Origin of the sequence: Yersinia proxima (genome assembly GCF_902170785.1) — a bacterium.
GTDB lineage: Bacteria > Pseudomonadota > Gammaproteobacteria > Enterobacterales > Enterobacteriaceae > Yersinia > Yersinia proxima.
In genome coordinates this window covers 115,344-173,014 of sequence record NZ_CABHYG010000011.1, presented here as the reverse complement: position 1 = coordinate 173,014, position 57,671 = coordinate 115,344, and the positions used below count along the sequence as shown (strand labels likewise).

Sequence of the window (57,671 nt, the reverse complement as noted above, 5' to 3'; positions counted from 1 at the left end):
TGTTTATCCAGCAATTGCACGGTCAAAACCGGCCGTTCACGAGCTGTATCGGCTACAGCAACACCACGGTATTTCACCCGTGTTAACTCTGACAGCGGCTCTGGCTCCAGATGGATTGGATGGTCAGGGCTGGCCACATAGACGCTGGTGACTTTGTACAGTTTGCGGCTGTTAATTTCCGAAGATGCGCGAAAATGCATATCTGGCGCAATCACAATATCCGCTCGCCCCTGCTCCAACCGCTCCCAGGCACCCGCCAATACTTCAGTAAAAATAGAGACTTGTGTATTCGCTTTCAGCGCCAGTCGGTCAACCAGCGGGAACAGTTTCCATGCCGGAGACAAGGCTTCACTGACGATAGTGATATGGGTTTCCCAACCACGCGCCAATGCCTCAGCATCCGTGGTCAGCTTATCGGCAGCTTCCAGCAGCACCCGCCCACGATCCAACAGCATACGACCCACATTGGTAAACTTGGTGCGATGCCCGGAACGGTCAAACAGCACCACATCCAACTCTTCTTCGAGTTTTTGCATGGTGTAGCTCAACGCCGAAGGTACACGCCCCAATTCATCGGCAGCCGCAGCAAAACTGCCACGGCGGTCAATGGCATCCATCACTCTCAACGCTTCTAACGTTAGCGCCCGATCTTTGCCCATCGTTTTCTCAATCAGGAAATTTGAATATAGTGACCAGATTAACTGGCTAACAATCTGACGTCCAGACGCTTACCATTTGTTTATCGATTAATATCAGGAAAGAGCGATCATTGTCATGATTACATGCAGAACAGCAAAACAGTGCGGGCAAGCTGACTTTGGTTGGCTCCAGGCGCGCTATACCTTTTCATTCGGCCACTATTTTGATCCAAAATTATTAGGCTATGCTTCACTGCGCGTGCTGAATCAGGAAGTTCTCGCGCCAGGCGCGTCATTCCAACCGCGAACTTACCCACGGGTTGATATTCTGAATATCATCCTACAAGGTGAGGCAGAATATCGGGATAGCTTAGGTAACCATGTACGCGGTAAAACTGGCGATGTCCTGCTATTTTCTACCCAGCTGGGTGTGAGCTATAGCGAGCATAACCTTAGTTCAGACAAACCATTAACGCGAATTCAGTTATGGCTCAATGCTTGCCCCGAGCAAGAAAGTCAATCGGCTCAGCAGCTTTCACTGTGTACCCAACCATTAAGGTTATTGGCTTCCCCTGACGGTGAAAAAGGCAGCCTGAAGCTGCGCCAGCAAGTATGGATTCATCATCTGGATTTGGCTGCGGATGAGCAATATACGATTGATTTGCACGGCCCGAGGGCTTATCTGCAATCTATTCACGGAACCGTGGAAGTGACAGGCCCGCAAGTGAGCGAAGCTCAGCGTTTGACCTGTGGTGATGGCGCTTTTGTGCAAGAGGAACAGCATTTAGTGATTAAAGCGCAAACCCCCCTGCGGGCATTGCTGATTGATTTACCAGAATGACCGGGTATTCGCCCGGTCAATTCTAAATACCGCAGTGGAATTTATGCCTATCAGTAATGGGCTACTTACGCTTTCAATGACGCCATATCAATCACAAAGCGGTATTTCACATCACTTTTTAGCATACGTTCGTAGGCATGATTAATGTCCTGAATATTAATCATTTCGATATCTGAAGCAATGCCGTGCTGCGCGCAGAAATCCAACATTTCCTGTGTCTCCGCAATACCGCCGATGCATGAACCCGCCACCGAGCGCCGCCCCAAAATCATCGGTAAAGTGCTCACCATTGGGCTGATATCCCCCAGGAAACCGACGAATACCAATGTGCCATTAATATTCAGCGTCGGCATATAAGGGTTGATATCATGCACATAAGGCACAGTATCAATAATCAAATCAAACTGCCCTTTGGCTGCCGCCATTTGTGCATCATCGGTAGATAAAACAATATGATGAGCGCCCAAACGACGAGCATCCGCCTCTTTGTTAGGTGAGCGGGTAAAGAGAGTCACTTCAGCACCGAGCGCATTAGCCAGTTTCAAGGCCATATGACCCAACCCCCCCAGCCCCACTACGGCCACTTTACTGCCTTTACCCACCTTCCAGTGGCGTAATGGTGACCACGTGGTGATACCAGCACACAACAGTGGCGCTGCCGCTTTCAGATCCAGGCCAGCCGGCATTTTCAACACGAAATCTTGTGATGCCACAATAGCTTGTGAATAGCCACCATAGGTTGGGGTATGGTCATGGCGGTCAATACCATTGTAGGTCTGCACATTCCCTTCTTCGCAATACTGCTCTAATCCCTGTTGACAGGGTTGGCAGTGTCGACAGGAATCCACCATACAGCCAATGCCAGCAAAATCGCCGACTTTGAACTTCGTGACATCCTTACCCACTGCCGTGATACGCCCAACGACTTCATGACCGGGAACAATAGGATAGGTACTAAATCCCCAGTCATTACGCGCCTGATGTAGGTCAGAATGGCAAACGCCGCAGTAGAGCACCTCCATCACCACATCATCTGGTCGAGGCGCGCGACGGGTAAACTCAAAGGGTGCCAGAGGCACTTTTGCTGACGTGGCAGCATAACCGAGTACTTTCATTGTCATGGTGTATCTCCGGTATCATAAACACTGTGATTTGCAGCTCGATAAACCTTGGTAAACTGTATAACTGTAGACGCTACGAGCCATTTCACCGTGATTCCTGAGGGAGTTCAGGTGACAGATCAAAGTCCGGTCAGTTTTTCCAGTGCCTCAGGGTAGCGCTCCCCGGTTAATGTCACTTTTGCAGCAGCACTGTCGATTTGCTGAAGGTCTGCGGCAGTCAACTCAAGGTTGGCGGCAGCGATATTTTCTTCCAGCCGATTGAGCTTACGTGTCCCTGGAATCGGCACGATCCACGGTTTTTTCGCCAGTAGCCAGGCCAACGCGATTTGCGCCGGTGTCGCACCTTTTTGCTGTGCCACATCCTGAAGCAGAGTTATCAGCCCCTGATTCGCTTTTAAGGCCTCCGGCGTGAAGCGCGGCAGTGTGCGACGGAAATCATCACTGGCAAACTCGGTGGTTTCCGTCATTTTACCGGTCAAATAGCCTTTACCCAGTGGGCTGTAAGGCACCAGACCAATACCTAATTCTTCCAGCGTGGGGATAATTTCCAGCTCTGGTTTTCGCCACCACAATGAATATTCACTCTGTAGTGCGGTAACCGGCTGAACCGCATGAGCACGACGAATCGTTGCCGCCCCCGCCTCGGACAAACCAAAGTGTTTAACTTTGCCTTCTTTAATTAAGTCTTGTACCGCTCCGGCGACATCTTCGATAGGCACATTCGGATCAACACGATGTTGATAAAACAAATCAATCACATCAGTTTTCAAGCGCTTAAGAGAGGCTTCTGCGACTTTCTTGATATGTTCAGGTCGGCTATTTAAACCCACCCATTTTGGTCCACCATTTGGATCGGCCTGAAAGCCAAATTTGGTCGCAATTACCACTTTATCGCGCAAAGGAGCCAACGCCTCACCCAATAATTCTTCATTGGTATAAGGCCCGTAGACCTCGGCGGTATCAAAGAATGTCACCCCAAGATCTACCGCTTTGCGTAGCAAAGAAATCATTTCCTGCTTATCTGTTGCCGGGCCATAACCAAAGCTCATTCCCATGCAACCTAACCCCATTGCTGACACTTCCAGATTACTGCGACCCAATCTGCGCTTTTGCATTGTTTTACCCCTGTCAGTTGTTATTTACCATCACAAGGCATTCGCCAAATGAATATCGGTTGCAGAAAAGGTAGCAAATGCCTGAATGGAGTATTAGAGGGGTAAATGCGCATGAGTATATGAATATAATTCATAAATTGAGCTACACTCGAAAGTCTAAGGGCTAATAGGCAGGAACCATGATGTTAAAAGAGAATTTCAACGATTTAATTTCATTTCTTATGGTTGCCAGAGAGCGTAGCTTTACTAAGGCTGCAGCAAAACTGGGAGTTTCCCAATCCGCCTTAAGCCACTCGATTCGCGGGCTGGAAGAACGCCTTGAACTTCGCTTGCTGACCCGTACTACTCGCAGTGTTGCCCCGACTGAAGCTGGCGAAAAACTGGCAAATAGCCTCGAACCCCGTTTTGCAGAAATTGAGATCGAGCTGAATGCACTAAGTGAGATGCGGGCACGCCCTGCGGGAAATATTCGTATCACTGCCGGTGAACATGCTGTCGATTCAGTGCTCTGGCCAGTGCTGAAATCCTTTCTCGCCGAATACCCTGATATTAATGTAGAAATCACAGTCGACAATACCTTAACCGACATTGTAACAGGCCGTTTTGACGCGGGTATTCGCTTGGGAGAACAGGTAGCAAAGGATATGGTCGCCGTACGGATTGGGCCAGATATGAGTATGGCGGTGGTCGGATCCCCTTCTTATTTGGCTAAATATGGCATCCCCACCACGCCAGCAGATTTACAACATCATCGTTGTATCAATATGCGCCTACCAACTATGGGTGGCCTGTATGCTTGGGAGTTTGAAAAAGAAGGGCGTGAGTTAAAAGTACGCGTTGATGGGCAGTTAACTTTCAATAGCATACGACAACGTATTGATGCTGCCGTCATCGGCTTTGGTCTGACAATGGCACCAGAAGATGCCGTGAAAGCGGAGATTGCCAGTGGAAACTTAATTCGCGTGCTGGAAGATTGGTGTGAGCCTTTTCCCGGTTACTATCTTTATTACCCCAGCCGCAGGCAACATACCACTGCATTTTCGTTGCTCGTCGACGCCTTGCGTTATCAGCGCTAAATCCAAACCAAAAAACGGTTGCCCATATCGTACAAAACAAAAAAACAGCCGAAACGGGGTTTTGTGGAATGAGTGGAGTTGACCGGTAAGCCGCTTTCTTTTGATGAAAAGCGTCGTGGACAGTCATTCCTCTCAACCATATATACATAAACAAAAACCCCGCCGAAGCGGGGTTTTGCGGAATGAGTGGAGTTGACCGGTAAGCCGGGTTCTGTCGTGGACAGTCATTCCTCTAGGCCAGCAATCGCTCACTGGCTCAAGCAGCCTACCCGGGTTCAGTACGGGCCGTACCATGTGAACCCCTATTTGGCCTTGCTCCGGGTGGAGTTTACCGTGCCACGGACTGTTGCCAGCCGCGCGGTGCGCTCTTACCGCACCCTTTCACCCTTACCTGATCCCACTTGCGTGGGCCATCGGCGGTTTGCTCTCTGTTGCACTTGTCGTAGGCTTGCGCCTCCCAGGCGTTACCTGGCACCCTGCCCTATGGAGCCCGGACTTTCCTCCCCTTCACCTGTCTCCCCCGAAAGGGACGGCAGCGAAGCGGCGACTGTCTGGTCAACTCCGCGGCGGATTATAGTCACATTAGCGCTGGATGTCATCTTCCTGTTGCACTTGATCGCCATCTAGCTGTTCAAGTGCATACTTATAAAGCGCATTCTTTTTCACGCCGTGGATTTCAGCAGCCAGCGCGGCGGCTTTCTTCAGTGGCAGCTCTTTTTGCAACAGTGCCAAAGTGCGTAAGGCAGCGGCAGGCAGTGCATCATCAACCTGCACTTTATGGCCTTCGACTATCAGCACCATTTCGCCACGACGGCGGGTTTCTTCTTCCTGAACCCAAGCCAGTAACTCGCCAACCGGCGCGCCGTGGATAGACTCCCAGGTTTTGGTCAGTTCTCTGGCAAGTACCACATAGCGTTGTGGGCCAAGTACGGTTACCATGTCCTGTAAACTTTCCAACAAGCGATGGGTTGATTCGTAGAAGATCAGTGTTCGAGGTTCCTCAATCAGCGCTTGCAGAGTATCCTTACGTCCTTTGGTTTTCGCTGGTAGGAAGCCTTCGTAGCAAAAACGATCTGAGGCAAGACCCGCGGCGGAGAGTGCAGTAATCGCCGCGCAAGCGCCCGGTAATGGCACAACGCGAATGCCAGCTTCACGGCAACGGCGCACCAAATGGTAGCCCGGATCGTTAATAAGTGGTGTACCTGCATCTGAAACCAGCGCAATACTCTGGCCTTCTTGCAGTTTCGCCAGTAAATGATCGGCTTTTTGTTGTTCGTTATGGTCATGAAGTGCAAACAGGCGGGCGTTGATCGCGAAATGCTGTAACAGCAACCCTGTATGACGTGTATCTTCTGCCGCAATCAAATCAACGCCTTTCAGTACCTCTAACGCCCGGTGGGTAATATCCCCTAAATTACCGATGGGGGTAGGTACCACATAAAGCGTAGATGCAGAAATCACTGCTCGATCGTGTTGATTCATTGTTTCATCCGAATTACCGATTTAATATTGAGCATCTTGAAAAAAACATCACTGGATACAGTATGCTTTCCTCAACATTCGTTCGTTCCAAAGCAGGGCTTGTCCCTGTTGTTCTGGCTGCGTTGATACTGGCAGCTTGTTCAGGCAGAGCGCCACAGACGCCGCCGCCCACAAATATACAGGACGAAGCAAGCGCTAACTCTGACTATTATCTGCAACAGTTGCAACAGAGCAGTGATGATAACAAGGCTGACTGGCAATTACTCGCCATTCGTGCCCTGCTACGTGAAGGGAAACTCCCTCAAGCAGCAGAACAGCTCGGCACTCTGCCCGCCAATCTGAGTGACACGCAACGTCAGGAGCAGCAATTACTGACAGCCGAGCTACTGGTAGCCCAGAAAAATAATCCTGCGGCTGCCGATATTCTGGGCAAGTTGGATGCAACACAGCTCTCAGCTAACCAACAGGTTCGCTTCTATCAGGCACAAATTGCCGCCAATCAGGGCAAAGCAACATTGCCGCTGATACGTGCCTTTATTGCTCAAGAACCCCTGCTAAAAGACAAAGCACATCAAGATAATATTGATGGCACCTGGCAAGCGCTGGCGCAGCTAACACCACAAGAATTGAATAATATTGTCATTAATGCAGACGAAAACGTGCTGCAAGGCTGGCTGGATTTGCTGCATGTATATCAGGATAACAAGCAAGACCCTGATCTGCTGAAAGCCGGTATTAAAGATTGGCAAAACCGTTATCCACAAAATCCGGCGGCGAAAAACTTGCCAACGGCATTAACGCAGATCAGTAACTTCAGCCAGGCATCTACGGCGAAAATTGCCTTATTGCTGCCATTAAGTGGCCCGGCACAAGTCTTTGCTGATGCCATCCAACAAGGTTTTACTGCGGCGCAAAATGGCTTGCCGGTGAATGCCCCGGCTCCGGTGACACCAGATGCAACGGCCACGACACCAACTGATGCTACTGCAACACCGGTGACTGATATTGCCACGCCAGCGCCAGTGGCAACCCCTGTTGCCACCAGTAATGCACAGGTAAAAGTCTACGATACCACCACTCAACCAGTGGCTGCTTTGTTGGCACAAGCCCAGCAAGATGGTGCCACATTGGTTGTCGGCCCACTGCTGAAACCTGAAGTGGAACAACTGAGTGCAACACCCAGTACCCTGAATATTCTGGCGCTGAATCAGCCGGAAGTTAGCACTAACAGCCCGAATATCTGTTACTTCGCCCTGTCTCCTGAAGATGAAGCTCGCGATGCCGCGCATCATTTGTGGAGCCAGGAAAAGAGAATGCCATTGTTGCTAACCCCGCGTGGTGCCTTTGGCGATCGCGTTGCTAAAGCCTTCGCAGAAGAGTGGCAGAAACAAGGTGGGCAGACGGTATTGCAACAAAACTTCGGCTCTACTGCTGAGTTGAAACAAGCCATCAACAGTGGTGCAGGCATCCGTCTGACTGGCCAACCGGTAAGTGTTTCAAGCGCACCTGCTGCCGCACCTGCATCAGTCACCATCGCTGGCCTGACTATTCCTGCACCGCCGGTCGATGCACCAGTGGTCTCAACATCTGCCGGCGGTAATATTGATGCGGTGTATATCATTGCCACCCCTGCCGAGTTGACACTGATTAAGCCGATGATTGATATGGCGACCAGCACACGTAGCAAACCAGCACTGTTTGCCAGCTCCCGTAGCTATCAGGCAGGTGCTGGCCCGGATTACCGGCTGGAAATGGAAGGTATTCAGTTTAGTGATATCCCATTGATGGCAGGGGCTAATCCTGCGCTGATGCAGCAAGCGGCGGCCAAATTTGCCAACGACTATTCACTGGTGCGTTTGTATGCCATGGGTATTGATGCGTGGACATTATCGAATCATTTTGCTGAAATGCGCCAAATTCCTGGTTTCCAGGTGAGCGGAACTACCGGTGATTTAACCGCATCAGCCGATTGTGTTATCACCCGTAAATTGCCTTGGTTGCAATACCGTCAAGGCATGGTAGTACCGGCGGCGTAAAGTGATTCGGGTGAGTGAACGTAGCTAACAACCCTGCAACTTCAAGGACGAAGGGAATATGAGCCAAAGGGATACTGGCACACACTACGAAAACCAAGCCCGCCACTATCTTGAGCGGGCAGGTTTAGTGTTTAAGGCGGCAAATGTCACCTATCAAAGTGGTGAGATTGACCTTATCATGCGCGATGGCGCTACCTGGGTATTTGTTGAAGTACGCTTTCGCCGCAATGCCCTATTCGGTGGCGCTGCCGCCAGTGTCACTTACAGCAAACAACAACGGCTACTTCGGGCCGCCACCATTTGGTTGGCGCAGCGAAACGCCTGTTTTGCCACTACACCGTGCCGTTTTGATGTTTTTGCTATCACTGGTAGTGAGTTAGAATGGCTACCAAACGCTTTCAATGCGGATTATTGATGATTTTTCTTCGGTTTCCTACCGAAATTTTAAATATTAAGCGAGTTAAATCAACGTGTTGGATAGAATCAAAGGTTGCTTTACAGAAAGTATTCAAACCCAGATTGCCGCGGCTGAGGCGCTGCCCGATGCCATATCCCGCGCAGCAATGACGTTGGTTCAGTCACTGCTCAACGGCAATAAAATTCTCTGCTGCGGTAATGGGACTTCTGCGGCTAACGCGCAACACTTTGCGGCCAGCATGATAAACCGTTTTGAAACAGAACGACCAAGCCTGCCTGCAATAGCACTGAATGCTGATAATGTTGTTTTGACAGCCATCGCCAATGATCGTTTGCATGATGAAGTCTATGCCAAACAGGTGCGTGCGCTGGGTCATGCCGGTGATGTTTTGCTTGCAATTTCCACTCGTGGCAATAGCCGTGATATTGTGAAAGCGGTCGAAGCCGCAGTCACCCGTGATATGACCATTGTTGCACTGACAGGTTATGATGGTGGTGAACTGGCTGGCCTGCTAGGTCAGCAGGATGTTGAAATCCGCATACCTTCGCATCGTAGCGCTCGGGTTCAAGAATTACACATGCTGACAGTGAATTGCTTGTGTGACTTAATTGATAACACTCTATTTCCACATCAGGACGATTAAAGGAGCACGAATGAAGGTTGGTTATATTTTTGCCATGCTATTCAGCGCCCTGCTATTACAAGGTTGTGTCGGTGCTGTCGTGGTTGGCAGCGCGGCCGTTGCAACTAAATCTGCCACAGACCCTCGTTCTGTCGGCACTCAGGTTGACGATGGCACACTTGAAGCCAGAGTCGTCAATGCGCTGAGCAAAGATCAGCAGATAAAGAGCCAAACACGCTTTGTTGTGACCGCTTATCAAGGGAAAGTTTTGCTGACCGGGCAATCGCCAACTGCTGAGCTGTCTAACCGCGCCAAGCAAATTGCGGCTGGTGTTGATGGTGCCACAGAAGTGTATAACGAGATGCGCCTGGGTAAACCGGTCGATCTGACCACTGCATCAATGGATACCTGGATTACCACCAAAGTCCGGTCACAATTACTGACCGCAGACTCGGTTAAATCCTCCAATGTAAAAGTGACCACTGAGAATGGCGAAGTGTTCCTGTTGGGCCTGGTGACTCAACAAGAAGGGCAATCAGCCGCTCAGATAGCCAGTCAGGTCAGTGGTGTTAAGCATGTGACTACTGCATTTACCATTGTAAAATAATTAGTTAGTTAGAAAGAGCAATCCTATTATGGGCCGGGAGAAATCCAGGCCCATTTTACGTTCTAATCTAAATCATTTACTTGTATAAACTCTTTCCCACCCAATTGCCGCATTTGGCGCAAAATCCACTGTTGGCGGGAAATAACATAACCTGATGGTGCATTCACCTTAAAACGCAATGGATTGGGCAGCACTGCGGCTAATAGAGCGGCTTCTGATGCGCTCAATTTACTGGCCGGTTTATTGAAGAAATGGCGAGCAGCCGCTTCTACGCCAAAAATACCGTCACCAAACTCCGCGATATTCAAATAAACCGTTAAAATACGCCGCTTGGTCCACACCAACTCAATACCGGCAGTCAATCCGACTTCCAGCCCTTTGCGCACCCAGCTACGCCCATCCCACAGGAACAGATTTTTGGCGGTTTGTTGCGATAAAGTCGAAGCACCGCGGATACGGTTTTGGTTGCGCTGATTATGAACTAACGCTGACTCTATAGCGCTGACATCAAAGCCCCAATGCTCGGGGAATTTTTGATCTTCAGCAGCCATCACCGCCAGCGCCATATAAGGTGAAATCTCATCCATCGGCACCCAATCAGAGTGTGCGACATAAGAAAAATCGCCGGTCAGCCAGGCGCTGAGTTGCCTTTCAATCATGACCATGGAAAACGGAACCGGTAGGAAAGCAAAAATCAAAATACCGGCCAACCATAGGGCAATAATGCCAATGACAGCCCGTTTTCCCCAATACCAAAGCCAATTTAATCCGCGGCGGGCTGATATCATTCGGTTAAATCCAGCACCTTCGCCACCAGCTTATCAATCCCTTTTGCTGCTTCAGAAATTGATTTTGCTGACATATAGGCGGGTGTTGTGACCACTTTATTCTCTGCATCGACCACTACGTCATCAGCAGGACAAATAACATGCTCTCCCCCCATAATTTCAATCGCCTCAATGGTATCGGGATCGTTACCAATTGTTAGACGAACAGGCCGACCTAATAACTTTGGTAGCATAACGGGAGAAATACACATAAACCCAATTGGTTTGTTTGCCTTATGCATTGATTGCGTTAGCTTATATAAATCTGGATCAATAGAACATTCAGAACCCTTAGCAGCAAAATCGCTGAGGTTCTTTGCCGCGCCAAAGCCACCAGGGACAATAAGGGCATCCAAGTCCTCTGAATTGGCGGAGGAAAGTGGCTTAATCAGGCCACGGGCAATACGTGCGGATTCTGCTAAAACATTCCGTTGTTCGGCGACTTCTTCACCAGTAAGGTGATTAATAACATGGAGTTGTGGTTTATCTGGTGCGAAGAATAGAACACGTGCCCCTGCACGATCCAATGCCAATATAGTTAAGACAGATTCATGTATCTCAGCGCCATCGAAAACACCACATCCGCTAAGCACTACACCGACTGTTTTCATCACGCCTCTCCTTTTCTCACTCTGTCAATTGCTTAACCCGTTCTAGTGACAAAGACGAATCTCTATCACATATTTTAATGAATCTTGTAACAAGAGCGCTTACATTTGCTATGTTGTTGCTTGTATGATGTATGGAAGAATCCTAACAACCTGCAAATCCACTCGAAATCGAAATTATTATATCCTAAATAATTCGAGTTACAGGAAGGCGGCAACTGAGCGAATCCCCAAGAGCTTACATCAGTAAGTGACTGGGGTGAACGAAAGCAGCCAACGCACATGCAACTTGAAGTATGACGGGTATTGCAGGTTGACGATTTCCCTGGTGTTGGCGCAGTATTCGCGCACCCCGGCCTCGGTCGGGGTTATTTTTTTTCAGCTTCTGCCGCCCACTCACGTAACACCTGAACATCATTACGCCATTCTGATTTCAATTCATCGACCCAATCTTGCACGTTATCCCACCATGCTGGCAGTGTCGGGGTTTGAATTTGCTGTGCAAGTTGCTGGATATGACGCAAACCAACGGAGCCAGCTGCTCCTTTAATTTTATGCGCTTCCTCCGTAATACCCTTTTGATCTCGCGCCGTCATATTTGAATCCAATACCGCCAAATAGCTCGGCATCATTTGTTCAAACATTTCCAGACTTTGATGAATTAATTGTGGACCAACCAAATCGATGTATTGTTCCAGCATGGCAGTATCAAGTAACGATTCATGGGTTTGCATCACAATGTGTTCCTGTTTTTTAGCGGCAGAAGAAGGCTTATGATCCCAGAATTGCTTAATCATGGCCGTGAGCGCAGGAACTGATAACGGCTTACTCAGCACATCATCCATTCCGGCATCTAAATACTCTTTTTTGTCTTTAAGCACGTTAGCGGTCAAGGCTACCAATGGCGGTAAAGATTGCTGCCCATAATCAGCCCTGATTTGGCGGGCGATATCCAACCCACTCATATCGGGCAATTGAATATCCAGCAGCACTAAATCAAAATCATCTGGTTTGAACATCGCCAAGGCGTCATGGCCATTCATCGCCACCTCGACACTGTTGCCCAGTTTTTCCAACACTGAGCGCGCAACAATGACATTCAGCTCGATATCCTCCACCAGCAATATGTGAAGAGCAGGGAGCGGGGTATCGTCGCCTGACGGGGCGCTAGACGCGGCCTGCACGGCGGGGGCTTTAATGGTCAGAGTAAAACATGAACCGGCGCCTTGAGTGCTTTTTACCGTGATATCACCACCCATGCTTTGCGCCAGACGTTTAGACACCGCCAGCCCAATGCCCGTACCGGTTGCCGGACGGCCACCATTACTGTCTTTTACCTGATAATACATGGCGAAAATCTTGTCCTGCTCGTCTTCAGGGATCCCCATACCGGAATCTTCCACTTCGAAAATCAAGCAATCGTTATTCTCACGCCGAACCCGCACCACTATCTCCCCTTGCTGGGTGAACTTCACTGCGTTGCCGATTAAGTTCCACAAAATCTGGCGCAAGCGGGTGCCATCGGTAATCACTTTCTCCGGCAATGGCAACTGTGGTTCCATAATGAACTTCAGCCCTTTCGGTTGTACCAATAGGCCAGAAAGGTTCTCTAAATCCGCCATAAATCCAGTGAAATCAATCGGTTGATTATCTAACTGAACTTTACGTCGCTCCAACTTATCCATCTCTATAATATCGTTGAAGATATTACCGAGAGTGATCGCACTGACATGAATAGTTTTCAGGTATTTTAGTTGTTCGCTGTCTAATTCGGTGTCTAACAGGATGCGACTTAGGCCTACAATGCCATTAAGCGGCGTCCGCAGCTCATGGCTGATGGTTGAGATGAAAGTCGTCTTATCCCTACTGGCATTCTCCAACGCGTCCTGGTAACGCTTACGCTCGGTTATATCGCGCCCAAACCCCATCAGCCCATGTCGTTTACCGACTCGGTCATAAAACGGTACTTTCCGCAATTCAAAACAGGCTTTACGGCCATCGGGATACACCAACCACTGCTCATAGGTCAGAGAAACATTGTGACGGAAAACTTTCTCATCGGTTTCCATGACTTTTTCAGCGATGTCCGGTGCATAGACATCTTTGGGAGTCAAGCCGACCAACTGTTTCTCACTTTTGCCAGTCAGTAGTTCCATCGCCCGGTTGCAACCGGAGAACTCATTATCTTCGTTGCGGTAATAAACCAAATCCGGTGAAGCATCCAAAAAAGAGCGCAATAAAGCCGACTGTTGCCCTAACTCAACCTGCGCCTGCTCTCGGTGCCCCATCTCTTCTTTCAGTTTATCGACCACTTGCAGGTGAGCTTTCTCCGCTTTTTCACGTTCGACAATTTCCTGATTGAGTTGAGCAATGTTTTCCGTCAGTTGCTTATTCAGCTCCAAATCGCGATAACGCATCACTTCAAGTTTATCAACCAACCGAGATAGGCGCTGACGCGACTCTTCCAGTTGCTCAACTACCACCGACAGGAAATACACTGCCCATGGGGTTATCAGCAGCCCAAAGAAAATGGAGCGTACCAGATCGAGGGTTTCCACCGAGCCACTCAATACGAATGTCACCGCCATCTGAACCACCATGGCCAGTAACACCAGCACAGAGGCCAGCAGCAGTGAGAAGCGAACCAGTCCTAACTTAACCATTAAATCAACGTAGTACTGGGCTAATACCCTGATTTGCTTCATAGCAACCCCTGTCTGTGTTTATCTGATAAATCATACCGCAAAACTGGGCTGAGATAAGATGGCTTGCTTAGAAGTGTGGAAAAGATTGCAAATCACAATGAGAGATTGAGAAACAACGCGCAGTAGCCGATCACAGCGCAGAGGCCTGCCCGCCATGGGCCAGCATATAATTATTCAGCTCATTCATACCGGTCCAGCGATTCGCGCACCACAATGGCGCAAGTAGAGTTGGTCTACGGGCGCTGGCAGAAATCCGGTGATAGACAATGTCAGCGGGCGTGTGGCGGATCATTTCACCGGCGGTGAGCACATATTCATCCAGCGCCAACTCTGATAACCGCCCTGCTCGCCATGCTTTGGCCATAATACTGCCCTCGACGATATGCAGTGGATGCAGTTTTATCCCATCAACACCAGTGACCACCACTTTCTCCAATGTTTCCATGCACTGCGCCTGCTCCTCACCGGGTAGGCCGACAATCAAATGGCAGCACACTTTTAATCCTCGGGCACGAGCGCGACGGGCTGTTTGTTGGTAGCAGGCAAAATCATGACCACGGTTAATGCGTTTGAGGGTTTTATCATTGGCAGTCTGTAGCCCCAGCTCTAGCCAGACTTCATAACCTTGCTGGTGATAGCCGCTTAATAAATCCAATACCGCGTCCGGCACACAATCTGGCCGGGTTCCCACACACAAGCCGACAATGTCAACTTCTGCCAATGCTTGCTCATACATCACCGCCAGCGCATTGACCTCTGCATAAGTACTGGTATAGGCCTGGAAGTAAGCCAGGTAGCGTTTTGCCCGATTGGCTTTTTTAGCTTGCTCCGCCAATTGCTGCGCAATGCCCTGTTGCTGCATTTGTTCATCTGCAAATGAAGCCACATTACAAAAAGTGCAGCCACCACGCCCCAAAGTTCCGTCACGATTAGGGCAGCTAAACCCGCCGTGTAGCGTGAGTTTATGAATTTTTTCACCATAGCGGCGCTGTAAATCCGCACCAAACATATTGACTAATTGCTGCAACTGCATAATCTTGGCACTGCCTGTCAAAAAAGAGCTTTAGGCTACCCGCTAGCGATATAATTCGCGATGACAGAGATCAACTCCCAAGCCCTTGGGTGCAACTTCGCATAACCATTCATTATAAATGCAAATAAAATCACTTGACCGATGATTAAATTTTCTTATTTCCTCCCAGCTGTTAGCGCTTCTATTACAATTCAGTGAAAAATAGTGTTAAACACCAAAAAATATAATTCAAGCAGCATATGACTCTACAATCCCCGCCAGCACTAGCATGGTGCAGAGATTTGTCGATTGCACTATAGTGAGACAGCTCACACTTTGCCGCCTATCCAATGAAGCATTGAAGCGAGCAAAAATGCCAATAAATATATACTTTTCATTGTGATAAACCTCTTTATTACCTTAAAGATAGTTCTTAAGCCTATATTTGACCTGAGTATTCTTTCTCGCTAAGTTGGAAGTCCGCTGGAAGCTTTCTAGACGGGCAAACGTCTAGTCATAATTATGCAGTAATTTAAGACTCCCTCTTAAAACAAGTCTTATACCACTTGTGAGAACCGTCACAAGAGGCCATTGCCGGAGGGCGGAAAAGCAGATTTGCCGCGAAATACGCGCCTGTCAGCCCAACCCGCCTGATGTCGAGATGGCCTTCTGGAGTCGGTTTGTGAGAGTCTCGCAGAGCCTGGGGAGGTTCACTGATATGTTGTACGATAAATCCCTTGAGAGGGACAACTGTGGTTTCGGCCTAATCGCCCACATAGAAGGCGAACCTAGCCATAAGGTCGTGCGTACCGCAATACACGCACTGGCCCGCATGCAACACCGTGGCGCGATACTTGCTGATGGCAAGACCGGCGACGGCTGTGGCCTGCTATTACAAAAACCGGATCGTTTTTTCCGGATGGTCGCAGAAGAACGCGGATGGCGTTTGGCCAAAAACTATGCCGTTGGCATGATGTTTCTCAGTCAGGACGAAGAACTCGCCAAGGCAAGCCGCCGCATTGTAGAAGAAGAATTGCAAAACGAAACGCTGTCGATTATCGGCTGGCGCGAAGTGCCGACCAACCCGGATGTTCTTGGTGAAATCGCCCTCTCCTCCCTGCCTCGGATTGAACAAATTTTTGTGAACGCCCCTGCGGGCTGGCGTCCACGTGATATGGAACGCCGCCTGTTTGTGGCGCGTCGCCGTATTGAGAAACGCATTGCAAACGACAAGGATTTCTACGTTTGTAGTTTCTCAAACCTGGTCACGATCTATAAAGGCTTATGTATGCCTGCGGATCTGCCTCGTTTTTATCTTGATTTGGCTGATCTGCGCATGGAATCGGCTATTTGCCTGTTCCATCAACGCTTTTCAACCAACACCGTGCCGCGCTGGCCACTGGCTCAGCCGTTCCGTTATCTGGCGCACAATGGCGAAATCAATACCATCGCCGGTAATCGCCAATGGGCACGGGCACGTGCTTACAAATTCAAAACGCCATTAATCCCCGATTTGCAGGATGCAGCTCCTTTCGTCAATGAGACCGGCTCGGACTCCAGTTCACTGGATAACATGCTGGAGCTGTTCCTCAGTGGCGGGATGGACTTGATTCGTGCTATGCGTCTGTTAGTACCACCGGCCTGGCAGAACAACCCGGATATGGATACCGACCTGCGCGCCTTCTTTGACTTCAACTCCATGCATATGGAGCCATGGGATGGCCCGGCCGGGATTGTGATGTCAGATGGCCGCTATGCTGCCTGTAACCTTGACCGTAATGGCCTGCGCCCGGCGCGCTATGTCATCACCAAAGATAAACTCATTACCTGCGCTTCTGAAGTCGGTATCTGGGATTACCAGCCCGATGAAGTGGTGGAGAAAGGCCGTGTTGGCCCCGGCGAACTGATGGTTATCGACACCCGCAGCGGCAAGATCCTACATTCCGCCGAAACAGATAACGATCTGAAAAGCCGCCATCCGTATAAAGAGTGGATGGAGAAGAACGTTAAGCGCCTGGTGCCGTTTGAAGATCTGCCAGAAGATCAGGTAGGTAGCCGCCAGTTAGATGACTCACAGCTCGAAACCTATCAAAAGCAATTCGGTTACAGCAGTGAAGAGCTGGATCAAGTCATCCGCGTGCTGGGTGAAATTGGTCAGGAAGCGACAGGTTCAATGGGTGATGACACCCCATTTGCCGTGCTTTCCAGCGGCCCGCGTATTATTTACGATTACTTCCGCCAGCAATTTGCGCAGGTCACCAACCCGCCAATTGATCCGCTGCGTGAAGCACACGTGATGTCGCTGGCGACCAGTATTGGCCGTGAAATGAACGTGTTCTGCGAAGCTGAAGGTCAGGCGCACCGTCTGAGCTTTAAATCGCCGATCTTGCTGTTCTCTGACTTCCAGCAGTTAACCACACTGGAAGGGGAACACTACCGCGCTGATCGGCTGGATCTCACCTTTGACCCCGCAGAAACTGATCTGGAACAAGCGGTTTTGGCCTTGTGCGAAGAGGCTGAACGCAAAGTACGTGATGGTGCCGTGATGCTGGTGCTATCAGACCGTGCTATTGCACCTAACCGCTTGCCGGTTCCGGCTCCTATGGCCGTTGGCGCGGTGCAGACTCGCCTGGTAGAAAAAAACCTGCGTTGCGATGCCAACATTATTGTTGAAACCGCCAGCGCCCGCGACCCACATCACTTCGCGGTATTGCTCGGTTTTGGTGCTACTGCGATTTACCCTTATTTAGCTTATGAATCACTGGCTAAATTGGTTGATACCCAAGCTATTGATAAGAAGTATCGCGATGTGATGCTGAACTACCGTAACGGTATCAATAAAGGGCTGTACAAAATCATGTCCAAAATGGGCATTTCAACAGTAGCATCATACCGTTGTGCCAAACTGTTTGAAGCCGTTGGCCTGCATCGTGACCTGACCAACCTGTGTTTCCAGGGCGTGGTTAGCCGCATCGGCGGAGCCAGTTTCAGTGATTTCCAACAGGATTTACAGAATCTGTCCAAACGTGCCTGGCTGAAACGCAAGCCACTGGATCAGGGCGGATTACTGAAGTTTGTCCACAACGGCGAATACCATGCGTATAACCCGGATGTGGTCAGCACCTTACAAACTGCGGTTCACAGCGGCGAATACAGTGATTATCAGGTTTACGCCAAACTGGTGAATGAGCGCCCGATCGCCACGTTGCGCGATCTGCTGGCCATCAAACCGCAAGGCACCCCGATCCCAGTGGATCAGGTTGAACCGGCTGAATCTTTGTTTAAGCGCTTTGATACTGCCGCCATGTCTATCGGCGCACTCAGCCCGGAAGCCCATGAATCATTAGCCATCGCTATGAACAGCCTCGGCGGATTCTCCAACTCCGGTGAGGGCGGCGAAGACCCAGCACGTTACGGCACCAATAAGGTGTCCCGTATCAAGCAGGTTGCATCAGGCCGTTTCGGTGTCACACCAGCGTATTTGGTGAATGCTGATGTTATCCAAATAAAAGTAGCGCAAGGTGCAAAACCGGGTGAAGGCGGCCAATTACCGGGTGATAAAGTCACGCCGTATATCGCCAAACTGCGTTATTCCGTACCAGGTGTGACCTTGATTTCCCCACCACCACATCATGACATTTACTCAATCGAAGATTTGGCTCAGTTGATTTTCGACTTGAAACAGGTCAACCCGAAAGCAATGATTTCGGTGAAACTGGTTTCTGAACCCGGTGTTGGCACCATTGCAACCGGTGTGGCAAAAGCCTATGCCGACCTGATTACTATTGCAGGATACGATGGTGGCACCGGTGCCAGCCCACTGTCCTCAGTGAAATATGCCGGTTGCCCGTGGGAACTGGGGCTGGTGGAAACACAACAAGCACTGGTTGCCAACGGCTTGCGCCATAAAATCCGCCTGCAAGTGGATGGTGGCCTGAAAACCGGTGTTGATATTGTTAAAGCCGCGATTCTGGGTGCGGAGAGCTTCGGTTTCGGTACTGGCCCTATGGTGGCCCTGGGTTGTAAATACTTACGTATTTGCCACCTGAATAACTGCGCAACCGGTGTAGCAACCCAAGATGAAAAGCTGCGTCGTGACCATTACCACGGCTTGCCTGAGCGTGTAGTGAACTACTTCCAGTTTATCGCCCGTGAAACCCGTGAAATCATGGCCGAGTTGGGTGTGAGCCAACTGGTTGATTTGATTGGCCGTACTGACATGCTGATAGAACTTGATGGCATATCAGCCAAACAAAACAAACTGGATCTGTCGCCAATGCTGAAAACAGCAACGCCACATCCAGGCAAAGCGCTGTATTGCACCGAAAATAATCCACCGTTCGATAAAGGCTTATTGAACAAAGAGTTATTGGCGCAAGCCGAGCCGTATATTGAAGCTAAACAGAGCAAGACGTTTTACTTTGATATCCGCAACACCGACCGTTCCGTGGGTGCAGCGTTATCCGGCGCGATTGCCACCAAGCATGGCGACCAAGGGCTGGCAACCGATCCTATCAAAGCCTACTTCTCCGGAACTGCCGGTCAGAGCTTTGGGGTGTGGAATGCCGGCGGCGTTGAGCTGACCCTAACAGGCGATGCCAACGACTATGTCGGTAAAGGTATGGCCGGTGGCCGCATTGCGGTGCGCCCTCCAGTGGGTTCCAACTTCCGCAGTCACGAAGCCAGCATTGTCGGCAACACTTGTCTATATGGTGCCACTGGCGGCAAGTTGTTCGCTGCTGGTCGGGCTGGTGAGCGTTTCGCGGTACGTAACTCCGGGGCGATTACCGTCGTTGAAGGTATCGGCGATAACGGTTGTGAATATATGACTGGTGGGATTGTTTGCGTACTGGGCCGTACCGGAATTAACTTCGGTGCCGGTATGACCGGTGGTTTCGCTTATGTCCTTGATGAAGATGGTGAATTCCGTAAACGTGTTAACCCTGAGCTGGTTGAAGTTCTGGATGTTGATCAATTGGCAATCCATGAAGAGCATCTGCGCGGCCTGATCACTGAGCATGTACAGTTGACGGGTTCTAGCCGTGGTGAAGAAATTCTGGCTAACTGGCCGGAATGGGTGACCAAGTTTGCTTTGGTTAAACCGAAATCCAGCGATGTGAAAGCACTGTTGGGCCACCGTAGCCGTTCCGCAGCTGAGCTGCGGGTTCAAGCGCAGTAAGGGGTTGAAATGAGTCAGAATGTTTATCAGTTTATCGACCTACAGCGCGTAGATCCGCCGAAAAAGCCGCTGAAGATCCGTAAAATTGAATTTGTTGAGATTTACGAGCCATTCTCGGAAACACAGGCTAAAGCACAGGCAGACCGCTGTTTGTCGTGCGGTAACCCCTATTGCGAGTGGAAATGCCCGGTGCATAACTACATCCCTAACTGGCTGAAACTGGCCAACGAAGGGCGAATTATGGAAGCGGCAGATCTTGCTCATCAAACTAATAGCTTGCCAGAAGTCTGTGGCCGCGTATGCCCACAAGACCGCTTGTGTGAAGGGTCTTGTACTCTGAATGATGAGTTCGGCGCGGTGACCATCGGTAACATCGAGCGATATATCAGTGACAAAGCCATTGAGATGGGCTGGAAACCTGATATGTCTCATGTTCACCCGACCGGTAAACGTGTGGCGGTGATTGGGGCTGGCCCTGCCGGGCTGGCCTGTGCCGATGTCCTGGCGCGTAACGGTGTACAAGCAGTAGTGTTTGACCGTCATCCAGAAATTGGTGGCTTGCTGACCTTCGGTATTCCGGCCTTTAAGCTGGAAAAAGAAGTGATGATTAAGCGCCGTAAAATCTTCTCCGAGATGGGTATTGAATTCCAATTGAATACCGAAGTCGGCAAAGACATCACAATGGATGCGCTGTTGCAAGAGTATGACGCAGTGTTCCTCGGTGTAGGTACTTACCAATCCATGCGCGGTGGCCTGGAAAACGAAGACGCATCTGGAGTATATGATGCGCTGCCATTCCTTATCGCCAATACCAAACAGCTGATGGGTTACGATGCTGCACCTCACGAGCCTTATATCAATATGCAAGGTAAGCGCGTTGTGGTGCTGGGTGGTGGTGATACCGCGATGGACTGTGTGCGTTCTTCCATTCGCCAAGGGGCAACTGACGTCGTTTGCGCCTACCGCCGTGACGAAGCCAACATGCCGGGTTCCAAGCGGGAAGTGAAAAATGCGCGTGAGGAAGGCGTTGAATTTAAATTCAACCTACAACCTTTGAGCATCGAAGTGAACAGTAATGGCAAAGTCTGTGGTGTGAAGATGGTTCGAACCCAACTGGGTGCGCCAGATGCACAGGGGCGTCGCATGGCTGAGCAGATCCCAGGCTCAGAACATGTTCTGCCAGCAGATGCTGTGGTTATGGCATTTGGCTTCCGCCCGCACAGCATGGAATGGCTGGCCGCTCATGACGTAGCATTGGATAAACAAGGCCGTGTTGTGGCACCAGAGCGCACTGATAATGCCTTCCAGACCAGCAACCCAAAAATCTTTGCCGGTGGTGATATTGTTCGTGGCTCTGATTTAGTCGTGACCGCCATTGCTGAAGGCCGCAAAGCAGCAGAAGGCATCATGAATTATTTGGAAGTCTGATACCAAAGACTCTGTCATAGACATCCAAAAACAGTGAGGGCTGGTTATCCAGCCCTTTTTATTGTGTTTTTTTCACGCGAACGCCATTCACTCAAGATTTTGTAACAATCTCAGTCCGCCTTATTTACAGCATTTTGACCATGAAGCGCTATAGTAAGGGCCGAGTTTATATTTATTTATACTTTATGGGCCAACACTTCCCGGCCCCACACAGCTATTTTCCTGTACATATTGTTACGCCTGGTTTTAAAGAAAGGATCATCTGTTATGAAATCTCACTTACTTTTCATTGCTGGCGGTTTGCTGGCTATCAGCGGCAGTGCATTAGCAATGTCACTGAATTATCAAGAAGTTGGTTATAACATTGAGGCTCGTGGTGCTCGAGCTGTGGTCGCTGAGTTAGCAAAAGCGGGGCAATTGCCTGCGGTCGAGAATAATATCAAGCTGGGTGATGATAACTGGATTGCCATGGCCCCTAAACTGGCCGATGGTGGTAATGCGAGTTTCACTGCGGGAGTAAAATCAGCCCTCTCTTCGGCGCTGATTTATAATCCAGCTGCGGTACTAAAAGCAGTGAGTGACAGTAAAACACTCACATTATCAGATATTTGCACTGCGCCAGCCGATGCTAAAGACAGTGCCGCTAAAGCCAGTTTCCAACAGCGCGCCACTCATACTCTGTCCACTATCAGAAATAGTGACATGATGAGCCAGCGTGATAGCTGCCTGGCCGAATTGAAAAAATTATCTTAATGGTAATGGTGCAATATAAATAATTAGGGCGGCCAAAGCCGCCCCGATAAAACATCTTGCCCGAAAAATGAAGGTGACTACTTAACGACGCGTAATGCTGGACGGCCACCACTGCGTGGCGGTTGCGGCGGCTCATCATCTGGTGAGCTACCATCACCTTGCGGTGCCTGAGTATCGTCCGTGACCAACATCAAATTCTCTGTCGGCACAGTCTCGTCATCTTCCTCTTCCATGCCGACAAAGTTACCATCAGCATCAGAATCGTAGGCTTCTTCAGGTTCAAACATAGTGCCAGAACCATTTTCACGCGCGTAGATTGCCATCACCGCCCCCATAGGGACAGTAACCTGGCAGGGAATACCACCAAAACGGGCATTGAAACTCACACCTTCATTACCCAATTCCAGATTAGCCACGGCACGCGGTGCTACATTCAATACAATTTGCCCATCACGGGCGAACTCCATTGGCACCGAAACACCCGGCCGGGTGACATCCACGACCAAATGAGGCGTCAGTTGATTATCAATCAACCACTCATAGAATGCGCGCAGCAAGTAAGGACGGCGCGGAGACATATCAGACGTCGCCATAAAGATTAACCCCGAGTTTGCAGGCGCATTTCACGTTCAGCTTCAGTCAGAGAAGCCAGGAATGCGTCACGCTCAAACACTCGCGTCATATAGCCTTTAAGTTCTTTAGAACCCTCGCCTGTAAATTCAACGCCTAATTGTGGCAAACGCCACAGCAGCGGGGCCAGGTAACAATCGACCAGACTGAACTCTTCGCTCATAAAGAAAGGCATTTCTTTAAATACCGGCGCAATAGACAGTAGCTCTTCGCGCAACTGCTTACGGGCTGCATCAGCTTCCTGTGCATTCCCCTTCTGAATTTTTGCCAGCAGAGAATACCAATCCTGTTCGATGCGGGTCATCATCAAACGGCTGCTACCACGAGCAACAGGGTATACAGGCATCAAAGGTGGATGAGGAAAACGCTCATCCAAATACTCCATGATGATGCGGGATTCATACAGAGTCAGCTCGCGATCAACCAAAGTAGGGACAGTACGGTAGGGATTGAGGTCAATCAGGTCCTGCGGCAGATTATCAGCTTCAACCTGCTCAATCTCAACACTGACACCTTTCTCCGCCAGTACGATACGTACTTGATGGCTAAAAATGTCGGTCGGGCCGGAAAACAGCGTCATTACCGAACGTTTGTTGGCAGCGACAGCCATGAAAACCTCCAAGATTATCTAGAAAACAATGCGAATAGCCCACGGTGACGTTGCTATCCTGAGTCGTTTTACCGCCGGTTCGCAATCAAGGTAGTTGCTGCCGTAAATAAGCCTTGGTAGAGAGAATAATTCAGCCAGGGAGATACACGGACGCCAACTGTTCGTCGAACAGGCACAAAAGTGGGTGATAGTTTACCAGATTTTGCATGTTTTGTGGGGATGGTGCTGCGATTTCATCAACAATTGTCTATCAGACAACAGTTTAGCAGCAAAAATATAATGAATAAAATGGTGGAAGTCTATTTTTCAGATATAAAAAAACCCGGTGAGACACCGGGCTTTTACCATTAATCTGCTGCCGTAAAGGCAAAAAATTAACGTTTGGAGAACTGTGGACGACGACGTGCTTTACGCAGACCCACTTTCTTACGCTCAACTTCACGCGCATCACGCGTTACGAAGCCAGCTTTACGCAGTTCACCACGTAGAGACTCGTCATATTCCATCAGTGCACGGGTAATACCGTGACGGATAGCGCCAGCCTGACCTGAAATACCACCACCTTTAACAGTGATGTACATGTCAAACTTGCTAACCATGTCTACCAGTTCCAACGGTTGATTCACTACCATGCGGGCAGTTTCACGACCGAAGTAAACTTCGAGGCTACGTTGGTTAATAACGATTTTACCGCTACCCGGCTTAAGAAAAACGCGTGCAGCAGAACTTTTGCGGCGACCAGTGCCGTAGTATTGATTTTCAGCCATTGCCATAATCCCGATTAAATGTCCAGAACTTGCGGTTGCTGTGCCGCATGATTGTGCTCAGTACCTGCATAAACTTTAAGTTTACGATACATTGCACGGCCCAGCGGACCCTTCGGCAGCATGCCTTTAACCGCGATTTCAATCACACGCTCAGGACTGCGGGCAATCATCTCTTCAAAGGTCGCTTGTTTGATACCACCGATGTGACCGGTGTGACGGTAATAAATCTTGTCTGTACGCTTGTTACCAGTTACGGCAACTTTTTCTGCGTTCAGAACGATGATGTAATCACCAGTATCAACGTGCGGGGTGTATTCCGCTTTATGCTTGCCGCGTAAGCGACTAGCCAGTTCAGTAGCGAGGCGACCCAAGGTCTTACCATTCGCGTCAACAACATACCAGTCGCGTTTTACAGTTTCTGGTTTAGCTGTGAAAGTTTTCATTATAAAAGCTTACCCAATTAATAAGTTACACGTTGGTGAACACCCAAACGTTCAAAAACAGTTGAGGCTCACACGACCATCAGTCCAGCAAACCTACCCCTTCGAATAGCCAATGCTGGCACTATACAAAGTTCTGGGAAAAAAACTTTGTTGTAACGTGGGGTCGCAAGATTATAGAGAAGTCGACGTCAAAGATCGAACTGTTTTTGGCAAGAAAGGTATAAATTAAACATGTTAAGTTAGGGCGAAGAATAATCGCCCGGCACAGAATAGCATTTTAGTGGGCTAAAAGTGAACCACCGCCGCGCAGATGATTTTTACGGCAAGTGCGGTAAAGAGAGATATTCTTCACTTTGCATCTCTTGTAGCCGTGATAAACAACGCTGATATTCAAATTTAAGCCGCTCGCCACAATAAATTTCGAACATTGCTGCTTCAGCTGCAATGATCAATTTCACCCGCCGCTCATAAAACTCATCAACCAATGCCAAAAAGCGTCGAGCGGTATTTTCATCTCGCGTCGCCATTTTGTGGACATTATGCAGCAATACGGTGTGATAGATCTTTGATAGCGCAATGTAATCAAGTTGGCTGCGCGCCTCTTCACACAATGTGTGGAAGTCGACTGCCAACACGCCTTGCGCCGCACAAATAGCAGGTAAAGGCCGGTGATTGACCTCCAAAACAGGTGCCTTTTCGCCCTCTTTCCCCGCAAGTTTGACGAAAATATCCGCCATCGCCTGCTCGGTTTCTGGATTGAGCGGCGTCAAATATAGGTTTGCCTGAGTCAATGTGCGCAGACGATAATCAATACCTGCATCGACATTCATCACATCACAATATTGTTTAATCAGTTCGATGGCCGGCACGAAGCGCGCACGCTGTAAACCGTTCCGATACAAGTCATCCGGTGGAATATTGGATGTGGCGACCAGGGTGATACCGCGCGCAAACAGTGCTTCCAGCAGTGTTGCCAGCAGCATGGCATCAGTAATATCCGAAACAAAGAATTCATCAAAACACAGCACGTCCGTCTGCGCCTTGAAACCATCAGCAATGATTTCTAAAGGATTTTCATGACCTTGCAATGTAGTTAGCTCTTGATGCACTCGCAACATAAAACGGTGGAAATGCAAGCGTAACTTACGGTCACCCGGCAAACTGTGAAAAAACATATCCATCAGCCAGGTTTTACCCCGCCCGACGCCGCCCCACATGTACAAGCCCTGAGCCGGACGTATTGGTGTTTTTGGTGTGTTGCGCCCCAGTAAACGCCCCAAACGTCCGCGTATACCAGCATTGAGCGCAGGGGCGCTGTGGCGTTGATTCAGTTCCTGATAAAGGGTGTCCAACCGTGCTACTGTGCGCTGTTGGACATCATCAGGTTGATAGTCGCCGGCATCAATTGCCTGCTGGTAAAGCGCTATAGGTGAACTCGGTTGCATGTTTATCAATAATCCCTGATAAAATAGTTATCTACTTTTTCCGGTACTTTCTTGCTGATTTATCGGGCAATCGCAGCATTTACCGACATGACCACTGCGGAAAAAACCTGATAACCATAGGCAAAGTTGCATCAGGATTCCACTCAGACAAGGTTAACGGTTATAGTGGGTATTATTAAGTGAAAAAGCCCTGCTGAACAATGAAGTCAAAAAAGGAGTCATCATGACCTGGGAGTATGCGCTTATTGGGTTAGTTGTTGGTATTGTGATTGGCGCGGTGGCTATGCGCTTTGGCAACCGTAAATTGCGTCAGCAACAAGTGCTGCAAAATGAGCTGGAGAAGAGCAAAACAGATTTGGAAGAATACCGCCAGGAACTGGTTGGGCATTTTGCCCGCAGTGCCGAGTTGCTCGATAATATGGCTCGCGACTATCGCCAGCTTTATCAGCATATGGCGAAAAGCTCCAATAACTTATTGCCGGACTTGCCAATGCAAGATAATCCGTTCCGCTATCGTCTGACAGAATCTGAAGCTGATAATGATCAGGCTCCGGTCAAAATGCCACCTCGCGATTACTCCGAAGGGGCATCAGGCTTACTGCGTCCGGAACATCAGACCCGAGACTAATTACCTATACCCTAAATAATTCGAGTTGCAGGAAGGCGGCAAGTGAGAGAATCCCGATGAGCTTACATGAGTAAGTGATTCGGGTGATTGAATGTAGCCAACGCATATGCAGCTTAAAGTATGACGGGTACATGTCAAGTTGGCTACGGCACTCACCGCGGTAGTCAGCACATTTACACTTCTATACTTACCTCTTCTTGAATTGCTTTATCCTAACCCCTATATCAAGTGACATCTTAGGGTGCTTATTTTTAGAACAGCAGTAGCCTTTTGAAATAAGTGAATTTTTTAGCTAATTCAGAGTCTGAATTTACAACGGGCCTGTAGCAGCCATCCCCCTATTCATTCACCGTTAGGTATTGAGAGAGTTTAAATCAATGAAGAAAAAGTCATTACTTCTTAGTGCGCTGGCAATGAGTGTCGGCTTAGGTCTCGCGTCCGTTCCTATGGTGAACGCGGCGGCTCTCCCTGCGGCTGTCGCAGGGCAATCGGTTCCAAGTCTGGCCCCTATGCTGGAGAAAGTGTTGCCAGCGGTTGTCAGCGTTCACGTTTCTGGTACTCAGGCACAACAGCAGCGCTTGCCAGAAGAGTTCAAATTCTTCTTTGGCCCCAATGCGCCAACCGGTAAAGAGAGCAATCGTCCATTTGAAGGTTTGGGATCTGGCGTCATTATTAACGCGGAAAAAGGTTATATATTAACCAACAACCACGTTATCAATAACGCAGATAAAATTCGCGTTCAGCTCAATGATGGCCGTGAATATGATGCCAAATTGCTGGGCCGTGATGAACAAACTGATATCGCTTTGTTACAGCTAACCGATGCCAAGAATCTGACCGCCATCAAAATCGCAGATTCTGACAACCTGCGAGTCGGTGATTTTGCCGTCGCAGTCGGTAACCCATTTGGTCTGGGACAAACTGCGACTTCGGGTATTATTTCCGCACTGGGCCGCAGTGGTTTGAATCTGGAAGGGTTAGAAAACTTTATTCAGACTGATGCCTCTATCAACCGCGGTAACTCGGGCGGGGCGCTGGTTAACCTAAACGGCGAATTGATTGGGATTAACACTGCTATTTTGGCTCCAGGCGGCGGTAACATTGGTATCGGTTTCGCGATCCCAAGCAATATGGCGCAAAACCTCAGCCAGCAGCTGATTGAGTTTGGCGAAGTGAAGCGCGGCTTGCTCGGGATTCGCGGTAGTGAAATGACCGCTGATATGGCAAAAGCCTTTAACATTGATGCTCAGCGCGGTGCCTTTGTCAGTGAAGTCTTGCCAAAATCAGCCGCCTCTAAAGCGGGTATCAAAGCAGGCGACGTGTTGGTTTCTGTAGACGGCAAACCTATCAGCAGCTTTGCTGAGTTACGCGCCAAAGTGGGCACAACAGGGCCGGGTAAAGCTATAAAAGTGGGCTTATTGCGTGATGGTAAACCACTTGAAGTCACCGTAACACTGGAAAACAGCAGCCCAACCTCAACCAGTGCTGATACCTTATCACCCTCGTTACAGGGTGCGTCCCTGAGCAATGGCGAAATTAAAGGTGGCAGTAAAGGTGTTAAAGTTGAAAACGTGACAAAAGGTTCTCCGGCGGCACAATCTGGCTTACAGAAAGACGATGTGATAATTGCTGTAAACCGTGTGCGAGTGAAGGATATCGCTGAGTTACGTAAAGCTATTGAAGCCAAACCGGCTGTCATTGCTCTGAATATCGTGCGCGGTGAAGAGAATATTTATCTGTTAATCCGCTAATTTGCAGAAAAATCGGACACAGCACAATGCTGTGTCCGTCAAACTCATGCTATTCTCCGCTTACCTAGTCATTCATGCCTTAAAACTTCATGTTTCTTAAGCTATTGCGTTCTATTATTTTGGGGCTAATTGTTGCTGGCATCTTGCTGGTCGCAATGCCTATGCTCCGTAGTCCGGGTCATTTTTTTTCCGGCAATGGTGATAGCGTTGATGAAGAGGTTCCTGTCAGTTATAACCAGGCAGTGCGCAGGGCAGCTCCTGCCGTTGTTAATGTTTATAACCGCAGTCTAAGCCCTAATCAGGATGGATTAGCCATTCGAACCTTGGGTTCTGGTGTCATCATGAGTGACAAGGGCTATATCCTTACCAATAAACACGTTATCAATAATGCAGAACAAATCATTGTCGCATTACAAAACGGCCGTATATCTGAAGCCTTACTGGTCGGTTCAGATAATCTGACTGATTTGGCTGTTTTGAAAATTGATGCCGTAAACCTGCCCGTGATTCCCATCAATATTAATCGTACGCCACACATTGGTGACGTCGTGTTGGCAATCGGTAATCCCTATAATCTCGGTCAAACCGTCACACAAGGGATTATCAGTGCCACTGGACGTATTGGTTTAAGCGATTCTGGGCGGCAAAACTTCCTCCAGACAGATGCCTCAATCAACCAGGGTAACTCTGGCGGTGCGCTGGTGAATACGTTGGGTGAGTTGATGGGGATTAACACCCTATCCTTTGATAAAAGCAGCAATGGTGAAACGCCAGAGGGGATCGGCTTTGCCATCCCGACAGCACTCGCAACCAAAGTGATGGAAAAACTCATTCGGGATGGGCGAGTTATCCGCGGCTATATTGGGATAACCGGTGAGGAATATCCGCCATTCAATGCCAGTGGCAATAGCGGAGAGCGAATCCACGGCATTAAAGTGAACAAGATATCGCCAAATGGCCCGGCGGCAAATGCCAACTTACAAGTAGGCGATATCATTCTTAGTGTTAATAATAAACCTGCAACATCCGTGATCGAAACGATGGATCAAGTGGCAGAAATTCGCCCTGGAACGACTATTCCAGTCTTGTTATTACGTAATGGTCAGCAAATCACGGCTCAAATCACCATCACCGAATTGGATCAAAACGAAGTTCTTGGTCAGCAACCTGCACCATAAAACCGCTATCAATCGCTAAAAAAATGCCAGCTCGATCTTATCGGCTGGCATTTTTGATGGTGTGTTCAGAAAATACTTATTCGCCTTTTACTCGCTCAATTTGAGCACCTAATGCACGCAATTTATCTTCGATACCTTCATAACCGCGGTCGATATGATAAATACGATCAACAATCGTTGTCCCATTAGCGATACAGCCAGCTAATACCAGGCTGGCAGAGGCACGTAAATCGGTCGCCATAACCTGAGCACCAGACAGTTGCTCAACACCATAGCAAATCACGGTATTGCTCTCGATTTCTGCATGTGCGCCCATACGAATCAGTTCTGGCACATGCATAAACCGGTTTTCGAAAATCGTTTCGGTAATAACACCCGTCCCTTCGGCTACTAAATTCAATAAGCTGAACTGAGCCTGCATATCGGTTGGGAAACCCGGATGTGGCGCAGTACGTAAGGTCACCGCTTTAGGGCGTTTGCCATGCATATCCAGGCTTATCCAGTCATCGCCAATTTCAATATCAGCACCAGCTTCGCGCAGTTTAGCCAGTACGGCATCCAACGTATCAGGACGAGTCTGACGACAAACCACTTTACCGCCAGAGATAGCCGCAGCAACCAGGAAAGTTCCGGTTTCGATACGGTCTGGCAGCACCCGATACACACCGCCACCTAAGCGAGCAACACCTTCGATGGTAATGCGGTCAGTACCTGCGCCAGTAATTTTAGCGCCCAGCGTATTCAAGAAATTCGCTGTATCGACAATTTCCGGCTCTCGAGCGGCATTCTCAATGACAGTAGTGCCTTCCGCCAATGTCGCAGCGCTCATGATAGTCACTGTTGCGCCAACGCTGACTTTATCCATTACGATATGTGCCGCTTTTAGACGACCATCGACAGAGGCTTTAACGTAACCATCTTCCAGTTTGATTTCAGCGCCCAACTGTTCCAGACCGGTGATATGCAAATCGACCGGACGAGCGCCGATAGCACAACCGCCCGGTAATGAGACTTGCCCTTTACCAAAACGGGCAACCAATGGCCCCAATGCCCAAATAGAAGCGCGCATGGTCTTAACCAAATCATATGGCGCACAAAACTCATTCACACCGCTGGCATCAACAAAAACAGAGCCAGAAGCAGCATCACGCTCAATTTTGACACCTAATTGGCTCAGCAACTTAATGGTGGTATCAATGTCTTTTAGCTTTGGGACATTTTGCAACTCTACCGGTTCTTCAGCCAATAACGCAGCAAACAATATCGGTAATGCCGCGTTTTTCGCTCCGGAAATGGTGACTTCACCGCTTAGGCGAGTCCGCCCCTGCACACGAAACTTATCCATTGTGACCACTCTTTGTTGTCAAAATACTGGTTGTTGTCAAAATACTGATCAGCAAATTCGAATTCACTGCCCGCTTAAGAAACTGCCGACCGGACCTGTAGGCAGTTTGAAGCCAGCAGCATTAAAAGCCGTTTAGTTTGCGATCCCGCTGCCACTCTTGTGGCGTATAGGCCTTAATCGACAAAGCATGAATACGATTATCAGCGATATATTCCATCAAAGGCGCATACACAGCCTGCTGTTTTTTCACCCGGCTCATATCGGCAAATAGCTCACCCACAGCAATCACCTGAAAGTGGCTGCCGTCACCGGTAACATGCGCTTCTTGTAAGGCCAATGCTTGCATCAGCACGTCTTTAATTTCGTTAGTATCCATAAGATTCATTCTATTTTATAAGGAGCATAGCCAGCTCAACATATTAGTGGAATACGGCTTTCTCTGAAACTAAAGAAAAGCCCCTGTTTTGCTATTGCACACAGAGGCTTGAAAACTTTAGTCTTTTGCTTTGGGAATAAACGACACACAAAAGAGTGCCGACTTAAAACCACTTATCAGGCGTTGGTTGTTGCTACTGGAATAACTGTTTCTACCGGGATGACGTCACGCAAATTATACAGTTCAATCAAGGTAGATAGCCGATCACTGACTCCAGTGATGGCGAGTGAGCCACCCTGTTTGCTGCGCAGCTCACGAAAGTGAACCAGCAGTGCCAGACCAGAGGAGTCCACACGCCGTAATTGGCTCACATCAATGCGTGTCTTATCGGCCAATAATGCTTCGCGCTGTTGCCACAGAGGTAACAGTGTTTCACGATCCAATTCACCTTGCAGTACCAGCGTTTCCTGCTGCGACTGCCAATTCAGTTCATCTGCCATAATTACTGCTTATCTAAGGTTATCGGCTGTTTCGCGGCAATCAGCAACTGTTGAGTCAAACCATCCACACCTTTCTGGCGCAGAATAGAAGCCCACTCATTTTGCTTGGTACTGATCATACTGACCCCTTCGGCTATCATGTCATACGCCTGCCAGTTTCCCGTTTGGCTATTTTTACGCCACTGGAAATCTAAACGCACTGGTGGACGACCATTAGGGTCAAGGATAGTCACGCGAATGGCAACGATGTTGGCATCACCCAGTGGTTGGTCTGGCGCGACATCGTAAGTTTGACCATGATATAGCGCCAAAGCCTGACCATATGCCTGTTCCAGATATTGGCTGAATGCATTGAAATACGCCTCGCGCTGTGCAGGCGTAGCGGCTTTGTAATAGCTGCCCAACACTAATGCACCGGCATATTTAATCTGAACAAATGGCAATAACTCTTCACGTACAATCGTGCGCAAATAATCTGGATTCTGTTTAATTTTCGCTTGTTCAGTTTTCAGGCGCGTAAAGGTTCTTTGCGCGGCTTCATCCATCAGACGATACGGGTTGGTTTGATCGACAGCATTCGCCAGTGGGGCAACCACCAGCAACGCGACCATAAGTAAACGTTTAAACATTCAGATACCCTCTTAAGGATGTTGGGTTGCAGGTAAGCCGCCATTTGCTGCCGCAGGTACTGCCGCTGCTGGCTCACTGGCTGGCGTACCAGAATTACCATCACCGCCACTCTTGTACAAGAACTGGCCGATAAGGTCTTCCAGAACCAATGCAGATTTGGTGTCTTGAATAACGCCACCATCTTTCAAAATACCGGTGCCCATATCGGGGTCTTCAAAGCCGACATTGAGTGCCAGGAACTGTTCACCCAATAAACCTGAAGTGCGTACCGCCAGGGAGCTGGTGTCAGGGATATGGTTATAGCGCTGCTGGATATCCATCGCCACACGTGGGCTGTAATTTTTGGTATCCAGTGTTATCTCAGCAACCCGCCCCACCACCACACCACCAATCTTGACTGGCGAATTGTTTTTCAGACCACCAATATTGTCAAAATTGGCATAAATCCGGTAAGTCGGCTGATTGCCCACTGCTTTGATATCGGCCACTTTTAAGCAGAGGAACACGACCGCCAGAATAGCAATCAGTATAAACGCCCCTACCCAGACTTCACTTTTCTTCGTTTGCATCGACTCAGTTCCCAAACATCAGTGCTGTCAGCACAAAATCTAATCCCAATACCGCTAGTGATGAATGCACCACAGTACGGGTCGTTGCCCGGCTAATCCCTTCAGATGTTGGGACAGCATCATAACCATTGAATAGCGCAATCCACGTCACGGTAATGGCAAATACCAGGCTTTTAATCAGGCAATTCAATAAGTCAGTGCGCCACTCAACGGCACTTTGCATCGCTGACCAAAAAAAGCCGCCGTCAATCCCCTTCCAGTCGACACCGACCACAGAGCCGCCCCAGATGCCCACCGCGACAAAGATAGCGGTCAATAATGGCATACTGATAAGCCCCGCCCAGAACCGGGGAGCCACCACCCGCCGCAAAGGGTCAATCGCCATCATTTCCAGGCTGGAAATCTGTTCAGTGGCTTTCATCAAGCCAATTTCTGCCGTCAGGGCTGAACCGGCACGGCCAGCAAAGAGCAATGCCGTCACTACTGGCCCTAACTCTCGCAGTAATGATAAAGAAACCATCATCCCGAGACTGGCTTCCGCACTGTAGGTGGTGAGGATCAAAAAGCCCTGTAAGCCCAAAACCATACCGATAAACAGACCGGAAACCACAATAATCAGTAAGGATTGCACCCCAACGCTATATAGCTGTTTGACCAATAATGGCCACTGTTTTCGCGGTTCAGGCCGGCCAACCAGTGCATTAAATAGCATTAAACCTGCGCGACCAAAGGATGCGCAGACATTAATGCCCCGGCGACCTAGAGACGCCAAAGCCTGTACTAACATGAATACTCCATTTGCCTATACCCTTCGTACTTGAAGCAGCAGGTGTGTTAGCTACACTCACTCCCCCAAATCACTTACCGGTGTAAGCTCATTGGGATTCCTTCGTTTGCTGCCTGCCTGCAACTCCAATTACTTTGGGTAAAACAGCTCAGTTTTATAATCGCCCGCCGGGAAACGGAACGGCACCGGCCCGTCGGCAATACCATCAAGGAACTGACGTACTCGCATATCATCATTGGCTTGTAGCTGCTCAGGTGTTCCTTCAGCAATCACATGCTGATCCGCCACAATATAAGCATAATCAGCAATACTCAGCACTTCCGGTACATCGTGGGAAACCACCACACAGGTGACGCCTAATGCATGATTCAGCTCATCAATCAGTTTTACCAATACCCCCATGGTGATAGGGTCCTGACCGACAAAAGGCTCATCAAACATAATCAATTCTGGATCAAGGGCAATTGCCCGTGCCAACGCTACCCGGCGGGCCATACCGCCTGAAAGCTCGGCGGGCATTAAGTTAGCCGCACCACGCAAACCCACGGCTTCTAACTTCATCATCACCGTGCTATACAGCAACTCTTCCGGTAAACGGCTATGCTCTCGTAATGGGAAAGCCACATTCTCAAATACCGTTAAATCGGTGAATAACGCCCCCGATTGAAACAACATGCTCATTTTCTTGCGCACATCATACAAACGCTGTCGAGAAAGCGTCGGAATATTATCACCATCGAACCAGATTTCGCCGGAATCAGGTGCAAGTTGCCCGCCAATCAGGCGCAGCAGCGTGGTTTTACCAATCCCTGAAGGCCCCATAATCGCCGTAACTTTGCCGCGCGGGACCGTCATGTTGATATCGGCGAATATCGGACGCTCACCACGAGTAAAACTCATCCCGCGGATCTCTATCAAATTCGACGCCAGTTGGTTCATTATCATTCGTCCCTTAGGCCTTTTATGACTCATCTAATCGCCAATGCTACAGCAAATGGCAGTAATGAGCGCAATTAGGATACATTCTTGCAATTTATTAACGCTTTTTCGTAGCCAAAGTTGCCATAAGTTTTACTTTTCTGGCACTCACAGTCAAAATTAGGGGTAAGCAAAAAAGCGTAATACGTTTTTAGTCATTTTTACCAACGAGTTTATGCCAATGGATCGGGATTATACCCTAAATAATTCGAGTTGCAGGACGGCGGCAACTGAGTGAGTCTCCAAGAGCTTACATGAGTAAGTGACTGGGGTGAGCGAAGACAGCCAACATACCTGCAATTTGAAGTATGACGGGTATATAACTAATAAAGGACTCTGCATGTTTCTTGCGATAACACTATTAATCATTGGTTTGGTGCTATTAGTGTATGGTGCTGACCGATTAGTTTATGGCGCAGCGGTGTTAGCCCGTTCTTTCGGTATCCCGCCACTCATTATCGGGATGACCATTGTTGGTATTGGCACCTCGTTGCCGGAGCTCATCGTCTCCGTCACTGCGGCACTGAATAACCAAACGGATATGGCCGTTGGCAATGTGCTGGGTTCTAATATTACCAATCTCTTGCTGATTGTCGGTGGCGCAGCCCTAATACGCCCACTAACGGTGCGCTCAGAGATTTTACGGCGCGAGTTACCCTTGATGTTGGTCGTGACGGTATTGTGTGGTTTCTTGCTGGCAGATAACCATCTTAGCCGTGGCGATGGCGTTATTTTGCTCTTGGCCGCCGCCGCGTTTATTGTCCTGATGCTAAAAATTGCCCGTCTGGCCCATTCGCAAGGAAATGATATTTTCACTCGCGAACAATTAGCGGAGTTGCCGCAAGACAGTAGCAATACCGTTGCATTATTGTGGCTGGTGCTGGCCTTCATTATTTTGCCACTGTCAGCCAAAATGATTATCGACAATGCCACCGTTATTGCCAGAGTCGCGGGAGTCAGTGAATTAGTCATCGGGCTGACTGTTATTGCTATTGGTACTAGTTTACCTGAACTGGCGACGTTCATCGCGGGTGCATTGAAAGGTGAAGATGATATGGCGGTTGGTAATATCATCGGCTCAAATATTTTTAATATCGTTATTGTATTAGGCGTTCCCGCATTACTGTCCCCTGGTGATATCAACCCCGAAGCATTCCAGCGAGATTATTGGGTCATGCTCGGTGTCAGTGTGATATTCACTGTACTTTGTCTGGGGCGTAAACATCGAATCGGCCATATGGCGGGCACTCTGTTATTATGTGGGTTTATTGCCTACCTGGCGGTGCTACTTTTTGCTCCCTTTAGTGCCGCATAACATAAACAATGCCGCATACAGGAACCCAGTATGTCTTCTTCTGATTTACAGCCAAGAGTAGATTTCCAACAGGCGGGTAAACAAGTTCTACAGATTGAGCGCGAAGGGCTGGCGCAGCTCGATCAATATATTAATGACGATTTTACCCGAGCCTGTGAGGCAATATTTAACTGCCACGGCAAAGTTGTCGTTATGGGGATGGGTAAATCTGGCCATATCGGATGCAAAATTGCTGCGACTTTCGCCAGCACCGGTACTCCGTCATTCTTTGTCCATCCTGGCGAAGCCAGTCATGGCGATTTGGGGATGATCACACCGCAAGATATCGTATTAGCCATCTCCAACTCGGGTGAGTCCAACGAGATTCTGGCTTTGATTCCTGTCCTTAAACGCCAGAAAATTCAGCTTATTTGCATGAGTAACAACCCTGAAAGCACTATGGGTAAAGCGGCTGATATTCATTTATGTATTAAAGTGCCGCAAGAAGCCTGCCCATTGGGATTAGCACCAACCACCAGCACCACCGCCACATTAGTGATGGGTGATGCGCTCGCCGTGGCTTTGCTACAGGCACGGGGCTTTACGCAAGAAGACTTTGCGCTCTCCCATCCGGGTGGCGCACTGGGACGCAAGTTGTTATTACGAATCAGCGATATCATGCATACCGGAGCCGATATTCCTCACGTCAGCCCTGATGCCTCATTACGCGACGCATTACTGGAAATTACTCGGAAAAATCTGGGTTTAACCGTAATCTGTGACGACTTGATGATGATTAAAGGTATCTTTACCGACGGTGATTTACGCCGGGTATTTGATATGGGCGTTGACTTAAATAATGCGAAAATCGCCGATGTGATGACCAGCGGCGGTATTCGAGTTCGTCCCAACATGTTGGCGGTGGATGCTCTCAACCTGATGGAATCACGTCATATTACTGCGGTGTTAGTCGCCGATGGTGATCAATTGCTAGGTGTGGTGCATATGCACGACATGCTGAGAGCTGGTGTCGTTTAATAAAAGGTAAATTATGAGTAGCGTCGTATATCTGGACACATGCTATGGCCCGGTGGCTAGCAGCGTTATGGAACGTGCGGCCAACATTCGCTTATTGATCTGCGATGTTGATGGTGTCATGTCCGATGGCCTGATTTACATGGGCAATCAGGGCGAAGAGCTGAAAGCGTTCAATGTGCGAGATGGCTATGGTATCCGCTGCCTGCTAACCTCTGGTATTGAAGTCGCTATTATTACCGGCCGTAACGCTAAATTATTAGAAGACCGAGCCAACACCTTAGGCATTACCCACCTTTATCAAGGGCAATCTGATAAGCTGGTCGCCTATAACGAATTATTAGTTGCCTTAAAATGTCAGCCTGAGCAGGTAGCTTACATTGGTGATGACCTGATTGATTGGCCTGTAATGGCACAAGTTGGCTTATCTGTCGCTGTGGCGGATGCCCATCCATTACTCATTCCCAAGGCGCATTATGTTACGCGCATCAATGGCGGGCGCGGCGCAGTACGCGAGTTATGTGATTTGATATTATTGGCCCAAGGTAAATTCGAAGGTGCCAAAGGATTGTCGATATGAGTAAAACAAGACTATGGATAACCCTATCCTTAGCACTGATTGCTTTAGCCCTGATTGGCTGGAATATTTCCGGTTTTAATCAACAAGATACACAAGCTACGATTGATGATAATGAACCCTCATCACAAAGCCAGCATACAGTGACAGTGGTGTTTAATCCGGTCGGGCAACTGAATTATAAATTGGTGGCGGAAGAGGTTCAGAACTTCAATGCACAAGAGCTGACCTGGTTTACCAGGCCGGTGATGACGATGTTTGATGAGAATGCTGTCGCCACCTGGACAGTACGAGCGGATCGCGCCAAGCTAACCGATGACAAGATGCTTTATTTGTATGGGCACGTTGAGGTTGACAGCCTAACCCCTGACGCACAGCTACAAAAAATTAAAACTGATAACGCCCAGGTTAATTTGATCACACAGGATGTATCCTCCGATGATGAAGTTACCCTCTTTGGTGTTGGATTTACATCTAACGGCATGAAAATGCGTGGCAACTTGCGGGATAAAACCGCCGAGCTGATTGAAAAGGTTAAAACCTCTTATGAAATCCAAAAATAAAATTCGTCATTTTTTGCTTGCCAGTTCACTTTTGGCCGCAAGCCTGCCGGCATTGGCATTAACCGGCGATACAGACCAGCCTGTTCTGGTCGACTCGGTCAAACAAGCATTGGATATGGGTGCCAATACCGTCACCTTTACCGACAATGTGGTTATCAAGCAAGGCACCATTGAGATTAAGGCTGATAAAGTCGTGGTGACCCGCCCTGGTGGTGATCAGAGCAAAATGGTGATCGAAGGTTTTGGTAATCCAGTGACGTTCTATCAGATGCAAGATAGCGGCAAACCGGTTAAAGGTCATGGTCAGAAACTGCGTTATGAAGTCGCTAATGATTTTGTCGTCTTGACGGGTGATGCCTATCTGGAGCAGCTTGATAGCAATATCAAAGGTGATCGCATCACCTATCTGGTGAAAAAACAGCAGATGGAAGCCTTCAGTGATAAAGGCAAACGTGTTACTACCGTGCTATTACCGTCTCAATTACAAGATAAAGGGCCAGCAGCTTCAGGCCAAAAGAAGAGTAACTAATCATTTATGGCAACATTAATCGCAGAAAAACTGGCTAAGGCGTATAAAGGCCGTAAAGTGGTCGAAGACGTCAGCCTAAAAGTAAAGTCCGGTGAAATTGTTGGTTTACTTGGGCCGAACGGTGCGGGTAAGACCACCACTTTTTATATGGTCGTCGGCATTGTCCAGCGTGACGCCGGGCGCATTGTGATTGATGACGAAGATATCAGCCTCTTGCCGTTGCATGAACGCGCCCTGCGCGGGATTGGCTATTTGCCGCAAGAAGCCTCTATCTTCCGCCGCCTGAGTGTCTTTAACAATCTGATGGCGGTGCTGGAAATCCGTAAAGACCTCTCATCTGAGCAACGTCAGGAGCGGGCTGATGAGTTAATGGAAGAGTTCCATATTACTCATTTACGTGACAGTCTGGGGCAATCGCTTTCTGGCGGTGAACGTCGCCGTGTTGAAATCGCCCGTGCGCTGGCAGCCAATCCTAAGTTTATTTTGCTGGATGAACCATTTGCTGGGGTTGACCCGATTTCTGTTATTGATATCAAAAAGATAATTGAGCATCTGCGCGACAGTGGCCTCGGTGTACTGATTACCGACCATAACGTGCGTGAGACGCTAGACGTTTGTGAGCGGGCTTATATTGTAAGCCAGGGCCATTTAATCGCTCACGGCACACCACAGGAAATTTTGGCTGACGAACAAGTTAAACGTGTTTATCTGGGCGAGGAATTCCGTCTTTAACCTCCCAATACCAGACACTATTAATGATTTTGTTAGCCATCAGGAAAATTGATACCGCATTATGAAGCAAGGTTTGCAACTCAAGTTCAGCCAACAACTGGCAATGACTCCGCAGCTACAGCAGGCTATTCGCCTGTTGCAACTCTCTACGCTAGAACTCCAGCAGGAGATTCAGTTAGCGCTAGAGAGTAATCCCCTGCTTGAGCAAACCGACCTTCATGAAGAGATAGATGCAAAAGAAACGGTAGACAGTGAATCGCTTGATACTCGCGAAGCGCTGGAGCAAAAAGATATGCCGGAAGAGTTGCCACTGGATGCAACCTGGGATGAGATTTACACCGCAGGTACACCATCGGGTATGGGCAATGATTACAGCGACGACGAACTGCCGGTCTATCAGGGGGAAACCACCCAAACACTGCAAGACTATTTGATGTGGCAAGTGGATTTAACCCCGTTCTCAGAAACTGATGCCGCCATTGCAACTTCTATCGTCGATGCGGTTGATGAAACCGGCTATCTCACTGTGCCACTGGAAGACATTCTGGAAAGCATGGGGGATGAGAATGTTGCGCTGGACGAAGTCGAAGCTGTGCTCAAGCGAATACAACACTTTGATCCGATTGGTGTTGCTGCACGTAACCTGCGTGAGTGTCTGTTGGTGCAGTTGTCGCAATATGCCAAAGATACCCCCTATCTCGCCGAAGCGCGCCTAATCATCAGCGAATATCTGGATTTGCTAGGTAACCATGATTTCCGCACGATGATTCGTTTAAGTCGGCTAAAAGAAGATACACTTAAAGAAGCCATTGCCCTGATTCAATCACTGGACCCGCGCCCTGGCCAGTCAATCAATACCGGGGAATCTGAGTATGTGATTCCAGATGTTCTGGTACGTAAAGACAAAGGGCACTGGACGGTCGAGCTTAATGCCGATAGCATTCCACGCCTGAAAATCAACCAGCAGTACGCGGCAATGGGCAGTAATACTCGTAATGACAGTGACGGGCAGTTCATCCGTAGCAATTTGCAAGAAGCAAAATGGCTGATTAAAAGCCTTGAGAGTCGTAACGAAACACTGTTAAAAGTGGCACGCTGCATTGTCGAGCAGCAGGTGGCATTTTTTGAGAATGGGCCTGAATTTATGAAACCCATGGTACTGGCAGACATTGCACAAGCCGTGGATATGCATGAGTCGACAATTTCCCGAGTGACCACGCAGAAGTTCCTGCACAGTCCTCGAGGAATTTTCGAGCTGAAATATTTCTTCTCCAGTCACGTCAATACGGATAGCGGGGGCGAAGCCTCTTCTACAGCTATTCGTGCACTGGTGAAAAAATTGGTTGCGGCAGAAAACCCTGCCAAACCACTGAGCGACAGCAAGCTGACCACACTATTATGTGAACAAGGCATTATGGTGGCACGGCGTACCGTCGCGAAGTATCGAGAGTCGTTATCCATCCCGCCGTCAAATCAGCGTAAACAGTTGGTTTGACCTGAACTGAGAAGGAAGACACTATGCAACTCAATATTACCGGACATCATGTCGAAATAACCGAAGCATTACGCGAGTTTGTTACCACTAAATTTGCCAAACTTGAGCAATATTTTGATCGCATTAATCAAGTATATGTGGTTTTAAGTGTCGAAAAAGTAAAACAAATTGCAGAAGCCACGGTACATGTGAATGGAGGCGAGTTGCACGCAAGCTCAGAGCAGGAAGATATGTACGCCGCAATCGATATTTTGGTTGATAAACTGGCCCGCCAGTTGAACAAACACAAAGATAAATTGAAACAACATTAGGAGCCTTGTTGCTGTTATATACCCTAGATAATTCGAGTTGCATGAAGGCGGCAACTGAGCGAATCCTCAGAAGCTTACACCAGTAAGTGACTGAGGTGAACGAGGGCAGTCAACGCACATGCGGCTTGAAGTATGACTGGTAGACAGCAAAGGTTCTACACTCGCTACATAACCTGATGCCAGCAGAATATTCCGCTGGCATCAGGCGTAAAACAGCGCTTAAGTGAAAGATGAAATGATCAACGATCCAGCATTGCAATTAAGCTCGGTATTAAATATCGAGTGCACCAAAAGCTCCGTACATTGCTCAAGTAAAAAACGGGCTTTGGAAATTATCAGCGAGTTAGCTGCCAAGCAGCTTAACCTACCGTCACAGGTCGTTTTCGATGCTGTGTTAACCCGCGAACGCATGGGCAGTACCGGCATTGGTAGTGGCATCGCGATACCTCATGGCAAGCTGGAGGAAGATACACTGCGCGCTGTTGGTGTATTTATCCGCCTGGAACAACCTATTGCTTTCGATGCTATTGATAACCAACCGGTTGATCTATTATTTGCCTTGTTGGTTCCAGCAGATCAATGTAAAACTCACTTACACACTTTGTCTTTAGTGGCCAAGCGATTAGCTGATAAAACAGTGTGCCGCCGTTTACGAATGGCGCAAAGTGATGATGAGCTTTATCAAATCATTACTGAATTACCACCAGAAACAGCGTAACCACAGGTCAGGCAAGTAACGTCTGTTTTATTTACTATGTCCGGCTCCTGTAGCCGGAATACAGGGTTCTAATATATAGCCCAATAGATTTCAAGATTCAGGAAGGCGGCAAAGAAGAGAACCCCGAGGAGCTTACACAGGTAAGTGATTCGGGTGACAAATCTGCCCAGAGCAGGTTTGAACGCCGCTTGCAGCGGCCTCGCAGAAGCGAGGCCCATGGACGGGCCAAGTAGCACAAGCAGCCAATGCACCTGTAGCTTGAAAGATGACGGGTCTAAAGGGGAGTCACTCACATGGTGCTGATGATTGTCAGCGGCCGTTCCGGTTCAGGGAAGTCTGTTGCTTTGCGCGCATTGGAAGATATGGGCTTTTATTGTGTCGATAACTTGCCCGTGGTTCTGTTGCCACAATTGGCAAGTACACTTGCCGATAGGAATATCTCCGCCGCAGTGAGTATAGATGTGCGCAATATGCCTGAGTCTCCCGAGGTATTTGAACATGCCATGACTCAACTGCCAGACAGCTTTTCACCACAATTGCTGTTTTTGGATGCAGACCGTAATACCCTGATTCGTCGTTACAGTGATACCCGTCGCCTGCATCCGCTGTCGACTAAAAATTTGTCATTAGAAAGTGCTATCGATGAAGAAAGCGACCTGCTAGAGCCTTTGCGCTCAAGGGCTGACTTGATTATTGATACCTCTGAAATGTCAGTGCATGAACTGGCTGAGATGCTCCGTACCCGCCTGCTAGGTAAACGTGAGCGCGAGTTGACTATGGTGTTTGAGTCCTTCGGATTTAAACACGGCATTCCTATTGATGCGGATTATGTCTTCGACGTGCGCTTCCTGCCAAACCCGCATTGGGACCCTAAATTACGTCCAATGACAGGCCTGGATAAGCCGGTGATATCCTTCCTTGATCGCCATACTGAAGTGCATAACTTTATTTATCAGACCCGCAGTTATCTGGAACTGTGGCTGCCGATGCTGGAAACCAATAACCGTAGTTATCTGACGGTAGCTATTGGGTGTACCGGCGGTAAGCACCGCTCAGTCTATGTTGCTGAACAATTGGCCGATTATTTCCGCGCCCGCGGCAAGAACGTCCAATCACGTCATCGTACTCTGGAAAAACGTAAATAAATGACTGTCAAACAAACCGTTGAGATCAAAAACAAGTTGGGAATGCACGCCAGACCCGCAATGAAATTGTTCGAGCTGGTTCAGAGTTTTGATGCAGAAGTGATGTTACGTAATGACAGTGGCACCGAGGCCGAAGCCAGCAGTGTGATTGCACTGCTGATGCTTGATTCTGCCAAAGGCCGCCAGATTGAGGTTGAAGCTACCGGGCCTGATGAGATTCAGGCTCTGGCAGCGGTGATTGAACTGTTTAATTCGGGGTTTGATGAGGATTAAGTTTTTATTTTTGTGGTTTAGTTGATTAGCTGATCCGGTTCGGTTGATGTCTGATTAGATGATAGGTTCGGTTGTTAGAATTTCATTGCCAGCATACGATCAGATTTCGGTTGATGCCTGATTAGATGATCCGCTTCGGTTGTTAGAATTTCATTGCTCACTTAATCTCCGATGCACCAACCGCCAAAGGGGGCAGCGGCCCCCTTGTGGAATCCCGCGCTTTCGCACGTATCGCTTGCCCACTTCGTGGGTTCCCTCACTCATCATTTCGCTGACGGGACGGCTTTATTCGCGTCCCTGCTCATGACGCCTAAATCCGCCGTCCATGGCGGATTTCCCTTGCTCCATTCTTCATTCGGCGGCTCAAATGTGCTTTTAATTTCAAGGTCAAAACAATGGTTTTGATTTTCTCTTTTGACCTTGAGCGCAATCAGGAATATTACCGACAAAGACGATGGCCCGAGTGAGCCGCCATGGACGGCGGCGAAAAGCGCGCTGGAGCAGGAAGCGACTCGCGCTGGCTCGATAAGGCCAACGGCTGCCGGAGGGGACTGCGAATAGCAGTAATATTTCGCGCAAACCGCAGGTGCAGGAGGGTCGGCCTGCCCTCCTGCTCGGTTGAGGCCGCAGAGGTAAGGTAATAACTGAACGACTATCAACCGAAAGATGATCCAATGCATGAACAACCGAATTAATCATAACAACCGAAAGATGATCCACAGCATCAACAACCAAACCAATCACTGAACAAATCACATCTAAACAAACGTTACCCAACTTAAGATATTTGAAATCAAAATGTACTGGGTAATCGTTTGCTAATCATAAAAAATGCGGCTTTCCCCTCTTGCAGAGAAATCCCACGCGAGTATAATTCGCCACAATTTGCCGGGAGAAATGATGAAAAGCCGCTTGGATTTAGCTAAACATCGTCGTTTTGTTGAAAATGACCCTATCTATGGTCGACAAAATAGACTGCTAGCAGGCAGCCAATTGCCATTCTTTCTCCCGTTGCTAAACCGATCCTGAAAGGCCCCTCATTGAGGGGCTTTTTTTTGTCTGCCGATCGGAGCCAGATTAAGCATTATCACTAATTAAAAATATATACCCTAAATAATTCGAGTTGCAGGAAGGCGGCAACTGAGCAAATCCCCAGGAGCTTACACAAGTAAGTGACTGGGGTGAGCGAAAGCAGCCAACGCACATGCAGCTTGAAATATGACGGGTCATAGAGGAGAGCGAAAATGGTCAACCCGTTGTATCACAAGCACATCATCTCAATTAACGACTTATGTCGCGAGGAACTGGAACTGGTACTGCGTACCGCCGCCAGTTTGAAAAGCCATCCGCAACCCGAGCTGTTAAAACACAAAGTGATCGCCAGTTGCTTTTTCGAAGCCTCAACCCGCACCCGTTTGTCGTTTGAAACCTCAATTCATCGCCTTGGCGCATCAGTCGTCGGTTTTTCTGATAGCAGCAACACCTCGTTGGGTAAGAAAGGTGAAACACTAGCTGATACCGTGTCAGTCATCAGCACCTATGTCGATGCCATTGTCATGCGCCATCCACAAGAAGGGGCTGCACGCCTCGCCACCCAGTTCTCCGGCAATGTACCGGTAGTTAATGCCGGTGATGGTGCCAACCAGCATCCAACTCAAACACTGCTCGATTTATTCACCATTCAGGAAACTCAAGGCCGACTGGATAATATTAATATCGCCATGGTCGGTGACCTAAAATATGGCCGCACCGTGCATTCACTGACGCAAGCATTGGCGAAATTTGACGGCAATCGCTTCTTCTTTATCGCCCCAGATGCATTAGCAATGCCAGCTTATATTCTTGAAATGTTGGAAGAAAAAGGCATCGAATACAGCCTGCACGACAGTATTGAAGAAGTAGTGCCAGAGCTGGATATTCTCTACATGACCCGCGTGCAAAAAGAGCGTCTTGACCCATCAGAATATGCCAACGTCAAAGCACAGTTTGTCCTGCGCGCGGCTGATTTAAATGGTGCACAAGATAATCTCAAAGTGCTACACCCGCTGCCGCGTATCGATGAAATCACGACTGATGTTGATAAAACTCCTTACGCTTACTATTTCCAACAAGCAGGTAACGGGATTTTTGCACGTCAGGCGCTGCTGGCATTGGTATTAAACGCAGAATTGGCTCTTTAAGGGGATTGAATATGACTCAGGATTACAAACTACAGGTTGAAGCAATTAAATGCGGCACCGTGATTGACCATATTCCGGCGCAAATCGGGTTCAAATTGCTGTCGCTGTTCAAACTGACCGCGACCGACCAACGCATCACCATCGGGTTGAATTTACCGTCTAAGCGATCAGGTCGTAAGGATTTGATTAAAATAGAAAATACTTTCCTGACAGAGCAACAAGCCAACCAATTGGCCATGTATGCCCCCGATGCCACGGTCAACCGTATCGACAATTATGAAGTGGTGAAAAAGCTGACACTCAGTTTGCCAGATCATATCGACGGCGTCCTCACCTGCCCTAATAGCAACTGTATCAGCCATAATGAACCAGTCGATTCCAGCTTCAAAGTGAAGGCTAAACAAGGTGAGATCCACCTTAAATGCAAATATTGCGAGAAAGAGTTCAACCATCAGGTCGTGCTACAAGCGGATTAAGTGTCGTAAGCAGCAAGCAAGGAAATCCCGATGAGCTTATTTATGTAAGGTCAACGACAAGTAAGTGATTCGGGTGACAAATCGGTCAGGAACCGATTTGAACGCTGCTTGCAGCGGCCTCGCAGAGGCGAGACCCATGGACGGGCCGAGTAACGAACACAGCTAACAACCCTGCGACTTCAAGTACAAAGAGTTTTACAATAGTGGCAATATTCGCCGTTGCGGAGCATCGCAAACTTGACTCACTTGGGTTGCTGTAATTCAACTCACCTTTATAATACAGAAATAATTAAACCCAATAGATTTCATGGTGCAGGAAGGCGGCAAACGAGAGAGTCCCGATGAGCTTACTCAAGTAAGTGATTCGGGTGACTGAGTGCGGCCAACACACCTGCAACGTGAAAGATGACGGGTTCCTTTCCGCATTACGTAAACCAGGAGTCTACATGTCCCGCACTATCAGCACTGAGCTCGCCCCTGCCGCCATCGGCCCTTATGTTCAGGGTGTCGATCTGGGCAGCATGATCATCACTTCCGGCCAGATCCCTGTTGATCCGAAGACCGGCCTGGTGGCTGATGACGTATCCGCTCAGGCGCGCCAATCACTGGAAAATGTGAAAGCTATCGTTGAAGCGGCTGGCCTGAAAGTTGCCGATATCGTGAAAACCACGGTATTCGTGAAAGATCTGAATGATTTCAGTACCGTTAACGCCACTTACGAAGCCTTTTTCACTGAACACAATGCGCCATTCCCTGCCCGCTCTTGTGTCGAAGTTGCCCGTTTGCCAAAAGATGTAAAAATCGAAATCGAAGCTATCGCAGTACGTCGCTAATGCTGATGTGATTACGTCTACGGCTGGTGCTTACCGGCCGTTTTTTATTATCCCCCCTATTTTCTCTCTGACTTTATCAATGCGCTATTGCAGATCATCATCTGCAAGACGGAGCAACATCCTGCTCAGTCATAAAGCATCTTGCTCAATCATTGCACTCAAATAGTGCTGAAATAGCGCTAAATTCTCCTATTTTGCCGGTTTGAAGAGCTGGCACAGTTTATGCGTGATCCCAAATACAGCCTGTTCTGTTAGCGAGGTGATAATGCTGAACATCGACCTTTCCACACCACAATTTTTCGATGAAATGTTACTGGCTGAGGGGAAACATCGAGGCCATTACGACGCCTACTGGCAATGGTTGCAACAGGCCGACCAACTAACAATTGCGCGCAAACGCGAAGAGGCTGCGCTGCTGTTTCACCGGGTGGGCATTACCTTTAATGTGTATGGTGACGATGATGGCGCAGAGCGGCTAATCCCGTTTGACAGTGTGCCGCGCATTATTCCGGCCAGTGAATGGCAGATGCTCGACCGCGGTATTCGCCAGCGAGTTCAGGCGTTAAATGCATTCCTGCATGATATTTATCACGAACAACATATTCTCAAAGCTGGGATTATTCCGGCCGAGCAAGTGCTGGCTAATGACCAATATCAACCCTGTATGCAAGGGGTGAACCTGCACCGAGACACCTACGCACATATTATTGGCGTGGATATGGTGCGTAATAGTGATGGCCTTTATTACGTACTGGAAGATAACCTGCGCACCCCATCCGGCGTCTCTTATATGCTGGAAAACCGCAAAATGATGATGCGACTTTATCCAGAGCTATTCGCCGAACAGCGCATTGCACCGGTGGAGCGCTACCCTTCCCACTTGTTGCAAACCCTGCGCGAAAGCACACCGGTTAATGACCCTACCGTGGTGGTATTAACCCCTGGGCGCTTTAACAGCGCTTACTTTGAGCACAGTTTTCTGGCTCAGCAGATGGGGGTCGAACTGGTCGAAAGTGCCGATCTGTTCGTCAAAGAAGGGGCGGTATTTATGCGCACCACTGCCGGCCCGTGCAAAATTGATGTTATCTATCGCCGTGTTGACGATGCTTTCCTTGATCCATTGGCTTTCCGTCCTGACTCCATGTTGGGGATCCCCGGATTGCTGTCCGTCTATCGAGCCGGTGGGGTTGTATTAGCCAATGCTATTGGTACTGGTGTTGCAGATGATAAATCTATCTATCCGTATGTGCCGGAAATGATTCGCTTTTACCTCTCTGAAGAACCTATTCTGGCGAACGTTCCGACCTGGCAATGCCGTCAACCAGCTGATCTCTCTTACGTTTTAGCCAATCTTGAGCAGATGGTAGTGAAAGAAGTCCATGGTGCCGGGGGCTATGGCATGTTAATTGGTCCTGCGGCAACACAAGCTGAAATTGCGCAATTTCGCCAGTTACTGTTGGCGCGACCACAAAACTATATTGCGCAGGAAACCCTAGCCCTCTCCACCTGCCCCACCTTTGTGAACAATGGGTTAGCTCCGCGACACATTGATTTGCGCCCCTTTGCTTTATCCGGTGCGGAAATCCGTTTAGTGCCCGGTGGGTTAACTCGCGTAGCTCTGGCACAAGGTTCGCTAGTGGTTAACTCGTCACAAGGCGGCGGAACCAAGGACACCTGGGTACTGGAGGATGATGCATGCTAAGTCGAACAGCCAGCGAGCTTTATTGGATGGCCCGTTATCTTGAGCGGGCAGAAAATATCACCCGGGTACTGGATGTCACTAACCGGCTTTCGATGATGCCCACCAGCAATCGCGTGAATTTTGATTTACTGGTGCCACTGAGCCTGAGTAATACCCAGGTTTTGTTCGCCGAGCACTATCCGCAGGTCTCGATGACCCACCTGCTGAATTTCTTCGTGCTCGACAGTAATAACCCCAGCAGCATTTTCAGTTGCTTACAGATGGCGTGGAATAACGCCCATGCAGTGCGCGGTAGCTTATCGTCCGAAGTGTGGGAAAGCATTAATGCCACCTGGATTGAGATAAAACAGTTACGCCGCCAGGGGATTAGCGCGGCTGGAATCGATGCCTTTTTTGATTGGGTTAAGGAGCGCTCACATCTCTTTCGCGGTGCGGTATATGGCACCTTGCTGCGCAGCGATGCGCTCTATTTCATTCGTCTGGGTACTTTGATTGAGCGGGCTGATAGTACTGCCCGCCTATTGGATGTAAAAAACCAATTACTGGATAACGACGATGATCCGGTGCGCGAATACTACCGGATGGATACCTTATTGCGGGCGGTCAGCGCCCGTGAGGCCTACCACAGTTTGTATAAACAGCAACTGAGCCGCGAGGCCATTGCTGAGCTACTGATTTTACGTAATGAAATTCCGCGCTCCCTGTTGGCTTGTGTCAACGATATGGAACAGCAGTTGGCATTGATTGGTGGCAATCGCAGTAACCAGCCTCGGCGGTTAGTCAGTATTTTGCTCGCCGAGTTGCGTTTTAGCAGTATCACGGATGTCATGGCCGATGGCCTGCACGTCTACCTGATGGATTTTTTAGGCAAGATAAATGCTATTGCCGATAGCATTCATCAGACCTATCTGGAGGTCCAATGAGACTGAATGTCGATCACAGCACCCATTACACCTACGCCCAGCAGGTGCAGCACAGCACACAATATCTGCGCCTAACCCCGCAGGATTCAGCCCATCAGCGCATTTTGTCCTGGCAACTGACTTTGCCGGAAGAAGCCATTTGCACCACTGATGCATTTGGCAATGTGCTACATGTTTTGACGCTGGATAAGCCGCATCAGGCCATCACTATTCAGGCTCAAGGCGTGGTCGAGATTGAAGATAATGTCGAAGATGACAGTGGCGATCACCTTTCTCCATTGGTTTTTTTACGCCATAGTCCACTGACGCAACCGGATGCTGCTATCCGTCAGTTTGCGGCGGGTTATTGTGAAGGGGTTAGTAGTGCCGCAGGGCAATTGGATTGCCTGACACATCTAATGGGAGAGTTGCTGGCTAAAATGCCCTACAGCCCCGGCACCACGACGGTGCAAGATAGCGCAGCGCAGGCTTTTGCTGCCGAGCAAGGCGTTTGTCAGGATCACACCCACGTCTTTCTTGCCTGTTGCCGCAGTTTAAATATTCCGGCTCGCTATGTAAGCGGCTATCTTTATACAGAATCCTCCAGTCATGTTGCGACTCATGCCTGGGCTGAAGTCTGGCTGAATGGCTATTGGCAGAGTTTTGATGTCACCAATAATACCTGCCAACCGAATCAGCATTTGAAACTGGCGGTGGGCATCGATTATCTGGATGCCTGCCCAGTGCGCGGTATCCGCCGGGGTGGTGGCTATGAAGATATGCAAACCATAGCTGCCGTGCATATGCTATCAAACCCGCGGCTGGATATGTCGCAATAAACGCATCTGACTTAAGGATTGTTATGACCTACTGTGTGGCCATGCGGCTGTCGTCCGGGCTCGTGTTTGCTTCTGATTCCCGCACCAACGCCGGGGTGGATCATATTTCCACTTTCCGCAAATTGCATCTGTTTCAGCAAGATGGCGAACGAACGCTGGTGGTACAAAGTGCGGGCAACCTTGCCACCACACAGAGCATTGTCAGTTTGCTGCAACGCCGATGTTTAGATCCCGAACTGACTAACCTGATGAATGTGCCGTCGATGTATGAAGCGGCAACATTGTTGGGCGAAACGGTGCGGGAGGTAATTAACCGGGACAGCGGCGCGCAGCAAAACAGTGGCGGGACAGATTTTAGCTGTAACCTACTGTTAGGCGGTCAGATTAAAGGTGAAGGGCTGCGGTTGTTTCATATTTATCCGCAAGGGAATTTTATCGAGGCCACGCAAGATACACCCTATTTTCAAATTGGTGAAAGTAAGTATGGTAAGCCCATTATTGATCGTGTGTTGAGCTACGACACCGCGCTGGATCAGGCAATGCAATGTGCGTTGATTTCAATGGATTCAACCTTGCGCAGTAATCTGTCGGTAGGATTACCGCTGGACGTAATGATCTACCCGCTGGATAGTTTCAGCACCACCCAGCAGTACCGGATCACGGAAGATCACCCGTATTTTATGATGATCCGTAAAGGGTGGGGGGAAGGACTGGTGAGTATTTTTTCTCAGCTTCCGGAGTTGAAGTTGGGGGGATAATAGAGTGCATCTGGCTTCGGTTGATATGAGATTTGTTCTCAATGTTGGCATTGCCACCTCAACCGAAACCAGCTCCAAACTGATCAAATCAATCCCTAATCCAATAAATTCCCTCATAGGCGCGCAATTCCATGACCTGCGGCTGGAAAGCGCTTTCGCCATAGCTGCTCATCAACAACTGCCAGTGACCATCCAACTCGATATCCTCTGGCTGCCATTGTTGCGGCTCACCACTTAAATTCGCCACCACCAGCAGCTGTTTACCTTGCCAACTGCGTAAATAACACCATAAATCTGGGTGCTGCGGGCAAAGATCCTGATAGTCACCGAAAGTGAACACATCATGTTGCTTGCGTAGGGCTATCAGATATTGATAGGCATAAAACACCGAATCAGCATCAGCCAGCGCCGCATCGACGTTAATTTCACCATAGTTACTGCAAGGCTCAATCCACGGGGTTCCTTGGCTAAAACCGGCATTATGGCTGCGATCCCATTGCATCGGGGTACGACCATTATCACGGGATTTAGTCGCCAAAATTGCCAATAACTCATCAGCATCGCGGCCTTTTGCACTTAATTCGGCAAACATATTCAGGCTTTCAACATCACGGTATTGATCAATAGAGCTGAAGTTTGGATTGGTCATCCCAATCTCTTCGCCCTGATAAATATACGGCGTGCCCTGCATACCGTGCAGCACCATCGCCAACATTTTAGCGGCAGGTAAGCGTAGCGCACCTTCATCACCAAAGCGCGAGACAATGCGCGGTTGGTCATGGTTACACCAGAACAGCGCATTCCAAGCGCGATTATGCATCCCCTGCTGCCACTGGTTAAAAATCTGCTTAAGTTCGACGCGATCTGGCGGCATCAGCGACCATTTCTCACCATTGAGATAATCCACTTTCAAATGATGGAAATTAAAGGTCATCGACAGTTCATCACCGCCCAATGCAGCATAGCGCTGGCAATGCTCAAGACGGGTGGAAGACATCTCGCCCACCGTCATCAGGCCGCGCGGCTGAAACACATCGCGGCTCATTTCTTGCAAAAATTCGTGGATACGTGGGCCATCGGTATAGAAACGGCGGCCATCACCGTCAAAATCATCGGGGAAATCTTGCTGTTTGGACACCAAGTTGATCACATCCAGACGTAAGCCATCCACGCCAATATCCGCCCAGAACTCACAGACTTTTTTCAATTCATCGCGTACGGGTTGGTGTTCCCAGTTGAGATCAGCCTGCTCAGTGGCAAATAAATGCAGATAATACTGACCACTGGCTGCATGCCACTGCCAGGCATTGCCACCAAATTTAGAACGCCAGTTATTGGGCAAATCATCACCCTTCCCATCACGCCAAATATAGAACTGGCGATAAGGGCTGTTGCGGTCTGTTGATGCTTTAAACCAGGCATGTTCAGTGGATGTATGGTTAAACACCATATCCATCACAATACGAATACCACGCTGATGGGCTTGTTCCACCAGATGCTTAAAATCATCCAGGGTGCCATAAGCCGGATCAATGGCGCAGTAATCCGCCACGTCATAACCATTATCCACCTGTGGCGAAACATAAACCGGCGTCAGCCAGATAGCATCAACACCGAGTTTTTGCAGATAATCCAACCGCTGTGTCACCCCCGCCAGATCACCGTAACCATTACCGGTGCTGTCCTGAAAACTCTTCGGGTAAATCTGATAGATGACGCCGTTTTGCCACCAAGGGACAGGATTATTCATAGCAGACTCTTATTCATTGAGAAAATAACTCCGCCAGCGAATAACCACTGGCGGAGGTTTACGATTCAGACCGGCAATTCACCGCGGCTATCTTTACGTTTATAAACCAATATGGTCAGTACCAGTGGCACGACAATCGCTACCAACATTGCCAGAGAATAAATCGCCCAAAACTGCGGTTTGATGGACAAAATACCCGGCAAACCACCGACACCAATACCATTTGCCATCACCCCTGTTAGCCCGCAAATCAGGCCTGCCAGTCCAGAACCAATCATGGCGCACAACATTGGGAAGCGATATTTCAAGTTGATACCGTACATGGCGGGTTCAGTCACACCGAGATAGGCTGAGATGGCCGCCGGAACAGAAATTTCTCGTTCATTGATCTTACGGCTAATGATAATGATGCCCAGCACCGCAGAGGCTTGCGCGATATTGGACAAGGCAATCAGCGGCCAAACAGGTGTACCGCCCATGCTCTGAATCATCTGCATATCAATAGCCAATGTGGTTTGATGCACCCCGGTTATCACTAACGGCGCATACAAGAAACCAAACAGCGCAGCGCCAATAGGTGCGAAACTACCGGTCATCACTGCTTTCACGCCCCATGCCACACCATCACCAATCATGCGACCAAATGGCCCAATCAAGGTATGAGCGAGGAATACTGCCAGCAATAAAGACACCACTGGCACGATAACTAAGTAGAGATAAGCAGGAATAATTTTCTTCAGATTGGTTTCAATCCAGCCCAATGCTAAACCGGCCAGAATAGAGGGGATAACTTGCGCCTGATAACCCACTTTTTGGATAGTAAACCAGCCGAAATCCCATACCTCAGGGATCTGCTGCCCCAACAGATAAGAGTTCATTAGCTGTGGAGAAACCAGCGTAATCCCCAATACAATCCCCAATACCGGCGTGCCGCCCATTTTCTTCACCGTCGACCAACAGATAGCCACTGGCAGGTAGAAGAAGATGGCTTCGCCCAGTAACCATAGGAAATCGTAAATGGTTTTCCACGCCGGATACATCTGCGCCAGCGTTTGGCCTTCGGACATTGGGATGTCGCCGATCACATTACGGAAACCGAGGATCAAACCGCCGCTGATCAAAGCCGGTAACAGTGGGAAGAAGATCTCGGCAAAGTGAGAGATACCGCGCTCAAACCAGGTCATATTCTGGCGCGCAGCCAGCTTGGTTTGTTCTTTATCCACTTCATTTTGGCCAATTTTAGCAATTAGCGCCTGGTAGTAATCATCGACTTCCGGCCCGATAACCACTTGAAATTGCCCGGCATTAGTAAAACAGCCTTTGACCATCGATAGCTTTTCGATCTCTTTGGGAAATGCTTTAGCTGGATCATTTAGTACAAAACGCAACCGGGTAATGCAGTGGCTGACGGTGGCAATATTTTCTCTGCCTCCCACCAGTACGATCAATTGATCGATGTCTTGTTGTTTTACTTTGCTCATTTCAGCATACCTTTCGTAAAGGTGGGATCGGTTCCAAGTGGCTTATTTAAGGTTAGCCAACTATTTATTTTTATGGAATGGGAACGTTCCCAACTTGCGTTCAAGATCACAATTTGACAATTTTTGTGCAAATTTTCGTCGAAAATCAGTTAATACCCAAAGCGCCTCTACTACTCAACATGAATTGGCAGGGAGCATAAGGAGGAGAATAAAAACATCAAGCCAATTGGCCGGGGATGATAATTTGTTGAATAGGTTGGTGATTATTAAGTTGATCAAGCAGTTGCTGCGCCGCTTTCACACCCGCACTACCATAGCCCAGTTCGACTGACAGGCTATTGGGGAACAAGAAGTGCAACAAGGGTGTGTTGCCGATACCACATACCTGGATGTGTTGTTGCCCTTGCTGCTGCAAGTACTTACTTACCCCCATAGCAATAGTATCAGAGGCGCAGACCAGTGCAGAGGTCTCGGGTTTTATCACTTGAGGAGCGAGCTGAAAGCCGCTCTGATAGCTCAATTCTCCCAATGCAACAGTAGAAGTCAGGCCATGTTGCTGGCAGTAATCGAGATAAGATTGATGACGACGCATACCGGTCGTGGCATCCGAGGGCTGCACCCCGATATAACTAATATGGCGATGCCCGGCCTGGCGCAGTTTATCCATCAGCAGCCGCACCGCCCCTTCATCGTCATAACAAACTGAAGAGAAACCGGTATATTCTCGCGCCAGCACCACCATTTTTTCCTGCCACGGCGCGAGCATGTCTGCAGTTAAGCCGGTGAAACCAAACAGAATCACCCCATCCACATGGCGCTGTTGTAAAACATGCAGATGCTCGCTAACCAGCTCAGGATCAAACTGGCTTTCCATCAGAATAGGGTCGTAACCTTGCTGATAGAACAGCGGCAACATGGTGCGCACCGCCTGATTCTCAGAGGGAGAATCCAGACGTGAGACAATAATTCCCACCACTTTATCGCTCTGGCCACGCATCGCGCGGGCCGATTTTGATGGGGTAAACCCCTGCTGACGGATAACCGCCTCTACTCGCTCGCGCGTCTGAGGGCTGACACTGCCTTCATTGTTTAATACCCGTGACACGGTGGATTTTCCGACTCCACTCATGCGGGCAATGTCCTTAATGGTCAAACGGTTTTGCATGGTTTACCTAATGTTTAGGTTTGAATACATATAATAAATTGATTATTTATAGCTACCGTATTATTTATATTTGCCAGAACGGTGGGAAGCATACCATGCCCAGAATCAGACTCAGCGCATGATATCCCCATGACTGGTAACATATTATTACCTTAACGGATGAAATTCCCGTCAGGGTGATTTTTGCCGTGGCAATAATTATGACGCAGTTTATTGTTTGTATAACTGTTTGAGCGCGATGGTGTGCCGCTCAAACAAAGCGATTCTTCACTCACCGGAGGTTAATTACCCAGTGGACCCTGTTCCCTCAATCTACACCCTTTGGGTGTACCGATAAGGTAATTCCCCGTCTGACGTGGCTGCCTTATCGGATAACAATCTGATAAGCAGTCACTGCGCATTCTCCCTGCGTTGGTTTCTGCTGCTGATGTTTTTGCCCTCTCTACGGCAGGTTTGCCGTGGGCGCTACCTGAAGACAATTCAGGTATGACAGTAAGGTTTGAACCATGCAAATTAAAAATTTCACCCGCCAATTGCTCAATGTATTGAGCCGCAACCTGCCCCGTCGCCTGATCCGGCGGGAAACCATGCTTGAGGGGCTTTCAGCAGGAAGTACGGCCAAAGATATCCCGGCAGAACTGGCCCGGCAGCGTTTGCAGTGTGCCAATGAAACGCCGCAGCAACTTTATCAACGCTTTCACAGCCACCCTGAAGGCCTGACGGAGCAAGAGGCTGAGGCTATTCGCCTAAACAGTGGCAGCAATTTGATTGAAAATCAGCAGGCTACCCCTTGGTGGGTTCACCTATGGCACTGTTATCGCAACCCCTTTAACTTGCTATTGACCATTCTGGCCTTGATTTCTTACGCCACGGAAGACCTCACCGCCGCGCTGGTGATTGGTGCTATGGTGCTGATTTCTACCCTGATGCACTTTATTCAGGAGGCTCGTTCTAACCGCGCAGCAGATGCGCTGAAAGCCATGGTCAGCAACACCGCCACGGTGCTACGCAGTGATGCTCATACTGGAAAAAGCGAACATCGCGAACTGCCGATTTCCCAATTGGTGCCTGGCGATATTATTAAACTCTCTGCCGGTGACATGATCCCGGCGGATCTACGCATCCTGGTAGCAAAAGATCTGTTTATCAGCCAGGCCGCTCTGACCGGCGAATCACTACCGGTGGAAAAAGTGGCGCAGTGCCGGGAGTGCAATGAACAGAATCCCTTAGAGCGGGATACCCTGTGCTTTATGGGCACCAATGTAGTGAGTGGATCTGCGCTGGCCATCGTTATTGGCACCGGTAACCAAACCTATTTTGGCCTGTTGGCTGAGCGTGTGACCCATCAGGATGAACAGCCCAATGCTTTCCAGAGTGGTATCAGCAAAGTCAGCTGGTTGTTGATTCGCTTTATGTTGGTCATGACACCCATTGTGTTGTTAATCAATGGATTTACCAAAGGTGACTGGTGGGAAGCGGCACTATTTGCTCTCTCGGTTGCCGTGGGTTTGACCCCAGAAATGCTGCCGATGATCGTCACATCGACATTGGCAAAAGGGGCGGTAAAGCTGTCAAAACAAAAAGTTATCGTCAAACGGCTGGATGCTATTCAGAACTTTGGCGCGATGGATGTTCTGTGTACCGACAAGACCGGCACCTTGACCCAAGATAAGATTGTGCTGGAGAGCCATACCGACGTATTTGGAGCCAATTGTGAACGTGTAATGCGCTATGCCTGGCTCAACAGTTACTACCAAACCGGCTTGAAAAACCTGCTGGACGTGGCGGTGCTTTCGTCCATGACCGAT

The 57,671-nt window shown here is 48.9% G+C and carries 54 protein-coding genes and 1 other RNA gene (2 of these 55 cut by a window edge); 31 read left to right on the top strand and 24 right to left on the bottom strand.

Annotated features, from left to right (window positions below):
* Positions 1–659, bottom strand: the 5' portion of a protein-coding gene (locus tag FTB31_RS09655) for a LysR family transcriptional regulator (protein ID WP_227731305.1). The gene continues 238 nt to the left of window position 1, outside the view; only the first 659 of its 897 coding nucleotides appear in the window; its start codon is at positions 657–659; its stop codon lies beyond the left edge, outside the window.
* A 115-nt stretch (positions 660–774) separates the two neighbouring features.
* On the opposite strand from FTB31_RS09655, the gene FTB31_RS09650 reads away from it, so the two are divergent.
* Complete coding sequence (locus FTB31_RS09650; RefSeq protein ID WP_227724066.1) at positions 775–1,479, top strand: pirin family protein; 705 nt, start codon at positions 775–777, stop codon at positions 1,477–1,479.
* Positions 1,480–1,544: 65 nt separating this feature from the next.
* Here FTB31_RS09650 and FTB31_RS09645 read toward each other — a convergent pair whose 3' ends face one another.
* Positions 1,545–2,600: an NAD(P)-dependent alcohol dehydrogenase gene (locus FTB31_RS09645; RefSeq protein ID WP_050077024.1), complete on the bottom strand. Its 1,056-nt coding sequence runs from the start codon at positions 2,598–2,600 to the stop codon at positions 1,545–1,547.
* Between the two features lie 119 nt (positions 2,601–2,719).
* On the bottom strand, positions 2,720–3,715 hold the full coding sequence (locus tag FTB31_RS09640) for an aldo/keto reductase (RefSeq protein WP_050077023.1): 996 nt from the start codon (positions 3,713–3,715) through the stop codon (positions 2,720–2,722).
* 182 nt (positions 3,716–3,897) lie between these two features.
* On the opposite strand from FTB31_RS09640, the gene FTB31_RS09635 reads away from it, so the two are divergent.
* Positions 3,898–4,791, top strand: coding sequence for a LysR family transcriptional regulator (locus FTB31_RS09635; RefSeq protein WP_050077022.1), 894 nt, complete (start codon positions 3,898–3,900; stop codon positions 4,789–4,791).
* Positions 4,792–4,975: 184 nt separating this feature from the next.
* Here FTB31_RS09635 and rnpB read toward each other — a convergent pair.
* Both rnpB and rsmI read right to left on the bottom strand, forming a co-directional pair.
* An RNA gene (rnpB, locus tag FTB31_RS09630) (RNase P RNA component class A) lies at positions 4,976–5,354 on the bottom strand.
* A 19-nt stretch (positions 5,355–5,373) separates the two neighbouring features.
* The gene (gene rsmI, locus FTB31_RS09625) at positions 5,374–6,273 is read right to left on the bottom strand and encodes a 16S rRNA (cytidine(1402)-2'-O)-methyltransferase (protein ID WP_011817252.1); all 900 of its coding nucleotides are present in this window, start codon (positions 6,271–6,273) and stop codon (positions 5,374–5,376) included.
* Positions 6,274–6,335: 62 nt separating this feature from the next.
* On the opposite strand from rsmI, the gene FTB31_RS09620 reads away from it, so the two are divergent.
* From FTB31_RS09620 to dolP, 4 genes are read left to right on the top strand one after another with little or no spacing between them, the layout of a single operon-like run.
* A complete protein-coding gene (locus tag FTB31_RS09620) occupies positions 6,336–8,309 on the top strand; it encodes a penicillin-binding protein activator (RefSeq protein ID WP_050077017.1) in 1,974 nt (657 codons plus the stop codon).
* 58 nt (positions 8,310–8,367) lie between these two features.
* Positions 8,368–8,724 (top strand): YraN family protein, encoded by a 357-nt coding sequence (locus FTB31_RS09615; RefSeq protein ID WP_050077016.1) that lies wholly within the window; start codon positions 8,368–8,370, stop codon positions 8,722–8,724.
* 55 nt (positions 8,725–8,779) lie between these two features.
* Entirely contained in the window at positions 8,780–9,370 is a 591-nt protein-coding gene (gene diaA / locus FTB31_RS09610; protein ID WP_004710884.1) for a DnaA initiator-associating protein DiaA, read from the top strand.
* A gap of 10 nt (positions 9,371–9,380) precedes the next feature.
* On the top strand, positions 9,381–9,956 hold the full coding sequence (gene dolP / locus FTB31_RS09605; RefSeq protein WP_005166550.1) for a division/outer membrane stress-associated lipid-binding lipoprotein: 576 nt from the start codon (positions 9,381–9,383) through the stop codon (positions 9,954–9,956).
* Positions 9,957–10,018: 62 nt separating this feature from the next.
* On the opposite strand, the gene mtgA is transcribed toward dolP, so the two are convergent.
* The 4 genes from mtgA to FTB31_RS09585 form a co-directional block, all read right to left on the bottom strand.
* Positions 10,019–10,744, bottom strand: coding sequence for a monofunctional biosynthetic peptidoglycan transglycosylase (gene mtgA, locus FTB31_RS09600; protein WP_050077014.1), 726 nt, complete (start codon positions 10,742–10,744; stop codon positions 10,019–10,021).
* Positions 10,741–11,394: an isoprenoid biosynthesis glyoxalase ElbB gene (gene elbB / locus FTB31_RS09595; RefSeq protein ID WP_050077013.1), complete on the bottom strand. Its 654-nt coding sequence runs from the start codon at positions 11,392–11,394 to the stop codon at positions 10,741–10,743. Before elbB ends, mtgA begins: the two co-directional genes overlap by 4 nt.
* 365 nt (positions 11,395–11,759) lie before the next feature.
* Entirely contained in the window at positions 11,760–14,096 is a 2,337-nt protein-coding gene (arcB, locus tag FTB31_RS09590) for an aerobic respiration two-component sensor histidine kinase ArcB (RefSeq protein WP_050077012.1), read from the bottom strand.
* A 130-nt stretch (positions 14,097–14,226) separates the two neighbouring features.
* Complete coding sequence (locus FTB31_RS09585) at positions 14,227–15,129, bottom strand: TIGR01212 family radical SAM protein (protein WP_227731304.1); 903 nt, start codon at positions 15,127–15,129, stop codon at positions 14,227–14,229.
* 697 nt (positions 15,130–15,826) lie between these two features.
* Here FTB31_RS09585 and gltB point away from each other — a divergent pair.
* The 3 genes from gltB (at position 15,827) to FTB31_RS09570 (ending at position 22,468) form a co-directional block, all read left to right on the top strand.
* Entirely contained in the window at positions 15,827–20,287 is a 4,461-nt protein-coding gene (gltB, locus tag FTB31_RS09580) for a glutamate synthase large subunit (protein WP_050077010.1), read from the top strand.
* 9 nt (positions 20,288–20,296) lie between these two features.
* Entirely contained in the window at positions 20,297–21,715 is a 1,419-nt protein-coding gene (locus tag FTB31_RS09575; RefSeq protein WP_019082232.1) for a glutamate synthase small subunit, read from the top strand.
* A gap of 267 nt (positions 21,716–21,982) precedes the next feature.
* Positions 21,983–22,468 (top strand): hypothetical protein, encoded by a 486-nt coding sequence (locus tag FTB31_RS09570; protein ID WP_050077008.1) that lies wholly within the window; start codon positions 21,983–21,985, stop codon positions 22,466–22,468.
* Between the two features lie 77 nt (positions 22,469–22,545).
* Here FTB31_RS09570 and sspB read toward each other — a convergent pair whose 3' ends face one another.
* From sspB to zapE, 5 genes are all read right to left on the bottom strand, one after another.
* Positions 22,546–23,061, bottom strand: a complete 516-nt coding sequence (gene sspB / locus FTB31_RS09565; RefSeq protein ID WP_050077007.1) for a ClpXP protease specificity-enhancing factor — start codon at positions 23,059–23,061, stop codon at positions 22,546–22,548.
* A gap of 5 nt (positions 23,062–23,066) precedes the next feature.
* Complete coding sequence (sspA, locus tag FTB31_RS09560; RefSeq protein WP_050077006.1) at positions 23,067–23,708, bottom strand: stringent starvation protein SspA; 642 nt, start codon at positions 23,706–23,708, stop codon at positions 23,067–23,069.
* A 374-nt stretch (positions 23,709–24,082) separates the two neighbouring features.
* Positions 24,083–24,475 carry a 30S ribosomal protein S9 gene (gene rpsI, locus FTB31_RS09555; RefSeq protein ID WP_050077005.1) on the bottom strand — a complete coding sequence of 131 codons (393 nt, stop codon included), beginning with the start codon at positions 24,473–24,475 and terminating at the stop codon, positions 24,083–24,085.
* 14 nt (positions 24,476–24,489) lie between these two features.
* Entirely contained in the window at positions 24,490–24,918 is a 429-nt protein-coding gene (gene rplM / locus FTB31_RS09550) for a 50S ribosomal protein L13 (protein WP_004710905.1), read from the bottom strand.
* Between the two features lie 317 nt (positions 24,919–25,235).
* On the bottom strand, positions 25,236–26,363 hold the full coding sequence (gene zapE, locus FTB31_RS09545; protein ID WP_050077004.1) for a cell division protein ZapE: 1,128 nt from the start codon (positions 26,361–26,363) through the stop codon (positions 25,236–25,238).
* A gap of 223 nt (positions 26,364–26,586) precedes the next feature.
* Here zapE and zapG point away from each other — a divergent pair, with 223 nt between their 5' ends.
* The 3 genes from zapG to degS all read left to right on the top strand — a co-directional run bounded on the left by zapG (position 26,587) and on the right by degS (position 29,920).
* On the top strand, positions 26,587–26,991 hold the full coding sequence (gene zapG, locus FTB31_RS09540) for a Z-ring associated protein ZapG (protein ID WP_005162428.1): 405 nt from the start codon (positions 26,587–26,589) through the stop codon (positions 26,989–26,991).
* A gap of 377 nt (positions 26,992–27,368) precedes the next feature.
* Positions 27,369–28,742, top strand: a complete 1,374-nt coding sequence (gene degQ / locus FTB31_RS09535) for a serine endoprotease DegQ (RefSeq protein ID WP_050077003.1) — start codon at positions 27,369–27,371, stop codon at positions 28,740–28,742.
* Between the two features lie 89 nt (positions 28,743–28,831).
* Positions 28,832–29,920 carry an outer membrane-stress sensor serine endopeptidase DegS gene (degS, locus tag FTB31_RS09530; protein ID WP_050077002.1) on the top strand — a complete coding sequence of 363 codons (1,089 nt, stop codon included), beginning with the start codon at positions 28,832–28,834 and terminating at the stop codon, positions 29,918–29,920.
* 76 nt (positions 29,921–29,996) lie between these two features.
* Here the strand turns inward: degS and murA are convergent, their stop codons facing one another.
* The 7 genes from murA to mlaF all read right to left on the bottom strand — a co-directional run bounded on the left by murA (position 29,997) and on the right by mlaF (position 35,066).
* Positions 29,997–31,265: a UDP-N-acetylglucosamine 1-carboxyvinyltransferase gene (murA, locus tag FTB31_RS09525; RefSeq protein WP_050077001.1), complete on the bottom strand. Its 1,269-nt coding sequence runs from the start codon at positions 31,263–31,265 to the stop codon at positions 29,997–29,999.
* Positions 31,266–31,386: 121 nt separating this feature from the next.
* Positions 31,387–31,641: a BolA family iron metabolism protein IbaG gene (gene ibaG / locus FTB31_RS09520; RefSeq protein WP_004710915.1), complete on the bottom strand. Its 255-nt coding sequence runs from the start codon at positions 31,639–31,641 to the stop codon at positions 31,387–31,389.
* Positions 31,642–31,817: 176 nt separating this feature from the next.
* Entirely contained in the window at positions 31,818–32,141 is a 324-nt protein-coding gene (gene mlaB / locus FTB31_RS09515) for a lipid asymmetry maintenance protein MlaB (protein ID WP_050077000.1), read from the bottom strand.
* Between the two features lie 2 nt (positions 32,142–32,143).
* Positions 32,144–32,770 (bottom strand): phospholipid-binding protein MlaC, encoded by a 627-nt coding sequence (gene mlaC, locus FTB31_RS09510; RefSeq protein ID WP_050076999.1) that lies wholly within the window; start codon positions 32,768–32,770, stop codon positions 32,144–32,146.
* A gap of 12 nt (positions 32,771–32,782) precedes the next feature.
* Complete coding sequence (mlaD, locus tag FTB31_RS09505; protein WP_050076998.1) at positions 32,783–33,340, bottom strand: outer membrane lipid asymmetry maintenance protein MlaD; 558 nt, start codon at positions 33,338–33,340, stop codon at positions 32,783–32,785.
* Positions 33,341–33,344: 4 nt separating this feature from the next.
* On the bottom strand, positions 33,345–34,127 hold the full coding sequence (mlaE, locus tag FTB31_RS09500) for a lipid asymmetry maintenance ABC transporter permease subunit MlaE (RefSeq protein WP_005174247.1): 783 nt from the start codon (positions 34,125–34,127) through the stop codon (positions 33,345–33,347).
* A gap of 129 nt (positions 34,128–34,256) precedes the next feature.
* Positions 34,257–35,066: a phospholipid ABC transporter ATP-binding protein MlaF gene (gene mlaF, locus FTB31_RS09495; RefSeq protein ID WP_050076997.1), complete on the bottom strand. Its 810-nt coding sequence runs from the start codon at positions 35,064–35,066 to the stop codon at positions 34,257–34,259.
* A gap of 379 nt (positions 35,067–35,445) precedes the next feature.
* Here mlaF and FTB31_RS09490 point away from each other — a divergent pair, with 379 nt between their 5' ends.
* The 18 genes from FTB31_RS09490 (at position 35,446) to FTB31_RS09405 (ending at position 51,467) form a co-directional block, all read left to right on the top strand.
* On the top strand, positions 35,446–36,420 hold the full coding sequence (locus tag FTB31_RS09490; protein WP_227731303.1) for a calcium/sodium antiporter: 975 nt from the start codon (positions 35,446–35,448) through the stop codon (positions 36,418–36,420).
* A 30-nt stretch (positions 36,421–36,450) separates the two neighbouring features.
* Positions 36,451–37,437: an arabinose-5-phosphate isomerase KdsD gene (kdsD, locus tag FTB31_RS09485; RefSeq protein ID WP_077175470.1), complete on the top strand. Its 987-nt coding sequence runs from the start codon at positions 36,451–36,453 to the stop codon at positions 37,435–37,437.
* Positions 37,438–37,450: 13 nt separating this feature from the next.
* Complete coding sequence (gene kdsC / locus FTB31_RS09480) at positions 37,451–38,014, top strand: 3-deoxy-manno-octulosonate-8-phosphatase KdsC (protein ID WP_050076994.1); 564 nt, start codon at positions 37,451–37,453, stop codon at positions 38,012–38,014.
* Entirely contained in the window at positions 38,011–38,574 is a 564-nt protein-coding gene (gene lptC / locus FTB31_RS09475; RefSeq protein WP_050076993.1) for an LPS export ABC transporter periplasmic protein LptC, read from the top strand. Before kdsC ends, lptC begins: the two co-directional genes overlap by 4 nt.
* The gene (lptA, locus tag FTB31_RS09470; RefSeq protein WP_050076992.1) at positions 38,558–39,103 is read left to right on the top strand and encodes a lipopolysaccharide ABC transporter substrate-binding protein LptA; all 546 of its coding nucleotides are present in this window, start codon (positions 38,558–38,560) and stop codon (positions 39,101–39,103) included. The genes lptC and lptA overlap by 17 nt, the downstream gene beginning before the upstream one ends.
* A gap of 6 nt (positions 39,104–39,109) precedes the next feature.
* Entirely contained in the window at positions 39,110–39,835 is a 726-nt protein-coding gene (gene lptB, locus FTB31_RS09465; protein ID WP_004392029.1) for an LPS export ABC transporter ATP-binding protein, read from the top strand.
* Between the two features lie 61 nt (positions 39,836–39,896).
* Positions 39,897–41,330 (top strand): RNA polymerase factor sigma-54, encoded by a 1,434-nt coding sequence (gene rpoN, locus FTB31_RS09460; protein WP_050076991.1) that lies wholly within the window; start codon positions 39,897–39,899, stop codon positions 41,328–41,330.
* Positions 41,331–41,353: 23 nt separating this feature from the next.
* Positions 41,354–41,641: a ribosome hibernation promoting factor gene (hpf, locus tag FTB31_RS09455; protein ID WP_004392031.1), complete on the top strand. Its 288-nt coding sequence runs from the start codon at positions 41,354–41,356 to the stop codon at positions 41,639–41,641.
* Positions 41,642–41,876: 235 nt separating this feature from the next.
* Positions 41,877–42,359: a PTS IIA-like nitrogen regulatory protein PtsN gene (ptsN, locus tag FTB31_RS09450; protein ID WP_050077246.1), complete on the top strand. Its 483-nt coding sequence runs from the start codon at positions 41,877–41,879 to the stop codon at positions 42,357–42,359.
* Between the two features lie 293 nt (positions 42,360–42,652).
* Complete coding sequence (rapZ, locus tag FTB31_RS09445) at positions 42,653–43,504, top strand: RNase adapter RapZ (RefSeq protein ID WP_005162486.1); 852 nt, start codon at positions 42,653–42,655, stop codon at positions 43,502–43,504.
* Positions 43,505–43,777 (top strand): PTS phosphocarrier protein NPr, encoded by a 273-nt coding sequence (gene npr, locus FTB31_RS09440; RefSeq protein WP_005162489.1) that lies wholly within the window; start codon positions 43,505–43,507, stop codon positions 43,775–43,777.
* A gap of 1,244 nt (positions 43,778–45,021) precedes the next feature.
* Positions 45,022–45,957 carry an aspartate carbamoyltransferase gene (gene pyrB / locus FTB31_RS09435; RefSeq protein ID WP_050078259.1) on the top strand — a complete coding sequence of 312 codons (936 nt, stop codon included), beginning with the start codon at positions 45,022–45,024 and terminating at the stop codon, positions 45,955–45,957.
* An 11-nt stretch (positions 45,958–45,968) separates the two neighbouring features.
* The gene (gene pyrI / locus FTB31_RS09430) at positions 45,969–46,433 is read left to right on the top strand and encodes an aspartate carbamoyltransferase regulatory subunit (RefSeq protein WP_050078258.1); all 465 of its coding nucleotides are present in this window, start codon (positions 45,969–45,971) and stop codon (positions 46,431–46,433) included.
* A 446-nt stretch (positions 46,434–46,879) separates the two neighbouring features.
* Positions 46,880–47,266: a 2-iminobutanoate/2-iminopropanoate deaminase gene (ridA, locus tag FTB31_RS09425; RefSeq protein WP_050078257.1), complete on the top strand. Its 387-nt coding sequence runs from the start codon at positions 46,880–46,882 to the stop codon at positions 47,264–47,266.
* A 265-nt stretch (positions 47,267–47,531) separates the two neighbouring features.
* The gene (locus FTB31_RS09420; protein ID WP_011817265.1) at positions 47,532–48,968 is read left to right on the top strand and encodes a circularly permuted type 2 ATP-grasp protein; all 1,437 of its coding nucleotides are present in this window, start codon (positions 47,532–47,534) and stop codon (positions 48,966–48,968) included.
* On the top strand, positions 48,962–49,891 hold the full coding sequence (locus FTB31_RS09415; protein ID WP_174849141.1) for an alpha-E domain-containing protein: 930 nt from the start codon (positions 48,962–48,964) through the stop codon (positions 49,889–49,891). The genes FTB31_RS09420 and FTB31_RS09415 overlap by 7 nt, the downstream gene beginning before the upstream one ends.
* Entirely contained in the window at positions 49,888–50,709 is an 822-nt protein-coding gene (locus FTB31_RS09410) for a transglutaminase family protein (protein WP_005162507.1), read from the top strand. The genes FTB31_RS09415 and FTB31_RS09410 overlap by 4 nt, the downstream gene beginning before the upstream one ends.
* A 23-nt stretch (positions 50,710–50,732) precedes the next feature.
* Complete coding sequence (locus FTB31_RS09405; RefSeq protein ID WP_050078254.1) at positions 50,733–51,467, top strand: proteasome-type protease; 735 nt, start codon at positions 50,733–50,735, stop codon at positions 51,465–51,467.
* An 88-nt stretch (positions 51,468–51,555) separates the two neighbouring features.
* Here FTB31_RS09405 and treC read toward each other — a convergent pair whose 3' ends face one another.
* The 3 genes from treC to treR form a co-directional block, all read right to left on the bottom strand.
* Positions 51,556–53,217, bottom strand: a complete 1,662-nt coding sequence (gene treC / locus FTB31_RS09400; protein WP_050078252.1) for an alpha,alpha-phosphotrehalase — start codon at positions 53,215–53,217, stop codon at positions 51,556–51,558.
* A gap of 65 nt (positions 53,218–53,282) precedes the next feature.
* Positions 53,283–54,698, bottom strand: coding sequence for a PTS trehalose transporter subunit IIBC (gene treB / locus FTB31_RS09395; protein WP_046694481.1), 1,416 nt, complete (start codon positions 54,696–54,698; stop codon positions 53,283–53,285).
* Between the two features lie 217 nt (positions 54,699–54,915).
* Positions 54,916–55,863, bottom strand: coding sequence for a trehalose operon repressor TreR (gene treR, locus FTB31_RS09390; protein WP_077295413.1), 948 nt, complete (start codon positions 55,861–55,863; stop codon positions 54,916–54,918).
* A 506-nt stretch (positions 55,864–56,369) separates the two neighbouring features.
* Between treR and mgtA the strand changes: the two genes are divergently transcribed.
* Positions 56,370–57,671: the 5' end (the start) of a magnesium-translocating P-type ATPase gene (gene mgtA / locus FTB31_RS09385; RefSeq protein WP_227731302.1), read on the top strand. The gene runs 1,419 nt beyond the window's last position; only the first 1,302 of its 2,721 coding nucleotides appear in the window; its start codon is at positions 56,370–56,372; its stop codon lies beyond the right edge, outside the window.

Bases quoted from the DNA above. Each gene is read 5' to 3' on its own strand.
- FTB31_RS09650 (WP_227724066.1), top strand. From the start codon at position 775: ATGATTACATGCAGAACAGCAAAACAGTGCGGGCAAGCTGACTTTGGT.
- FTB31_RS09645 (WP_050077024.1), bottom strand. From the start codon at position 2,600: ATGACAATGAAAGTACTCGGTTATGCTGCCACGTCAGCAAAAGTGCCT.
- FTB31_RS09640 (WP_050077023.1), bottom strand. From the start codon at position 3,715: ATGCAAAAGCGCAGATTGGGTCGCAGTAATCTGGAAGTGTCAGCAATG.
- FTB31_RS09635 (WP_050077022.1), top strand. From the start codon at position 3,898: ATGTTAAAAGAGAATTTCAACGATTTAATTTCATTTCTTATGGTTGCC.
- rsmI (WP_011817252.1), bottom strand. From the start codon at position 6,273: ATGAATCAACACGATCGAGCAGTGATTTCTGCATCTACGCTTTATGTG.
- FTB31_RS09620 (WP_050077017.1), top strand. From the start codon at position 6,336: ATGCTTTCCTCAACATTCGTTCGTTCCAAAGCAGGGCTTGTCCCTGTT.
- FTB31_RS09615 (WP_050077016.1), top strand. From the start codon at position 8,368: ATGAGCCAAAGGGATACTGGCACACACTACGAAAACCAAGCCCGCCAC.
- dolP (WP_005166550.1), top strand. From the start codon at position 9,381: ATGAAGGTTGGTTATATTTTTGCCATGCTATTCAGCGCCCTGCTATTA.
- mtgA (WP_050077014.1), bottom strand. From the start codon at position 10,744: ATGATATCAGCCCGCCGCGGATTAAATTGGCTTTGGTATTGGGGAAAA.
- elbB (WP_050077013.1), bottom strand. From the start codon at position 11,394: ATGAAAACAGTCGGTGTAGTGCTTAGCGGATGTGGTGTTTTCGATGGC.
- arcB (WP_050077012.1), bottom strand. From the start codon at position 14,096: ATGAAGCAAATCAGGGTATTAGCCCAGTACTACGTTGATTTAATGGTT.
- FTB31_RS09585 (WP_227731304.1), bottom strand. From the start codon at position 15,129: ATGCAGTTGCAGCAATTAGTCAATATGTTTGGTGCGGATTTACAGCGC.
- gltB (WP_050077010.1), top strand. From the start codon at position 15,827: ATGTTGTACGATAAATCCCTTGAGAGGGACAACTGTGGTTTCGGCCTA.
- FTB31_RS09575 (WP_019082232.1), top strand. From the start codon at position 20,297: ATGAGTCAGAATGTTTATCAGTTTATCGACCTACAGCGCGTAGATCCG.
- FTB31_RS09570 (WP_050077008.1), top strand. From the start codon at position 21,983: ATGAAATCTCACTTACTTTTCATTGCTGGCGGTTTGCTGGCTATCAGC.
- sspB (WP_050077007.1), bottom strand. From the start codon at position 23,061: ATGGCGACGTCTGATATGTCTCCGCGCCGTCCTTACTTGCTGCGCGCA.
- sspA (WP_050077006.1), bottom strand. From the start codon at position 23,708: ATGGCTGTCGCTGCCAACAAACGTTCGGTAATGACGCTGTTTTCCGGC.
- rpsI (WP_050077005.1), bottom strand. From the start codon at position 24,475: ATGGCTGAAAATCAATACTACGGCACTGGTCGCCGCAAAAGTTCTGCT.
- rplM (WP_004710905.1), bottom strand. From the start codon at position 24,918: ATGAAAACTTTCACAGCTAAACCAGAAACTGTAAAACGCGACTGGTAT.
- zapE (WP_050077004.1), bottom strand. From the start codon at position 26,363: ATGCAACCGAGTTCACCTATAGCGCTTTACCAGCAGGCAATTGATGCC.
- zapG (WP_005162428.1), top strand. From the start codon at position 26,587: ATGACCTGGGAGTATGCGCTTATTGGGTTAGTTGTTGGTATTGTGATT.
- degQ (WP_050077003.1), top strand. From the start codon at position 27,369: ATGAAGAAAAAGTCATTACTTCTTAGTGCGCTGGCAATGAGTGTCGGC.
- degS (WP_050077002.1), top strand. From the start codon at position 28,832: ATGTTTCTTAAGCTATTGCGTTCTATTATTTTGGGGCTAATTGTTGCT.
- murA (WP_050077001.1), bottom strand. From the start codon at position 31,265: ATGGATAAGTTTCGTGTGCAGGGGCGGACTCGCCTAAGCGGTGAAGTC.
- ibaG (WP_004710915.1), bottom strand. From the start codon at position 31,641: ATGGATACTAACGAAATTAAAGACGTGCTGATGCAAGCATTGGCCTTA.
- mlaB (WP_050077000.1), bottom strand. From the start codon at position 32,141: ATGGCAGATGAACTGAATTGGCAGTCGCAGCAGGAAACGCTGGTACTG.
- mlaC (WP_050076999.1), bottom strand. From the start codon at position 32,770: ATGTTTAAACGTTTACTTATGGTCGCGTTGCTGGTGGTTGCCCCACTG.
- mlaD (WP_050076998.1), bottom strand. From the start codon at position 33,340: ATGCAAACGAAGAAAAGTGAAGTCTGGGTAGGGGCGTTTATACTGATT.
- mlaE (WP_005174247.1), bottom strand. From the start codon at position 34,127: ATGTTAGTACAGGCTTTGGCGTCTCTAGGTCGCCGGGGCATTAATGTC.
- mlaF (WP_050076997.1), bottom strand. From the start codon at position 35,066: ATGAACCAACTGGCGTCGAATTTGATAGAGATCCGCGGGATGAGTTTT.
- FTB31_RS09490 (WP_227731303.1), top strand. From the start codon at position 35,446: ATGTTTCTTGCGATAACACTATTAATCATTGGTTTGGTGCTATTAGTG.
- kdsD (WP_077175470.1), top strand. From the start codon at position 36,451: ATGTCTTCTTCTGATTTACAGCCAAGAGTAGATTTCCAACAGGCGGGT.
- kdsC (WP_050076994.1), top strand. From the start codon at position 37,451: ATGAGTAGCGTCGTATATCTGGACACATGCTATGGCCCGGTGGCTAGC.
- lptC (WP_050076993.1), top strand. From the start codon at position 38,011: ATGAGTAAAACAAGACTATGGATAACCCTATCCTTAGCACTGATTGCT.
- lptA (WP_050076992.1), top strand. From the start codon at position 38,558: ATGAAATCCAAAAATAAAATTCGTCATTTTTTGCTTGCCAGTTCACTT.
- lptB (WP_004392029.1), top strand. From the start codon at position 39,110: ATGGCAACATTAATCGCAGAAAAACTGGCTAAGGCGTATAAAGGCCGT.
- rpoN (WP_050076991.1), top strand. From the start codon at position 39,897: ATGAAGCAAGGTTTGCAACTCAAGTTCAGCCAACAACTGGCAATGACT.
- hpf (WP_004392031.1), top strand. From the start codon at position 41,354: ATGCAACTCAATATTACCGGACATCATGTCGAAATAACCGAAGCATTA.
- ptsN (WP_050077246.1), top strand. From the start codon at position 41,877: ATGATCAACGATCCAGCATTGCAATTAAGCTCGGTATTAAATATCGAG.
- rapZ (WP_005162486.1), top strand. From the start codon at position 42,653: ATGGTGCTGATGATTGTCAGCGGCCGTTCCGGTTCAGGGAAGTCTGTT.
- npr (WP_005162489.1), top strand. From the start codon at position 43,505: ATGACTGTCAAACAAACCGTTGAGATCAAAAACAAGTTGGGAATGCAC.
- pyrB (WP_050078259.1), top strand. From the start codon at position 45,022: ATGGTCAACCCGTTGTATCACAAGCACATCATCTCAATTAACGACTTA.
- pyrI (WP_050078258.1), top strand. From the start codon at position 45,969: ATGACTCAGGATTACAAACTACAGGTTGAAGCAATTAAATGCGGCACC.
- ridA (WP_050078257.1), top strand. From the start codon at position 46,880: ATGTCCCGCACTATCAGCACTGAGCTCGCCCCTGCCGCCATCGGCCCT.
- FTB31_RS09420 (WP_011817265.1), top strand. From the start codon at position 47,532: ATGCTGAACATCGACCTTTCCACACCACAATTTTTCGATGAAATGTTA.
- FTB31_RS09415 (WP_174849141.1), top strand. From the start codon at position 48,962: ATGCTAAGTCGAACAGCCAGCGAGCTTTATTGGATGGCCCGTTATCTT.
- FTB31_RS09410 (WP_005162507.1), top strand. From the start codon at position 49,888: ATGAGACTGAATGTCGATCACAGCACCCATTACACCTACGCCCAGCAG.
- FTB31_RS09405 (WP_050078254.1), top strand. From the start codon at position 50,733: ATGACCTACTGTGTGGCCATGCGGCTGTCGTCCGGGCTCGTGTTTGCT.
- treC (WP_050078252.1), bottom strand. From the start codon at position 53,217: ATGAATAATCCTGTCCCTTGGTGGCAAAACGGCGTCATCTATCAGATT.
- treB (WP_046694481.1), bottom strand. From the start codon at position 54,698: ATGAGCAAAGTAAAACAACAAGACATCGATCAATTGATCGTACTGGTG.
- treR (WP_077295413.1), bottom strand. From the start codon at position 55,863: ATGCAAAACCGTTTGACCATTAAGGACATTGCCCGCATGAGTGGAGTC.